Annotated in this window: 56 protein-coding genes; 9 read left to right on the top strand and 47 right to left on the bottom strand. The window is 68.4% G+C overall.

Annotated elements, in window-relative coordinates:
- The 3 genes from VG899_12625 to VG899_12615 form a co-directional block, all read right to left on the bottom strand.
- Nucleotides 1-1175, bottom strand: a 1175-nt coding sequence (locus VG899_12625) for a methyl-accepting chemotaxis protein (GenBank protein ID HWA67199.1), incomplete at its 3' end; no start/stop codon positions are given.
- A gap of 1 nt (nt 1176) precedes the next feature.
- Complete coding sequence (locus tag VG899_12620) at nt 1177-2742, bottom strand: methyl-accepting chemotaxis protein (protein HWA67198.1); 1566 nt, start codon at nt 2740-2742, stop codon at nt 1177-1179.
- Between the two features lie 26 nt (nt 2743-2768).
- A complete protein-coding gene (locus VG899_12615; GenBank protein ID HWA67197.1) occupies nt 2769-3668 on the bottom strand; it encodes an alpha/beta hydrolase fold domain-containing protein in 900 nt (299 codons plus the stop codon).
- Nucleotides 3669-3773: 105 nt separating this feature from the next.
- Between VG899_12615 and VG899_12610 the strand changes: the two genes are divergently transcribed.
- Genes VG899_12610 through VG899_12590 form a run of 5 tightly spaced genes read left to right on the top strand, consistent with a single transcriptional unit; the run spans nt 3774 to nt 8578 of the window.
- On the top strand, nt 3774-4967 hold the full coding sequence (locus VG899_12610; protein ID HWA67196.1) for a lipid-transfer protein: 1194 nt from the start codon (nt 3774-3776) through the stop codon (nt 4965-4967).
- The gene (locus VG899_12605; protein HWA67195.1) at nt 4967-5824 is read left to right on the top strand and encodes a MaoC/PaaZ C-terminal domain-containing protein; all 858 of its coding nucleotides are present in this window, start codon (nt 4967-4969) and stop codon (nt 5822-5824) included. The genes VG899_12610 and VG899_12605 overlap by 1 nt, the downstream gene beginning before the upstream one ends.
- A 49-nt stretch (nt 5825-5873) precedes the next feature.
- Nucleotides 5874-6755, top strand: a complete 882-nt coding sequence (locus VG899_12600; GenBank protein ID HWA67194.1) for an SDR family oxidoreductase — start codon at nt 5874-5876, stop codon at nt 6753-6755.
- Nucleotides 6756-7979 (top strand): acyl-CoA dehydrogenase family protein, encoded by a 1224-nt coding sequence (locus tag VG899_12595; protein ID HWA67193.1) that lies wholly within the window; start codon nt 6756-6758, stop codon nt 7977-7979.
- A complete protein-coding gene (locus VG899_12590) occupies nt 7979-8578 on the top strand; it encodes a helix-turn-helix domain-containing protein (GenBank protein ID HWA67192.1) in 600 nt (199 codons plus the stop codon). The genes VG899_12595 and VG899_12590 overlap by 1 nt, the downstream gene beginning before the upstream one ends.
- Before the next feature lie 90 nt (nt 8579-8668).
- Here VG899_12590 and VG899_12585 read toward each other — a convergent pair whose 3' ends face one another.
- The 10 genes from VG899_12585 to VG899_12540 form a co-directional block, all read right to left on the bottom strand.
- Complete coding sequence (locus VG899_12585) at nt 8669-8941, bottom strand: hypothetical protein (GenBank protein ID HWA67191.1); 273 nt, start codon at nt 8939-8941, stop codon at nt 8669-8671.
- The gene (locus VG899_12580) at nt 8938-9267 is read right to left on the bottom strand and encodes a hypothetical protein (protein HWA67190.1); all 330 of its coding nucleotides are present in this window, start codon (nt 9265-9267) and stop codon (nt 8938-8940) included. The genes VG899_12585 and VG899_12580 overlap by 4 nt, the downstream gene beginning before the upstream one ends.
- An 8-nt stretch (nt 9268-9275) precedes the next feature.
- Entirely contained in the window at nt 9276-10259 is a 984-nt protein-coding gene (locus tag VG899_12575; GenBank protein ID HWA67189.1) for a hypothetical protein, read from the bottom strand.
- A gap of 43 nt (nt 10260-10302) precedes the next feature.
- A complete protein-coding gene (locus tag VG899_12570; protein ID HWA67188.1) occupies nt 10303-13233 on the bottom strand; it encodes an ATP-binding cassette domain-containing protein in 2931 nt (976 codons plus the stop codon).
- Nucleotides 13230-15446 carry an MFS transporter gene (locus VG899_12565; protein HWA67187.1) on the bottom strand — a complete coding sequence of 739 codons (2217 nt, stop codon included), beginning with the start codon at nt 15444-15446 and terminating at the stop codon, nt 13230-13232. Before VG899_12565 ends, VG899_12570 begins: the two co-directional genes overlap by 4 nt.
- A complete protein-coding gene (locus VG899_12560) occupies nt 15446-15979 on the bottom strand; it encodes a hypothetical protein (GenBank protein ID HWA67186.1) in 534 nt (177 codons plus the stop codon). The genes VG899_12565 and VG899_12560 overlap by 1 nt, the downstream gene beginning before the upstream one ends.
- Before the next feature lie 4 nt (nt 15980-15983).
- Entirely contained in the window at nt 15984-16961 is a 978-nt protein-coding gene (locus VG899_12555; GenBank protein ID HWA67185.1) for an alpha/beta hydrolase, read from the bottom strand.
- Nucleotides 16962-16970: 9 nt separating this feature from the next.
- Complete coding sequence (locus VG899_12550; protein HWA67184.1) at nt 16971-18542, bottom strand: hypothetical protein; 1572 nt, start codon at nt 18540-18542, stop codon at nt 16971-16973.
- A 73-nt stretch (nt 18543-18615) separates the two neighbouring features.
- Nucleotides 18616-20163, bottom strand: a complete 1548-nt coding sequence (locus tag VG899_12545) for a long-chain fatty acid--CoA ligase (GenBank protein ID HWA67183.1) — start codon at nt 20161-20163, stop codon at nt 18616-18618.
- Entirely contained in the window at nt 20160-20801 is a 642-nt protein-coding gene (locus VG899_12540) for a TetR/AcrR family transcriptional regulator (protein HWA67182.1), read from the bottom strand. Before VG899_12540 ends, VG899_12545 begins: the two co-directional genes overlap by 4 nt.
- A 92-nt stretch (nt 20802-20893) precedes the next feature.
- Between VG899_12540 and VG899_12535 the strand changes: the two genes are divergently transcribed.
- Entirely contained in the window at nt 20894-22168 is a 1275-nt protein-coding gene (locus tag VG899_12535; protein ID HWA67181.1) for a serine hydrolase domain-containing protein, read from the top strand.
- A gap of 70 nt (nt 22169-22238) precedes the next feature.
- On the opposite strand, the gene VG899_12530 is transcribed toward VG899_12535, so the two are convergent.
- The 4 genes from VG899_12530 to VG899_12515 all read right to left on the bottom strand — a co-directional run bounded on the left by VG899_12530 (nt 22239) and on the right by VG899_12515 (nt 27498).
- Nucleotides 22239-23888, bottom strand: a complete 1650-nt coding sequence (locus tag VG899_12530) for a zinc metalloprotease HtpX (GenBank protein HWA67180.1) — start codon at nt 23886-23888, stop codon at nt 22239-22241.
- A 160-nt stretch (nt 23889-24048) separates the two neighbouring features.
- Nucleotides 24049-25593, bottom strand: a complete 1545-nt coding sequence (locus VG899_12525) for a methyl-accepting chemotaxis protein (protein HWA67179.1) — start codon at nt 25591-25593, stop codon at nt 24049-24051.
- 97 nt (nt 25594-25690) lie between these two features.
- Complete coding sequence (locus VG899_12520; GenBank protein HWA67178.1) at nt 25691-26527, bottom strand: ABC transporter permease; 837 nt, start codon at nt 26525-26527, stop codon at nt 25691-25693.
- Nucleotides 26524-27498, bottom strand: coding sequence for an ATP-binding cassette domain-containing protein (locus VG899_12515; GenBank protein ID HWA67177.1), 975 nt, complete (start codon nt 27496-27498; stop codon nt 26524-26526). The genes VG899_12520 and VG899_12515 overlap by 4 nt, the downstream gene beginning before the upstream one ends.
- Nucleotides 27499-27581: 83 nt before the next feature.
- Here VG899_12515 and VG899_12510 point away from each other — a divergent pair, with 83 nt between their 5' ends.
- Nucleotides 27582-28160, top strand: a complete 579-nt coding sequence (locus tag VG899_12510) for a helix-turn-helix domain-containing protein (protein HWA67176.1) — start codon at nt 27582-27584, stop codon at nt 28158-28160.
- 13 nt (nt 28161-28173) lie between these two features.
- On the opposite strand, the gene VG899_12505 is transcribed toward VG899_12510, so the two are convergent.
- Nucleotides 28174-29730 carry a hypothetical protein gene (locus VG899_12505; GenBank protein HWA67175.1) on the bottom strand — a complete coding sequence of 519 codons (1557 nt, stop codon included), beginning with the start codon at nt 29728-29730 and terminating at the stop codon, nt 28174-28176.
- 3 nt (nt 29731-29733) lie between these two features.
- A complete protein-coding gene (locus VG899_12500) occupies nt 29734-31107 on the bottom strand; it encodes a serine hydrolase domain-containing protein (GenBank protein ID HWA67174.1) in 1374 nt (457 codons plus the stop codon).
- Nucleotides 31108-31458: 351 nt separating this feature from the next.
- Between VG899_12500 and VG899_12495 the strand changes: the two genes are divergently transcribed.
- Together VG899_12495 and VG899_12490 are read left to right on the top strand one after the other, a co-directional pair.
- Nucleotides 31459-32313 (top strand): tyrosine-type recombinase/integrase, encoded by an 855-nt coding sequence (locus tag VG899_12495; GenBank protein HWA67173.1) that lies wholly within the window; start codon nt 31459-31461, stop codon nt 32311-32313.
- 332 nt (nt 32314-32645) lie between these two features.
- Nucleotides 32646-32801, top strand: a complete 156-nt coding sequence (locus VG899_12490) for a hypothetical protein (protein HWA67172.1) — start codon at nt 32646-32648, stop codon at nt 32799-32801.
- A gap of 85 nt (nt 32802-32886) precedes the next feature.
- On the opposite strand, the gene VG899_12485 is transcribed toward VG899_12490, so the two are convergent.
- The 28 genes from VG899_12485 to VG899_12350 all read right to left on the bottom strand — a co-directional run bounded on the left by VG899_12485 (nt 32887) and on the right by VG899_12350 (nt 52930).
- Nucleotides 32887-33168, bottom strand: coding sequence for a DUF3263 domain-containing protein (locus VG899_12485; protein ID HWA67171.1), 282 nt, complete (start codon nt 33166-33168; stop codon nt 32887-32889).
- A complete protein-coding gene (locus VG899_12480; GenBank protein ID HWA67170.1) occupies nt 33165-33347 on the bottom strand; it encodes a hypothetical protein in 183 nt (60 codons plus the stop codon). Before VG899_12480 ends, VG899_12485 begins: the two co-directional genes overlap by 4 nt.
- Nucleotides 33344-33583, bottom strand: a complete 240-nt coding sequence (locus tag VG899_12475) for a hypothetical protein (protein ID HWA67169.1) — start codon at nt 33581-33583, stop codon at nt 33344-33346. Before VG899_12475 ends, VG899_12480 begins: the two co-directional genes overlap by 4 nt.
- Entirely contained in the window at nt 33580-34293 is a 714-nt protein-coding gene (locus VG899_12470; protein HWA67168.1) for a hypothetical protein, read from the bottom strand. Before VG899_12470 ends, VG899_12475 begins: the two co-directional genes overlap by 4 nt.
- 32 nt (nt 34294-34325) lie before the next feature.
- Entirely contained in the window at nt 34326-34718 is a 393-nt protein-coding gene (locus VG899_12465) for a hypothetical protein (GenBank protein ID HWA67167.1), read from the bottom strand.
- Nucleotides 34719-34773: 55 nt separating this feature from the next.
- Nucleotides 34774-35511 carry a hypothetical protein gene (locus VG899_12460; GenBank protein HWA67166.1) on the bottom strand — a complete coding sequence of 246 codons (738 nt, stop codon included), beginning with the start codon at nt 35509-35511 and terminating at the stop codon, nt 34774-34776.
- A gap of 3 nt (nt 35512-35514) precedes the next feature.
- Nucleotides 35515-35943, bottom strand: coding sequence for a hypothetical protein (locus tag VG899_12455; protein HWA67165.1), 429 nt, complete (start codon nt 35941-35943; stop codon nt 35515-35517).
- Complete coding sequence (locus VG899_12450) at nt 35940-38171, bottom strand: hypothetical protein (protein HWA67164.1); 2232 nt, start codon at nt 38169-38171, stop codon at nt 35940-35942. Before VG899_12450 ends, VG899_12455 begins: the two co-directional genes overlap by 4 nt.
- The gene (locus tag VG899_12445; protein HWA67163.1) at nt 38168-38587 is read right to left on the bottom strand and encodes a hypothetical protein; all 420 of its coding nucleotides are present in this window, start codon (nt 38585-38587) and stop codon (nt 38168-38170) included. Before VG899_12445 ends, VG899_12450 begins: the two co-directional genes overlap by 4 nt.
- Nucleotides 38587-40332: a hypothetical protein gene (locus tag VG899_12440; protein ID HWA67162.1), complete on the bottom strand. Its 1746-nt coding sequence runs from the start codon at nt 40330-40332 to the stop codon at nt 38587-38589. Before VG899_12440 ends, VG899_12445 begins: the two co-directional genes overlap by 1 nt.
- Before the next feature lie 114 nt (nt 40333-40446).
- Complete coding sequence (locus VG899_12435) at nt 40447-40773, bottom strand: hypothetical protein (protein HWA67161.1); 327 nt, start codon at nt 40771-40773, stop codon at nt 40447-40449.
- Nucleotides 40774-40785: 12 nt separating this feature from the next.
- Entirely contained in the window at nt 40786-41175 is a 390-nt protein-coding gene (locus VG899_12430; GenBank protein HWA67160.1) for a hypothetical protein, read from the bottom strand.
- Nucleotides 41162-41569, bottom strand: coding sequence for a hypothetical protein (locus VG899_12425; GenBank protein ID HWA67159.1), 408 nt, complete (start codon nt 41567-41569; stop codon nt 41162-41164). The genes VG899_12430 and VG899_12425 overlap by 14 nt, the downstream gene beginning before the upstream one ends.
- Nucleotides 41570-41632: 63 nt before the next feature.
- Complete coding sequence (locus tag VG899_12420; protein ID HWA67158.1) at nt 41633-42352, bottom strand: hypothetical protein; 720 nt, start codon at nt 42350-42352, stop codon at nt 41633-41635.
- Between the two features lie 3 nt (nt 42353-42355).
- Complete coding sequence (locus VG899_12415) at nt 42356-42793, bottom strand: hypothetical protein (protein HWA67157.1); 438 nt, start codon at nt 42791-42793, stop codon at nt 42356-42358.
- Nucleotides 42794-42961 (bottom strand): hypothetical protein, encoded by a 168-nt coding sequence (locus VG899_12410; protein HWA67156.1) that lies wholly within the window; start codon nt 42959-42961, stop codon nt 42794-42796.
- A gap of 1 nt (nt 42962) precedes the next feature.
- Nucleotides 42963-43589, bottom strand: a complete 627-nt coding sequence (locus VG899_12405; GenBank protein HWA67155.1) for a phage head-tail connector protein — start codon at nt 43587-43589, stop codon at nt 42963-42965.
- Nucleotides 43590-43595: 6 nt separating this feature from the next.
- Nucleotides 43596-43904 carry a hypothetical protein gene (locus VG899_12400; protein ID HWA67154.1) on the bottom strand — a complete coding sequence of 103 codons (309 nt, stop codon included), beginning with the start codon at nt 43902-43904 and terminating at the stop codon, nt 43596-43598.
- A gap of 125 nt (nt 43905-44029) precedes the next feature.
- Nucleotides 44030-45649, bottom strand: a complete 1620-nt coding sequence (locus VG899_12395) for a phage major capsid protein (protein ID HWA67153.1) — start codon at nt 45647-45649, stop codon at nt 44030-44032.
- Nucleotides 45646-46380 (bottom strand): HK97 family phage prohead protease, encoded by a 735-nt coding sequence (locus VG899_12390; GenBank protein HWA67152.1) that lies wholly within the window; start codon nt 46378-46380, stop codon nt 45646-45648. The genes VG899_12395 and VG899_12390 overlap by 4 nt, the downstream gene beginning before the upstream one ends.
- The gene (locus VG899_12385; GenBank protein ID HWA67151.1) at nt 46373-47653 is read right to left on the bottom strand and encodes a phage portal protein; all 1281 of its coding nucleotides are present in this window, start codon (nt 47651-47653) and stop codon (nt 46373-46375) included. Before VG899_12385 ends, VG899_12390 begins: the two co-directional genes overlap by 8 nt.
- 59 nt (nt 47654-47712) lie before the next feature.
- Nucleotides 47713-47868: a hypothetical protein gene (locus tag VG899_12380; GenBank protein ID HWA67150.1), complete on the bottom strand. Its 156-nt coding sequence runs from the start codon at nt 47866-47868 to the stop codon at nt 47713-47715.
- Nucleotides 47869-47887: 19 nt separating this feature from the next.
- Complete coding sequence (locus tag VG899_12375; GenBank protein ID HWA67149.1) at nt 47888-49321, bottom strand: terminase; 1434 nt, start codon at nt 49319-49321, stop codon at nt 47888-47890.
- Complete coding sequence (locus tag VG899_12370) at nt 49263-49691, bottom strand: hypothetical protein (GenBank protein HWA67148.1); 429 nt, start codon at nt 49689-49691, stop codon at nt 49263-49265. Before VG899_12370 ends, VG899_12375 begins: the two co-directional genes overlap by 59 nt.
- Before the next feature lie 888 nt (nt 49692-50579).
- Nucleotides 50580-51713 carry a hypothetical protein gene (locus tag VG899_12365; GenBank protein HWA67147.1) on the bottom strand — a complete coding sequence of 378 codons (1134 nt, stop codon included), beginning with the start codon at nt 51711-51713 and terminating at the stop codon, nt 50580-50582.
- Between the two features lie 41 nt (nt 51714-51754).
- Nucleotides 51755-51970 carry a hypothetical protein gene (locus VG899_12360; protein HWA67146.1) on the bottom strand — a complete coding sequence of 72 codons (216 nt, stop codon included), beginning with the start codon at nt 51968-51970 and terminating at the stop codon, nt 51755-51757.
- Entirely contained in the window at nt 51963-52409 is a 447-nt protein-coding gene (locus VG899_12355) for a hypothetical protein (protein ID HWA67145.1), read from the bottom strand. The genes VG899_12360 and VG899_12355 overlap by 8 nt, the downstream gene beginning before the upstream one ends.
- A 131-nt stretch (nt 52410-52540) precedes the next feature.
- The gene (locus VG899_12350; protein ID HWA67144.1) at nt 52541-52930 is read right to left on the bottom strand and encodes a hypothetical protein; all 390 of its coding nucleotides are present in this window, start codon (nt 52928-52930) and stop codon (nt 52541-52543) included.
- Nucleotides 52931-53093 lie beyond the last annotated feature (163 nt).

Genomic DNA, 53093 nt, shown 5'->3' with positions numbered 1-53093 from the left:
AACCCGCGACCGTTCTCCCCCGCCCGCGCCGCCTCGATCGCCGCGTTCAACGCCAACAGATTCGTCTGATCCGCCAAATCATTGATCACATCCAGAATCCGGCCGATCTCCTGACCCTTCTCACCCAACGACAACGCCCGATCACCGATCTGCTCCACCCGCTGCGCGATCGTGTCCATCGCATCCACACTCGCCGACACAGCCTCACGCCCATCCTCGGCATGACGCAACGTCTCCGCCGCATACCGCGCCACCGACTCCGACGTCTCCGCGATCTGCGCCGCCGTCGCCGCCAACTCCTCAATCGTCGCCGTCGTCTCCGACACCGCCGAGGACTGCTGCGTCGCCGACGCCGCATGCTCCTCCGCCGACGCCAACAGCTCGTGCGCCGAGGTCACGATGTGCTCGCCGCCGCTGCGGATCTGCGTGACCAGACCGCGCAGGTTGCCGAGAGTGTTGTCGAAGGCGTGGGCGAGCCGGCTGAGCAGCTCCTCGGACAGGGAGTCGGCGCTGACCCCGACTGACAGGTCGCCGCGAGCGGCCTGGGCGAGTGCCGCGGACAGCTCCTCGACGGTGGCCCGGAGCTGGTCGCGCTCGGCGTCGGCATGAGTGCGTTGCGTCTCGAGCCGTGACGCGACCGCGTTGCCCAGCAGTGCCACCAACGGGAAGCTGAGGCCGATCACGACGAGTGGTCCGGCCGTCGCGCGGCTCAGGTCGTGCGCGATGGCAGTGGCGCCGACGAGTGACCCGCCGTACGCCAGCGCTACCCCGACAGCCAGTGCCTGGTTGGGAACGATGACGGCCGCGGCGATCGTGTTGATGATCGTCACGACCCAGAACGGGCCGCTGACTGCGTTGGTCAGGCACAGCGCCGCGAACAACGCGGCGAAGTCCGCGCCGGCGATGATCCCCAGCACGACCGCTTCGCCAAGTCGGTTGGCCTTCATCCGGCTGTGGATCAACACGCCGACCGGCGAGGCGACGCCGATCGCGATCCAGACGAACAGCAGGTTGCGGTGGTCCCGCGTCGGGCCGGGGGTGTCGTGCGCGATGAGTGCGACCGCTGCCGCCATGGCCGCGAACTTGATGAAGGAGGACACCGCGGAGTCGTTGGTCAGCCGGTTGAACATGTGCTCGCCGTTGGCGCCGGGCGACGCGGCGTAGGTCGCGGCCACGTCAGGCCACCTTGAACTGGGCGATGGCCAGCCGCAGCTCCGCAGCGAGGTTGTTGAGCTGGGCGGCGGCGGCGGCGGACTGTTTGGAGCCGATGGCGTACTGCCGCGAGACGTCCGAGACCTGGGTCATCGCCGCCACGACCTGGTCCGAGGCCGACCGTTGCTGCTGGGTCGCCACTGAAATCTCCTTGGCGGCGGTCGTCGTCTCGTCCACCATCGCCGAGATCCGCTCGAGCGCGTCGACGACGCCGCGCGCCAGCTCGGAGCCGGTACGGACGTCCTTGCTGCCCTCCTCGCTGGCGAGGATCGTGGCCGAGGTCTCCGACTGGATCTCCGCCACGATGGCCGAGATCTGCCCGGTGGACTGCTGTGCCCGCTCGGCGAGCTTGCGGACCTCCGCGGCGACGACGGCGAAGCCGCGGCCGTTCTCGCCGGCCCGGGCTGCCTCGATGGCGGCGTTGAGGGCGAGCAGGTTGGTCTGGTCCGCCAGGTCGTTGATGACGTCGAGGATGCGACCGATCTCGTGGCCCTTCTCCCCGAGCGATGCCGCGCGAGTGCCGATCTGCTCGACGCGCATCGCGATCGTATCCATCGCCTCCACTGACGCGGACACCGCTTCGCGGCCCTCCTCGGCGTGACGCAGCGTCTCGGCCGCGTAGCGGGCGACCGACTCGGAGGTCTCGGCGATCTGCGCCGCGGTGGCCGCGAGCTCCTCGATCGTCGAGGTCGTCTCCGACACCGCCGACGACTGCTGGGTCGCCGACGCCGCGTGCTCCTCCGCCGTCGCCAGCAGCTGGTGCGCCGAAGCGACGATCTGCTCACCACCACCTCTGATCTGGCCGACCAGCAGCCGTAGCGAGCCGAGGGTGTGGTCCAGCGAGCTGCCCAGCTTCCGCAGTGACTCGTCGTTGAACGACTCGTCGCCGACCGAGGCTCCGAGGTCGCCTTGCGCCGCCCTCGCCATCACTGTCGACAGCTCGTCGACCCCACTGCCCAGCCGCTCCTTGTCGGCGACGGCGCTCTCCTGCGCACGGCGGATCCCGTCGGTGATCGTTGCGATGTACCAAGCCGCAACCGGAAGCAAGGCGCAGACGAGCAGCAGCGAGCCGCGGTTGTGGTCGGTCGCGGTGCCGGCGATGAACGACGACAACACCACGCCACCCGACGCGGCGAAGCCGAAGAAGACGGTGACGACGACCGGCAGGCTGATCGACGCCGGGATCTGGGCGACGATGAAGAACAACCAGAACGGCCGCTCGATGCCGTCAGTGACTGAGCACAGCCAGGTGAGCCCGGCGGTGCTGAAGATCAGCTGGAACACCGACCCGCTCGGCGACAGCCGCAGACGCCCCGCTTGGCCGGTACGCCCGGCGATGACCAGCTGGGAACCGTAGGCGACGGCGATCAGTGCGCACACGCCCATCAGCAGTACGTAGAGCCAGTGGTGCAGCGGGTGGTTCGACCCGTACTGGTCGAAGCTCAACGCGCCCGCCAGTGCGGCCGCGGTGATCCATGAGACGAAGGTGCCGACGCGATCGAACGCTCGTTGGAAGTCGTGCTCGTCCACGGCCGAAAGTCCAGCAGGTTTGGGTGCTATCCGCTATGTACGTTCGCGACGATCTGGTCGCGAGCGCGGCGGCCCTCCGGGATGAACGGAAGCAGCGGGTGCACGTGCGGCATCTCGGCCTCCTCATGCAGCGTCACCTGCACGTTTCGGCCTTTCGCGCGCTCGACGAGGTTGTGTGCGTCGACGTTCAAGAGGTCGTGCGTACCGGTGTAGATCTCGATCGGCGCCAGGCCGTCCAGCTCGCCGTACAGCGGGCTCGCCAGCGGGTCGGAGGTGTCGAGCTCGCCTGCGTAGAGACGGCCGCAGTGCGCCAGGCCGACGACGTTGAGCATCGCGTCGAGGGGCGCGATCGCGGGCAGGCCGGGATCGGTCATCGAGACGTCGAGCCATGGCGAGATGAGGACGGTCTGACGTGGCTGCTTGCCTCGTGCCAGCAGCTGCTGGGCGACCGCGAGCGCCAGCCCGCCGCCGGCACTGTCGCCCATGACCGTCACCGTGCCCGCGTTGCTTTCGTCGATGATCTGTTCGGCGAGGTCGGTCGCCACCGGGACCGTCTTCGCCGCCGCTGACTCCGGTGCCAGCGGATAGATCGCGATCGAGATCCGCGCTCCCGTCGTACGCGCCAGGTGGGTGAGGAACCACCAGTGCGGCGGCGCGATGTCGAAGGTGTACGACCCGCCGTGGTAGTAGACGACGTGCTGATCGGACCCGCCGGTTCGCAGCCGTAGGTCGAACACGCGCATCCCGAACAGCTGCGCCTCCGCAAGCACCAGATCGTCGCGGAGCAGCTTCACCTTCGGCGAGGGATCCTTCGCCCGGGACCGCGCCCGCTGGATCGCCCGCTCCATGGCCTGCGCGTCGGATCCGCGCTGCACCCCGCGGGCGATTCGAAGGAGTCGTTCGACGGCCTTGCTCTGCCAGCTCACGACCGCAAGTCGTACCAGCCGCGAGTACCTTTTCGCCAGGCCCGTTGACGCCTCTCACACTTAACAGTCATCATTGACTGTTAGATCCGGCCCAAAGGAGACCAAGTGCCCGCGAAGACATACGTCATCGGCGTTGGGATGACGAAGTTCGAAAAGCCCGGCAGCCGCGAGTGGGACTACCCCGACATGGCACGCGAGTCCGGCACAAAGGCCCTCGAGGACGCGGGCATCTCCTACGACAAGGTCGAGCAGGCGTACGTCGGCTACGTGTACGGCGAGTCGACCTGCGGCCAGCGCGCGGTCTACGAGCTCGGCCTGACCGGCATCCCGGTGATCAACGTCAACAACAACTGCTCGACCGGCTCGACCGCCCTCTACCTCGCCAACCAGGCGGTCCGCAGCGGCGTTGCCGACTGCGCCCTGGCCCTCGGCTTCGAGAAGATGCAGCGCGGTTCGCTCCAGTCGACGTTCGAAGACCGCGAGAACCCGATGCAGAAGCACGTGGTCGCGCTGACCGACAAGTACGAGCTCGCGTTCCCGCTGGCGCCGTGGATGTTCGGTGCGGCCGGCGTCGAGCACATGGAGAAGTACGGCACCACGCCCGACCACTTCGCGAAGATCGGCGAGAAGAACCACCGCCACTCCGCGAACAACCCGTACGCGCAGTTCCAGGACGTCTACTCCCTCGACGAGATCAAGGCGTCGAAAGTGATCTACGACAAGCTGCCGCTCACCAAGCTGCAGTGTTCGCCGACCTCCGACGGGTCGGGCGCCGCCGTCATCGCGAGTGAGAAGTTCGTCGACGAGCACGGTCTCGGCGACCGCGCGATCGAGATCGTCGGGCAGGCGATGGTCACCGACATGCGCAGCACGTTCGAGAACAACTCGGCCGCCACGCTCGTGGGTTACGACATGAGCAAGGAAGCCGCGCGCAAGGTCTACGAGCAGGCGGGCATCAGCGCCGACGACGTCCAGGTCATCGAGCTGCACGACTGCTTCTCCGCCAACGAGCTGCTGACCTACGAGGCGCTCGGGCTGTGCGCGGAAGGCGAGGGCGGCAAGCTGGTCGACAACAACGACACGACGTACGGCGGGCGCTGGGTCGTCAACCCCTCCGGCGGGTTGATCTCCAAGGGCCACCCGCTGGGCGCCACCGGCCTCGCGCAGTGCGCCGAGCTCACCTGGCAGCTGCGCGGCGACGCGGACGCGCGCCAGGTGGACAACGTCAAGGTCGCGCTCCAGCACAACATCGGGCTCGGCGGCGCCGCGGTCGTCACGGCGTACAAGCGGGCGTCCTGATGAGCGAGACGAAGTTCAACCCGGACGGCGTCGGGGTCTGGAGCGCGGAGAAGCACTTCGACGTCACCGCCGAGCGGATCGCACAGTACGCCGCGGCGACCAACGACCCAATCGCGGCGCACCTGTCCGGCGAGATCGCACCGCCGGTCTTCGCCGTCGTACCGATCTTCGACATCCTGTTGAGCCAGCTGTTCGCGGTCGCACCCGACAGCATCGCGCCCTTCGTGCTGCACGGCGAGCAGGACTTCACCTTCCACCGTCCGATCAAGGCCGGCGACCAGCTCACCTCCAAGGGCAAGGTCGTCGGCTACGCGGGCAAGGCGAGCGGCACCGTCGGCACCGTGTACATCGAGTCGCGTGACGCGAACGGCGAGCTCGTCAACGAGCAGTACGTGTCGACGTTCATCCGCGGGATCGACGCCGGCGAGACCGTGGGCGAGCAGGCGCCGGACCACCGCTTCGACTCCGCGGCGTCGGGCCTGTCGCCGGTGGCGAAGACGGTGCAACACGTCGACGAGGACCAGACGTTCCGCTACTCGCCGGCATCGGGTGACCCGATGCCGATTCACCTCGATGCGGAGTTCGCGAAGTCCGTCGGGCTGCCGGGCATCATCGCCCACGGCCTGTGCTCGATGGCGTTCACGTCGTGGGCCGCGCTGACCGAGCTCGGCAACGGCCACACCGAGCGGCTGCGCCGTCTCGCGGTGCGCTTCTCCAAGCCGGTCATCCCCGGTCAGGACATCGAGACGACGTTCTTCGCCACCGGCTCGTCGGCCGGTGCGACCAACTACGCCTACGAGACCCGAGTGGGCGAGGACCTCGTGATCCGCGACGGCCTCGCCGTCATCGCAGACTGACCGCGCCGCTCAACGGACCGGCACGCATCTATATATAGGAGACCTTTCAGTGGGAGCACTCGACGGACGCGTGGCTGTCATCACCGGAGCCGGCCGTGGGATCGGGCGCGAGCATGCGCTGCTGTTCGCCCGTGAAGGCGCCGCCGTCGTGATCAACGACCTCGGCGGCGCGAACGACGGCTCCGGCTCCGACGCCGGACCGGCGCACGAGGTCGTCGAGGAGATCAAAGCGTTCGGCGGGCACGCGGTCGCGAACACCGACAACGTCGCGACCTGGGACGGCGCGAAGGGTCTGGTGACCCAGGCCATCGAGGAGTTCGGTCAGCTCGACGTAGTGATCAACAACGCCGGCATCCTGCGCGACGGGTTCCTCGCGGGCTTGTCAGAGGAGCAGTGGGACGCGGTCATCGCCGTACACCTCAAGGGTCACTTCTGCGTGCTGCGGCACGCGGCGGAGTACTGGAAGGACCAGAGCAAGGCGGGCGCGGCCGTCAACGCCGCCGTCGTCAACACCTCCTCCGGTTCGGGTACGACGCTGCCGAACCCGGGTCAGGTCAACTACGGCGCAGCGAAGGCGGGCATCGCGGCGATGACGCTGGTCGCCGCCCAGGAGCTCGGCCGCTACGGCGTGCGGGTCAACGCGATCACGCCGCTGGCTCGCACGCGGCTCACCCTGGCGACGCCGGGCATCGACCAGCTGATGGCAAAGCCGGAAGGCGCCGACGCGCTCGACGCGTTCGACCCCGCCGCGATCTCCCCGCTCGTCGCATACCTGTCGACTGCGAACTGCGACGTGACGGGCAAGGTGTACGAAGTGTCGGGCAGCTCGATCTCGGAGCTCACCGGCTGGACCTACGGTCGCAAGACCGAGACCGACAAGCCTTGGACGATCACCGAGGTCGAGCAGCGCCTCACCGCCTGGAGTGAATAAGTGATCGGCTGGTCAGACACCGAGCTCGCCATCCGCGACGCGATCCGGGACTTCGTCAACGCGGAGATTCGGCCGCACGCCGACGAGCTGGACTCAGGTGAGCTCCCGCCGTACGCCTTGATTCGCAAGCTGTTCTCGACCTTCGGCATCGACGCGATGATGGCCGACTCGTTCGACAAGCGAATCGCCAAGGAGAAGGACGGCGCGACGCGCTCGACCGGCGGTTCGGACGACGGTGCCGGCGGCGACGACGCGATGCAGCTGATCCTGTCGATCGAGCTGACCAAGGTCGCGATGGGCCTGACCGCCGCGATGGGCGTCAGCATGGGTCTGGCCGGCGGCACGATCATGTCCCGCGGCTCGATCGAGCAGAAGGAGCGCTGGGCGAAGGACCTGATGACGTTCAACAAGGTCGGCGCGTGGGCGATCACCGAGCCGAACTCCGGCTCCGACGCGTTCGGCGGGATGACGACGACCGTCCGCAAGGACGGCGACGGCTACGTCCTCAACGGCGAGAAGACGTTCATCACCAACGGCCCGTACGCCGACACCGCCGTCGTCTACGCGAAGCTCGACGACGGCACCAGCGAGGACAAGCGCCGCCGGCCGGTGCTGACGTTCGTCCTCGATTCCGGGATGGACGGCTTCACCCAGTCGAAGCCGTTCAAGAAGATGGGCATCCATTCCTCGCCCACCGGACAGCTGTTCTTCTCCGACGTGTACCTGGAGCCTGACCGGCTGCTCGACGGCGGCGGATCCGGCGCGGCGGACGGCCGCGAGAGCGCGCGCTCCAACTTCACGACCGAGCGGGTCGGGATCGCCGCGATGTCGCTCGGCGTGATCGAGGAGTGCCTGTCGCTGTGCATCGACTACGCGAAGAACCGTGAGCTGTGGGGGCAGAAGATCGGTGAGTTCCAGCTGATCCAGCTCAAGCTCGCCAACATGGAGGTCGCGCGCCAGAACGTGCAGAACATGGTGTTCCGCACCATCGAGCTGCGCCGCGCGGGCAAGACACCGACGTTGGCCGAAGCCTCCGCGATGAAGTACTACTCCTCGCAGGCGGCGACCGAGGTCGCGATGGAGGCGGTGCAGCTGTTCGGCGGCAACGGCTACATGTCCGAGTACCGCGTCGAACAGCTGGCCCGGGACGCGAAGTCGCTGATGATCTACGCCGGCAGCAACGAGGTCCAGATCACTCACGTCGCTCGCGGCTTGCTGTCCTGATGCCGGTCGCCGTACGGCGCACGCAAGCCGAGCGCAGTGCGGCGACGCGGGCGGTGATCATCGCCGCGACCGTCGACTCGCTGGTCGAGCTCGGCCATGCCGCGACGACCACGCTCGAGGTGCAGCGTCGCGCAGGGGTCTCACGCGGCGCGCTCCTGCACCACTTCCCGTCGCGGGCGGAACTTCTGGTCGCGGCGATCGACGAGCTCTTCGCCGCGCAGCGCGAAGCGTTCTACGCCTCGCCCACGCATCGCGGGATCGATGACGGGATCGACGCGCTCTGGCGTACCTTCAACAGCCCACTCGCCGTCGCTGCCGACGAGCTGTGGTCGGCCGCACGCAACGACGCCGAGCTCCGCGAGGCGTTGACCCGTCAGAACCGGATGCTGCGCGACCAGATCCGCGACATGGCGGCGACGCAGTGGGCGGAGTACGTCCACCACCCGAACTTCGAGGTGGCGCTGCTCGTCATCGTCGACGCGATGCGCGGCGCAGCGCGAGCCCGCGTGATCCGCAGCGAGCGGTCCACCGCGGCCAGAATCGCCGCCTGGAAGCACATGACGCACCTGCTGCTCGCCCCCGCCACGGGCCCGAAGTAGCACACAAGGCCGCCGCGGCTGCCCTAGTTTGTGGCCGGGTGTCCGGTTCGAGGGCCACTTTGTGTGCTACTTCGGGAAAAGGGAGGCCGGTCAGCGGCGCTCGGCGAGGACCTCGCTGAGATCTTCGGTGAAGCGGTCCCACTCGGCGCGATGATCGACGTCGTCGCGTCGGGCGAGGTCGATGTGCCATGCGGCCGCCGCAAGGCCTACGAGCGCGAGCGCGCCGAGCCCGCCGGACATCACCCACGGCACCTGCAACGGGACGTACGTCGCGTGCTTCGCGCCGTGCCACGCCCAGCCGAATCCGGCAAAGCCGGCGACGAGGATCCCGGCGAGCACCAATACGGCGCGCAAGCGGTTCATCGCTGATCAGAGCTGCGCAGCTTGTCGAGCGACTCGGTCAGGGCGCTCATCTGGCGAGCCCGCTCTGCGCTGTCCTGCCGCCGGACGCTGATGTTGACCAGCACCAGCCCGACCATGACCAACGCGATCCCGGGAAGCCCGGTCGACATCAGGTACGGCATCTGCCGGCCCACGTCGATCGTGCCTGCCACGTCGGACCAGCCGATCACCAGCAGGACGAAGCCGACCGCCGCGACGACGATGCCGAGGTACACCAAGGCGGTCGAGGAAGGGTCGGTGATGGCCCGCAGCCGGGACCGCGGCGCTCTCGTGTCCAAGTCAGCCATCGCTGCCGTCAGCTCCCATTCTCGATCCGGTGCACGGTCATCTTGTTGCGGGGACGGGTCGTCGTACCCGTGAACAGTCGGGCGAAGAACACCACGCCGGCGAGGATCGCGAGCGGCGCGATGAAGATGGCGGGATAGCGAAAGCGGGTCGAGCGCACGAAGTACACCGCCGGTTGAACCGGCGCGGCGATCGCCGGTGGCGAGCTCTCCGGGCTGACCTCACCGATCCCGGGCAGCGCCACGCCGGGCCCGGGCGGCACCACCGCCGTCGGCGGGACGGTGGCCGTGGTGCTCGGACTCGTCGACGGCGTCGGCGCAGCCTGGTGCGGCGAGGTGGTGGCGAACAGCGAGTAGATCGAGGTGGCAGCGGCGCCCTTGCCGTCGAGGGCGACCTGCCAGTCGGCGAGCGCGGCGCCTCCGGCAGCCGGCAGCAGCGCGATCCCGCGTTCGGGCCGCCCGTGCCGCCACTTCGCAAGGAACGGCGTCAGGTCGACGCGGAAGGCGTGGATCTCCGCGTCGTAACGAGCCGGGGCCGACACCGCGCAGTCGACGGTCGGCGCCGCGCCCGTCGACTCGCTCTTTGCGGACGACTGCGAGGGCGGCTGTCCGGTGGTGAGACAGGCCTTGATCCGGGCCGAGCCGAGATCGAATGTTCCGGCCTGGGGGCTGCTGTCCACCGGCACCATCAAGGTGCCGGAAGCCGGCAGCGCCGTCGCGGAGGAGGGCAGGTCGGGTACGACGTAGCTGCGGGTCGACGTCAGTCCAAGGGTCACCCCGACGTGCAGCGTCCCTGCGGGGTAGGCGGGCAGCGAGACCGGCACCGGCACGCAGCCGACCAGGGGCAGGCACAGCGCACCTGATGGCGAGGCGTACCACGCCTCGGCCTTGTCACCGACCCGGGCGTCGCCCACCAACCTCGCCGCGGCGGCGATGCGGTCCGTGCCGACCGTGAGCGCGGAGGCGACGCCACCCCCGGCAAGCAGGAGACTCACCGCGGCGGTCGCAACCGCGAGCCATCGACGACGCGAGCCGGACCTAGCCAACGCCGGCCCCCGATCGTTCGATCGCGGTGATGCTGCCGCCGAGGTAGGCGTCGACCACCATCGGGTTGCTGCGGACGACTTCCGGCAGGCCCTCGCAGATCACTGAACCGTCGGCCATCGCCACGATCCGGTCCGAGATTCCCATGATCAGTGGGATGTCGTGCTCGATCACGATCAACGTCAGATCGAGCCGGCGCTTGAGGTCCTCGAGCAGTGTGCCCAACCCTTCCGTCTCGCGCTGCGCGATGCCCGACGACGGCTCGTCGAGCAGCAGGCAGGTCGGCTCGAGGGCGACCAGGCAGGCGATCTCACTGATGCGGCGCGTGCCGGTCGACAGCTCACGGATCTGGCGGTCGCGGTAGGCGTCGAGGCCGAGCAACCCGATCAGCTCACGGGAGCGCTCCCGCTTGGCTCGTTCGGAGCGACCGGAGATGCCGAGCACCGAGCCGAGGAACGACGACCCGCTGATCCGCTCCTGCGCCAGCGTCACGACCTCCTCGATCGTCATCGTCGGGAACAGCGCGGCGTCCTGGAACGACCGGATCAAACCGAGTCGCGCGCGAGACTCCGGGCCGAGGTGCGAGACGTCGCGGCGGTCGAAGTGAACGGTGCCCTGGTCCGGCTTGGTGAAGCCGCCGAGCAGCTCGAAGGTCGTGGTCTTGCCCGCACCGTTCGGCCCGATCAGCCCGAGCGTCTCGCCGCGAAGCACTGAGAACGACACGTCGTTGACGGCCGTGACGCCGCCGAAGCGCTTCACCAGGCCGCGCACCTCGAGGATCGTCGGCCGGACGGCGGCGCGCTGCACCGGCACCGCCACCGGCACCGACACCAACACGGCTGGACGCGCCGGGATCGCCGCAGCACCGACCGTCGCGACCTCGGCCGCCGCCACCGATCGGTCGCGGCGGAACGCCTCATTCGCGTCCACCCCGTGCAGCCGGGCGAGCGCGGTGACGACGAGGCGGCGCGGAGTCTCGACGAAGCTGATCAAGCCGTTGGGACGCCACAGGATCATCGCCGTCGCTCCGAAATACGTCGCGGCCAGCCCGAGGTTGCCGAGCTTCGGCAGCTTCGGGATGCCGATAATCCACGCGCACCCGATGATCGGTCCCGCCAACGAGGAGATCCCACCGAGCACCGTCATCACGACGACCTTGATCGACAAGTCATCGGAGAACACCGACGCATCGACCGAGGACAGCGAGTGCGCGTACGTCGCACCGCCGATGCCGGCGACGAACCCGGCGATGAGGTAGCCCTGCATCTTCACGAGGCTGGCTCGGATGGTGAACGCCCGCGCGTTGTCCTCGTTGTCGCGGATCGCGACGAGCAGTCGGCCGAAACCACCGCGGCGCACGTTGGCGCAGATCACGAAGCTGATGAAGAACAGCACGAGGGCGAAGTAGTAGTACTCGTGGCCGGTGTCGAGCGCCCGACCGTCAACGATCGGTACGCCGGGCGCCACACCGTCGCCGAACATGAAACCGCGACCGAGCAGCCAGGCGGGTCCGGCGATCGCGAACGCCAACGTGGTGATGGTCAGCATCAGACCGCGCAGCCGAAGTGCCGGCAGCCCGACGAGCACCGACACGACGCCGGCGGCCAATCCGGCGTAGAGCAGCGCCAGCGGGAAGTCACCGACGCGACTGGACACCTGGAACGACACGACCGCGCCGATGCCCGCCACCATGAACTGGCCGAGGGTCAGCTGGCCGCCGAGACCGGTCAGCACCGTGATCGACAAACCGACGATGGCTGCCGCGATGAAGAAGGTGACGGTCTGCGTCGCGTTGTTGGTGAACACCACCGGCACCACCGCCAGCAGGCCGAAGAACGCAATCGCGATCGAAGGGCCGAGCAGCCGCACGCTGGGCAGTCGCCGCAGCTGCTCCGGTAGCGGGCGCAGCGCTTGGACCGACGCCCAGTTGCTCTTCTCCTCGGCGCGGCCGCCGCGGCGGCGTTGCAACAGGAGGACCGCGAGCACGAGCACGAACAGCGCCATCTGGACGACGCCGGTGTTGTTGGTGTCCCACTCCAGGACGTTCTCGACGATGCCGAGACCGATGCCCGCGAAGAACGTCGCCGGCAGGTTGTCCATCCGCCCGATCGCAGCGGCGGTCATCGCCCGAAGGATCAGGTCCGGCCCGAACTCGTCGCCGCTCACGAAGCCCTGCGCGGGTGCGATGAGGATCGCGGTGAACGCCGAGATGCTCCCCGCGATCGCCCAGGCCAGCGACGACATCCGCCCGGCGAAGATGCCGGCCATCCGCGCAGCTTCGGGATTGGCTGCGGCGGCGCGCAGGCCCAGCCCGAACTTGCTCACCCGAAGGAAGATCGCCAGACCGACCACGAGGATCGGCGAGAGGATCAGCATCCCTGAGTACGCCTGCGTCACGAGCAACGACTGCACGTGGAACGTCGGCATGAACGGCGGGCTCGGGTACGTCGCGCCGGCGCTCGCCGTCGAGTTGACGACCAGCGAGAAGACGACGAGGGACTGCCCGATGCCGAGGGTCACGACGACGCTCATCAGCAGCGGCGCGTTGCGCAGCCGGCGTACCGCGGCCGCCTCGGTGCCCACGCCGACGAGGCCGGACAGCGCCATCGCCAGAATGAAGGCGATCCAGTACGGCACGTGCCACTTGACCGCCGCGACCCCGAAGAACGCTGCGCCGAAGGCACCGATGTTGCCGTGCGCGAAGTTGATGATGCGATTGCTGCGGTAGACAAGCACCAGGCCGACGCCGAGCAGGCCGTAGGTCATCCCGGTCATTCCGCCCAGGACGACGACCTGCATCGGCGTGGCCGACGTGTCGATCACGCCGTGGTGGCCGAGCACGATCAGCACGAGCTTCGCGACCACCACCGCCGCGACGAAGACCGCCGCCGCGACGAGCCACTTCCACTTGAGCTGGACTCTCATCCGGCCACCGCCGCGCCCTGCAGGAAGACGGCCCGCAGCAGGTCGTCGCGAGCGAGCAGATCGGCGCTTCGCCCGTCGAAGCGCATCTCGCCCTTCTCCATGAAGTAGGCGTGATCGACGAGGTTCAGCGCGATGTTGACGGACTGCTCGACGAGTACGACGGCGGTGCCGGCGGCGTTGATCTGCTTCACCATCTCGAGCAGCTGACCGACGATGACCGGCGCGAGGCCGAGGCTGAGCTCGTCGATGACGAGCAGCTTCGGCTGGAGCATCAGCGCCTTGGACAGGCCGAGTATCTGCTGCTCGCCGCCGGACAGGGTGGCGGCAAGCGACGTACGCCGCTCGTAGAGGCGAGGGAACGCCGCGAAGCAGGCCTCGATCGACCGGTTGAGCTCACGCCGCGAGACGTCGAGGCTGAAGCCGTAGCTGCGCAGGTTCTCGAGCACGGTCATCGGACCGAAGACGGCCCGTCCGCCCGGGATCTGGGTGATGCCCAGGCGCAGCCGTCGCTCGGCGTCGAGATAGGTGATCTCCTGGCCGCGGAACCGCACGCTTCCCTTGCTGGGCAGCCCGATGCCCGAGATCACCTTGAGCAGGGTCGACTTGCCGGCACCGTTGGTGCCGAGCAGCGCAACCATCTCGCCGTCGTCGACGGTGAAGTTGACGTCGAAGAGCACCTGCAGCTGGCCGTAGGAGAAGTCGATGCCGCGGGCGGCGAGCATCGGGAGGTGAGTGCCGGACGCGGTGATCCGCTTGATCTCCTCCTCTTCCAGGACCTCGTCGATCATCCGATCGAGATCGGCGTCGATGAACCGACCTGCGCTCGACACCACGATCGCGCCGAACACCCCGACCGCCGCGATCACCACGAGAGCGACGTGCGGGCCGTACTGCTCGTCGATGTTGCCGAGCAGCAACGCGCCGAGCAGGCTGCCCAAGCCGATGAAGATGGTGACGAGCGACTGCGCGTGCGGACGCATGTTGGCCGGGACGATCGTCATCAGCGCGAGGTACACGCCCGGCAGGAGCACGTAGACCAGGCCGGTGCCGACCCCGAAGCCGGCGAGCATCCCGCCGAACCACGGCGAGAGCCCGCCGAACCCGATGCACACGATGCCGCCCGACAGCAGCCAGCCCGTCGAGCGGAGCATCGCAGAAGGACTGCGGCGGAACTGACGCTCGGCGCGGACGCCGAAGACGAGCAGTGCCACCACCGACATCGCGCTGCTGTAGGCGAAGAACAGTCCGCGAGAGCTCGCGTCCAGGTTCCACCGCTGCAACAGGAAGAAGGAGATGAAGGTCGAGAACGGGATGAGCATCATCCCGATCACGGTCGCCGCGGCCATCAGCCGTCTGGCCGTCGGGATCATCGTCACCCGCCGGCAGATCTCCCAGAAGCCGAGGGCGACGTCCGACGCCTGCAGCCCGTCCTCACCGTGCACTGCGTGCACGCTGCTCTTGAGCTGCTCGGTGTCCCACTTGCCGAAGCCCGGGTCGCGCAGGAACACCGACACCGACGTCAGCAGCAGCGAGAGCAGCCCGAGCGCGATGAAGATCCCGCGCCACGTCAGGTTGAACGGACCCGCGAGCAGGGACACCAGCAGCGGGCTGGCGACGAGGCCGGCCTGCCCCAGCGCTTGGTACGCCGACACCGCGCGCGCCCGCATCGCCGGGTGGTAGCTGTCGACGATCAGCGGGACGTGAACGGCGCGGACGCTGCCCGAAGACAGCCCGTCCAGCGCGAGGATCACCAGCAACCCCGCGGTCGAGATCACCAGACCGGTGAACAGCGTCGTGACCGTCCAGCCGAGGCCGGTGACGATCGCCAGCATCGCGCGGCGCGGCTTGCGTTGGGCGAGCGCCGCCATCGGCAGCGGCGAGGCGAAGGCGGCGACCGCCGCGAGGGAGTACGCCGCGGTGATGCCGGTGATGCCGAGACCCAGGGCAGCGCTGACGTTGGGGGTGAGGACGGTGAGCGCGCTGCCCTGGAAGCCGTCTGCGACGAAGAGCAGCCCGAGGGCGATGATCGGGTACGCCGACAGCCCGTGCCGGCGCGACAACGTCCGGAAGCTCTCGGTGGTGGCGTCCTCGCCGGTCACCCCGAGGGTTCGCCGGGCCTCGTCGCGCAGACTCGCCTTCGTTCGTTCGATCTCGGCCGTGGCCTGGTCGGCGACCGCCGCCGCCGACACCGGAGCAGGCTTGCGGCGCGCCATCAGGTCACTCCCGAGGAGTGCATCCGGAACTCCACCGACCAGGCGCTCTCGCTGATCCGCTCGCCGGCGGTGTTCATCAAGACGACGGTCACCGTGTGGTACTGCGTCGACAGCTGGTTGTTCAGCAAGTCGGCGATGGCCGGCAGCGTGACGGCGTCCTTCGTCGTCGTGTAGACCTGCTCGGAGGCGAGGTAGGACTTCGTCGTACACAACGTCGTGTGCTGGCAGGACGGCGTGTGCTTGCTGACGGCGGCCAGGGTCTGCCCGGGCTTGACCGGCGCGCGGTCCACGAACACCGCGAAGTAGCCGGTGTCGTCGTTGACCGGCCCGGCGCCGGGGCCGGCAACCGTGAAGTCGCGCATCGTCCAACGGAGGGTGACCGGGTTCGCGACCAGCTCGTTCTGGTGCGGCTCGACGATCTTCATCCGGTTGTCGTTGTGGAACTCCAGCCCGTGCAGGCTGGTCGCGCAGCCGCCGGTGCCCAGCAGGGACAACGCTCCCGCTGCTGCGACGACGACTGCCCGGCTGAGCATCAGATCAGGCCGCAGTCAGGTGCCGGCTGATCTCACCGGTGATCTCGGCGATCATCTGCCGGGCGACGGGCAGCAGCCGTGGCATGGACAGCAGGCCGTGCGGCGCGCGGATGTAGTTCGAGTGGCGCACCTCGACGCCGGCTTCACGCAACGCGGCGGCGTAGGCGAACCCGTCGTCGCGCAGCACGTCGTAGTCGGAGTTGACGATGAACGCCGGGGGCAGGTTCGACAGGTCGGGTGAGAGCAGCGGGCTGACCAGCGGGTTGTCGCGCTCCGCTCCGCCGTACGCCTGAACCATCATCTCGCCGGCGTCGAGGTTCACGCCGCTGTCCGCGAACTCCCGCCACGACTGGCCACGCAGCTTCGAGTCGAGGAACGGGTAGATCAGCGTCTGGTGGGCGATCGCCGGGCCGCGGGTGTCTCGCACCTCGAGGCAGAGCGCAGCGCTGAGGTTGCCGCCCGCGCTGTCCCCCGCCACGGCGATCCGGTTCGGGTCGGTGCCGTCGAGGTTGCCGTTGGCCAGCCAGTCGAGGGCGTCTCGGCAGTCGTCGAGGCCGGCCGGGAACGGGTGCTCGGGCGCGAGCCGATACTCCACCGCGGCTAGTACGGCGCCGGTCTGCGCCGCGATCTCACCGCAGATCCAGGCGCACGCTTCGAGGCCGCCGAGCATGAACCCGCCGCCGTGGATGTAAAGCACGATCGGGGCGTCCGGCGCGGCGCCGGCCGGGCGATAGACCCGCAGCTTCAGCGGACCGCCGCGGCTGTCGATCTTGATCTCGTCGGTCGTGACCGACGGGTTGATGCGGTAGGTCATCCACCATCCCGGATGACCCACCTGACGCACGTCGTGCGGCGTCTTGGTGATGTAGTCCCCCATCGACGGCGCCAGCTTGAGTCGCTGGGCGAGATCGTTCGCCTTCACCAGCGCCCGCATGTGCATAGGCAGACGATGCTTGCTCGGGTCGCCGTAGCTGCGTGGCATCACGCGCCCCTAGCTCGGCATCTTGTAGGTCTGGCTGCCGTAGCGGAAGCAATGACAGCCGCCGTCCCAGTTGATCGGCTTGTAGTACTCCGGCGCGTCATTGCGACGGGCGGAGGAGAAGACCGACTTGCCGTACAGGTTGAGCGTGCTCTGGAAGTTGCCCAAGTTGCTGATCGCGTTGCTGATGGCCTGTCCGTCGGAGTTGCCGCCGTCGGCCTTCAGCGCCGCCTCGTAGACGAACACCGCCTCACACGCGTTGTACGCGTAGCCGTAGTCGGCTGCCGACCTCGGGTCAACCTTCTGCGAGTGCAGCAACGACAGGCAGCGGTGCTGCGCGGCGTTCTCCTTCGGGGCGTACGCCGGCGGCACGTCCTGGCTCGGCAGCCACCCGTAGCCGTGGGTGTTCTGCATCTCCGGCATCGGCGACTCGCCGCCGATGATCGCGAGCTGGCCGAGCGAGGAGACGATCCACCCGGGGCGATAGCCCTGCGCGTTGGCGGCGGTGGAGGCCAGGTAGAGCACCGGCGCCTCGGAGACCGCCACGAAGCTGATCCGGTCGACGCCCTCGCTGCGGAACTTCAGCAGACCGTTGGTGAGGCTGCCGATCGCCGAGGTGACGGCCGCGTTGTTTCCCGTGCTGCAGGCCGTGGAGAACGTCGACGCCACGTCGATGTGGTGTGACAGGAGGAACGGCAGCACCTGCGCCTTCCACGCCGTCTGGGTGCCGGGACAGTCGTCGAGCAGGATGCCGAGCTTGTCCTTCGACGTCAGGAACCCGGTGTTGATCGCACCCTGGAACTTCGCGATCGAACGCTGCCCGATCGTCGGCACGTCGAGCGACCAGAACAGCGGGTACTGCGCGAGCTCCGCGGTGCCGGGCACGTTGAAACCGTCGGTCAGATGGGGGATGCCCTGCTTGGCCAGACAGGACTCGAAGTCGGGCTCGTAGTTGAACTCGTAACCGAGCACGACGTCGACGTGATGATCCTGAGTGAACGTCTCGCACGCCGCCTGGAAGTCGTTGTCCCAGTTCGACGAACCGGTGTCGGTGTGCGCGAACACCACCTTCAGCTGCCGACCGTCGAGCCCGCCCTGCTTGTCGATCGCGTTGACGAGCGCCTGGTCGACGCTGGTCTCCGTCACCGTGTTGCCGAGCGACGCGCCGCTCGAGGACGCGTTGGACGTCGCCGTCGTGAGGAAACCGACGGTGATCGGGCCGGTCTCGACCGGGGCGTGCGTCGGCTGCGTCCCGGTCGGCGTCGTCGTCGCGCCCGGGGACGTGCTGCCCGGTCCGGTGCCGGTTGCCGCCGTCGACGTCCGCGCGGTCACCGTGCCGCCGCTCTTGCCGTTGCCGGTCAGTCCCGGCACGGTCGCCCCGCCCGGAGCAGTCGTTGTCGTCGTACCGGGAACGGTCGTGGTGGCCGGCGCGGTGCCGATCGTCACGCTTGGTACGCCGAGGCCGTTGATCGGTCCGATCGTCTGCTCGGTCGACGGCTCGACCGTGCTGCCGCAGCCTGCGGCAAGCGCGATCGACAACGCCCCGATCGCGAGGCCGGCCCGGCTGGACAGTTGCGGTCTCATCGGCACGGGCTGACCCCTTTCGCCTCAGGCAGGGTGGTCGGTCGGCATGCGCTCGAAACCGAACGATGGGTAGTCATCCGTGAGTCTGCGTAGCGAGCTCGTCGCGCAGGACGCGCTTGAGAACCTTGCCCGCGCCGGAGATCGGGAGCGCGTCGGTGAAGGTGACGCGACGTGGCACCTTGTAGCCGGCGATCTGCTCTCGGGCGAAGGAGACGAGGTCATCCGCCGTCGCCTCCGCACCCGGCTGGAGCACGACGACGGCGTGGACGATCTCGCCCCACTTGTCATCCGGCACCCCGACGACCGCGCAGGTCGCGACCGCGGGGTGCGCGCACAGCGCGTTCTCGACCTCGGCGGAGTAGATGTTCTCCCCGCCCGAGATGATCATGTCCTTGATCCGGTCGACGACGAACAGGTAGCCGTCTGCGTCGAGGTAGCCGGCGTCGCCGGTGTGCATGCCGTCCGGCTGCAGCGCCGCTGCGGTCTCGTCGGGACGGCGCCAGTAGCCCAACATCACGTGCGGTCCGGCGACGACGATCTCGCCGACCTCGCCGGTGTCGGCAACGCTGCCGTCGTCTCGGACGATGGTGACCATCGCGTGCGGCGCGGCACGGCCGGCGGAGCGGCGGCGGTGCGGGTTCAGCTCGTCGAGATGGTCCTGCGCCGACAGCATCGTCGCGACCGGCGACAGCTCGGTCATCCCGTATGCCTGGCTGAAGCTGACGTTGGGGAACGCCTTCATCGCGCGAGCGAGCAGGTCGTCGTCGATCGGCGACGCGCCGTAGATGATCCGCTCGAGACTGGTCACGTGGTAGTCAGGCAGCGACGGCGCGTCGGTGACCATCTGGATCATCGTGGGCACCAGCAGCACATCGGAGACGTGGTGCTCCTGGATCGCCTCCAACACCAGCGGTACGTCGAAGTGCGACACGATCACGTGCTGCCCGCCCATCTGCAGCACCGAGAACCACGCCGCCAGGTCCGCCAGATGGAACATCGGCGCGGCGTGCAGGAAGCGAGCGTCCGGCCCGACGAACGAGCCCGACGACAGCGAGCCGAGCGCGGACGTCAGCAGGTTCGCCGCGCTGAGCATCACGCCCTTCGGCTGACCGGTAGTGCCGCCGGTGTAGAACAGCCCGACCATCTCGTGGTCGCGCGGCGAGCGGTCCGGCGCGGGATCGCTGCCCGCGATCAGCTCCTCCATCGACAGCATGCCCGGCGGGGTCTCGGCGTCGCCGACGTACACCAGCGTGTGGAGGGAGTCGACCTCGACGAGCAGCTGCTCACCGACGCCGGCGAACAGGTCGTCGACGAACAGGATGCCGGTCTCGGAGTCGTTCAAGGCGAACGCCAGCTCGGGCGGCGCCCAGCGGATGTTCTGCGGGTTCACGACGCCACCGGCCCACGCCGTACCCAGCAGGAAGTCGGAGTAGCGGTCGGAGTTCAGCGCGAGGATCGCCACCCGGTCGCCGTCACCCACGCCCAGGCCGCGCAACGCGCCGCCGAGTCGCGAGACCCGCTCGAAGACCTCGCCGTGCGTGCGCGTGCGGTCACGGAAGACCGTCATCGGCTTGGCCGGGTCCTGCTGCACGGTTCGGTGCAAAGCACGGGTGAGGGTCATGACGTTCCTTTCCCTGGGGCTCGAATGCCGTCGGTGAACAACGTGAGGTACTCCTCGACGGCGTCGGCGAAGCTCACGCCCGCGTCGCGCAGGACCCCCGGATCGAGCAGACGCATCAACGCCGCGTCGAAGGTCTCCGCGGTGATGCGCGGATGAATCTGGCGGAACTCGCCGGTCTCCATGCCTTGGATCAGCATCCGCTCGACGACGCTGCGGGCGTAACGGAAGTGGGAGGCGACCAGCAACGCGGCCTCGGCAGACGCGGACACGTCTTCGGTGAAGCTGAGGGTGGCGCGGTGCAGCTCGGTCAGGCCCTTGGTGAGGAACGCGCGCACCTGGTCGAGCAACGTCTGCTCGCGAGCCGCGGCGTCGCGCGCGACCCGCGCCAGCCGCCGCATCAGCCGGTCAATCACGATCAGGACGAGGCCGTCCTTGCTGTCGGCGATCTCGTACAACGTCCGGCGGGAGCACCGCAGTCGCTCGGCGAGCCCCCCGACGGTGAGGTCGCGGAAGCCCTCGGTCAGCACGATCGTCTCGAGCCCGTCGAGGATCTCCAGATGACGAGCGCCGTAGCTGTTGCCGGCCATCAGGTCAGGAGGTGCGGGGACGGCGGAGGCCCTCGCCATCACCTCGACCACGCCGCCCACCACCCTCGCAACGAGCCGGCTGCGCCAGCACGGATCACGCGGTACTGTAAGGGCCCAATCGGTACCGCACAAGGGAGGCTCGCATGACCGCGGCGGGGGACGGCGACCACGGCTACGTCGCCGCCGGTTTCGAGCCGGTTCGTGAGGCGCTGGTCAACTCGCCGCTGGTCGGAGCGGGTGGGGCCGCTTTCGCGGCGTACGTCGACGGCGAGCTGGCGGTCGACGTACGAACCGGATTCGCCCGGCCCGGTACGCCGTGGCAGCCGGACACCCTCGCCGTACTGATGTCGGTCACCAAGTCGTTCGTGGCCTTCGACCTCCAGCTGCTCGACGACCGCGGCGAGCTCGACCTCGACGCGAAGGTCGCGAAGTACTGGCCGGAGTTCGCGGCGGCGGGCAAGCAGGACGTCACCGTGCGCCAAGTGCTGACGCACACCGCCGGTGCGATCCGGGTGCCACCACAGCTGCGGCTGATGAAGGGCGACGGCGAGGGGTGGGACGACTACGAGGCCATCGCGGCGGCGATCGCTGCAGAGCCGCCGGCCTGGCAACCGGGCAGCCGTCACGGCTATCACGCGCTGACGTTCGGCTGGCTGGCCGGAGAGATCGTGCGCCGGATCACCGGGACCAGTCCGGGTTCGTTCTTCCGCAGCGAGGTCATCGAGCCGCTCGGGCTCGACATCCACATCGCGGCGACCGACGACGACCTGGCGCGCGTCGCCAAGGTCGTGAACTTCGATCCAGCCGAGCTGGACTTCCCGCAACGTCAGCTGATGCCACGAGTCATGGCCAAGATGACCGACCCGACGACGCTCGCCGGCATGGCGATGGCCGGCAACGGCGACTCGTCACTCGTCGTACAAGCGGTGGACCTGATGGAGCACGGCGGGATCCTGCGCGCGGAGGTCATGTCGAGCAGCGGTCTGGCGACCGCCTCGGCGTTGGCGCGGTTCTTCTCAATCCTGGCCCTCGGCGGAGAGGTCGACGGCAAACGCCTGGTCTCCGAGGAGTCGGTGCGCAAGTGGAGCCGGCCGGTCATCACCGCCGGTGACGTGACGATCACCGACTCGCCTCCCAGGTGGCTGGTCAAGCTCGGCAAGCTGGAGAAGACGACGGCGGTGACTCGCACCCTCGGCTACCTCTACAACGACCCGCCGGCCAAGGGTCCGCGCTGGTTCGGCCCGACTCCGACAGCGGTCGGCGGTCTGGGCGCCGGTGGCCAGGTCGGGTTCGCCGACCCGGTCCGGCGGGTGAGCGGCGGGTTCATCCGCAGCGCCATGGCGCACAAGCCTGAGTACGGCAACCTGGTGATCCACACGTTCTACGACTGCCTACGTCGTACGTCGAGCCCAACGTAGTTGGTCCCTCAACCCCCCGTGAAAGACCAAAAAGGTTGGGCTCGACGTACGACGACGGGGGGCCTGGGGGTTAGTTGAGGAAGCTCGCCACCACCACGATCGCGCTGACCGCCAGGCACAGCACCGACAGGCTGTAGCTGACCAGCCACTGCGAGTTGTTGTACGACGTGCCGTCGGCGGTCGTGATCCGGCGCAGCTCGACGTACGGGCTGGTGCTGCGGTGATACCAGCCGGTCACCATGACGTCCTGGTCGGCGAAGCGCCCCGCTCGGCACAACGCGAAGAACGTCCGGGTGAACGGCAGCTGGTTCGTGTACAGCACGGGCACGTAGCCGCTCTGGTCGGCGACCACGACGTCCGCGGAGAACACGTAGCCCGGCATCGCCCGCCCGAGCACCCGACCGCGGATCCGCACCGGAATGCCGGTCACCGGGCTGGCGTCCATCCGGTTGAGCAGTGACGTGACCTGGTCGACCTGGGTGAATCCGGTCGTCGGGATCCGCACCAGAGCCCGCGCCACCAGCAGCGCGCCGGCGAGCAAGCCGATCTCGCCGCCGAGCTGACCGTGGCCGTGCTCCAGACCCACGACGATCGCCACCAAGAGCGCGACGAACCCCGCGAAACGCAGCGGCAGCTCCCACCAGAAGCGGGCGCGCGCCGCGTCCACCTCGGGGCCGCGCGAGTGCAGCAGGTCGCCGGCGTGCCAGCTGGTGGGTGCACCGGGCAGCCCGCTCCGCTCGAGCGCGGCGATGCGGTTCACGACCAGCGGGTGTGTGGCGAGCTTCTCGGAGAACCGGCCCCACGGGTTGACCGCGTCCCACTTCAGCGCCGACAGCGCGGCCTGCGGCGCGGTGCCGCCCTCCATCGCGTCGACGAGTGCGCCGTCCACGTGGTCGTTCGCGATGCCCAGCGCGCGCACGGCCTTGAACTTGTGTCCCTGTCGTTCGAGTGCCCGCGCCTCCTTGCGGCGCTTCTGCGACAGCAGCGCACGAACCTGCTGCTGGCGCTGCCGGTCCGCCTGACCAATGCCGTACGCGATCTTCACCAACGCCGACGCGAGTGCCTCGCCGTCACCGGTCGCCACACAGGACGCGTGGTCGGCGCCGAGCTCCCGGGCGCGGCTGAGGGCGAGCACCGCAAGCTGGGACAGGAGATAGCCGAGGTACGCCGCAAACGAGACGGCCTGTGCCTGACCCCGCTGCCCGCGGCCGAGGATGTAGACGTAGTACAAGACGATCGGGATGATCGAGGCCACCGTCATCACGATGAAGTCGCGGTTCTTCACGTGACCGACCTCGTGGGCGATGACGGCGTACAGCTCCCGCTCGTCGAGGCGCTCGAGCAGCCCACGTGACACCCAGATCCGAGCATCGCGCTGCGTGCGGCCGAAGGCGAACGCGTTCGGTGTGCCGTCGTCGATGATGCCGAGCTTCACCAGCGGCACTCCGGCGATCTGGCACTGCTTCGCCACCACCTGACAAACCAGCTCGTTCGTCGCGTACGCCGCCCGGTTGGGGAGGCGGTCGACGACGTACGCCGGTGTCAGCCACTCGATGATCGTCGGGCCGAACGCGTACTGCGCGAGCACCAGCACGATCGACAGGACGAACGGCACCACCGCCGACACATCGGTGAAAGCGACGACCAGGCCGCCGACGAGGGTCAACACCGCGCCGAGCGTGACCAAAGACAGCGCCGAACGGCGCCAGACGTAGGACATGCCCCCTCCGTATGACAACCGCTACAACGCGGCCGTCATACGAATGATCGTCGCCAAACGACCGAAATCAATGGCCGTTTCGGACTATTCGATCCCAAACATGACCAGCACAACCGCTGCCAACGCGCGTTGCTCCGCGTCGGCTGTCAGGCGACAGGGGTCAGGCGATGCGGAACTGCGCGATCGAACCGCGCAACTGGGAGGCCAGGTTGTTGAGCTCAGCGGCAGCCGCAGCTGCCTGCTTCGAGCCGACGGCGTACTGACGCGACACGTCGGAGACCTGGGTCATCGCCGCGACGACCTGTTCCGACGCGCTGCGCTGCTGCTGCGTGGCGACGCTGATCTCCTTCGCCGCCGTCGTGGTCTCGTCGACCATTCCGCTGATCCGCTCGAGCGCGTCGACCACGCCGCGGGCGAGCTCGGAGCCGACCCGCACCTCTTTCGCGCCCTCCTCGCTGGCGAGGATCGTGGCCGAGGTCTCGGCGCGAATCTCGGCGACGATCGCGGAGATCTGCCCGGTCGACTGCTGCGCGCGCTCGGCGAGCTTGCGGACCTCCGCGGCGACGACCGCGAAACCGCGGCCGTTCTCGCCGGCGCGCGCCGCCTCGATGGCCGCGTTGAGCGCCAGCAGGTTGGTCTGGTCGGCCAGGTCGTTGATGACGTCGAGGATGCGCCCGATCTCCATGCCCTTCTCGCCGAGCGAGCCCGCCCGGCCGCTGATCTGCTCCACCCGCGCGGCGATGGTGTCCATCGCGGCGACGCTCGCCGAGACCGCCTCCCGGCCGTCCTCCGCGTGACGCAATGTCTCTGCGGCGTACCTCGCCACTGACTCCGACGTCTCGGCGATCTGCGCTGCCGTCGCGGCCAGCTCTTCGATCGTCGAGGTCGTCTCGGTGACGGCCGAGGACTGCTCGGTTGCCGACGCCGCGTGCTGCTCGGCGCTGGCGAGCAGCTGGTGCGCCGAGGCGACGATCTGCTCGCCGCCGGTGTGGATCTGGCCCACGAGTCCGCGCAGGTTGCCCAGGGTGTCTTCGAACGCGGTCGCCAGCTGGCCGAGCATCTCCGCGGACGCCTCATCGGACCCGACGCGCACCGACAGGTCACCCCGCGCCGCCTGCGCCAGCGCGGCGGTCAGCTCGACCACCGTCCGCTGGAGGCTTTCGCGCTCGGCGTCGGACTGCGCACGTTGCGTCTCCAGCCGCGACGCGACGGCCTGGCCGAGCAACGCGACGAGTGGCAGGCAGGCGGACACGACCACGAGAGGCCCGGCGTCGGCGTGAGTCAGGGTGTGTGCCCACGCGGTCGCGCCGACCAGCGCGCCGACGTAGAACAGCGCGGCGGCCAAGGCGAGGAGCAGGTTCGGCGCGATCACCGCGGCTGCGGTTGTGTTGACCATGATCAGGACCCAGAACGGTCCGCTCACCCCGCCGGTCAGTTCGACGACGGCGAACACGGCCGCGAGGTCGAGACCGGCGATGAGCACCAACGTCGGGATGTCGAGCGCCGGCGCGGCCGCGACGATCTTCGGGTACATCGGCACCAAAAGCGCCGACACGACGCCGAGCGCGAGCCACAGGTACAGCACGTGCTGGTGCTGTTGTGCCGGGCCATCGGTGTAATGAGCGAGCAGCGCGACCGCGATCGCGGCCGCGACGTACTTGCCCCCTGACGACAGCGCGGCGTCACCGCGCATCCGCTCGATCATGGTCAGGACTTCGGCGACCTGACCCGGACACCTTTACTCCGTGGTGCGGCTACTCCGTGGTGCGGCTACTCCGTGGTGCGGCTACTCCGTGGTGCGGCTACTCCGTGGTGCGGCGGCGGAAGAAGTACGCCGCCAACGGCGCGGCCACCGCGAGGATCGCTCCGGACCACAACAGCGCCGCGGCCACCGGATGCTGCATCGGCCAGGCGTGAATCGATGCCGACGGGTTGGCGTTGCCCCACAGGTCACGGATCGCCGCCGTGACAGCGCTGACCGGGTTCCAGTTCGCGACGTCCTGTAGCCAACCCGGCATGTGCTGGGTCGGCACCATTGCGTTGGACACGAACGACAGCGGGAACAGCACGATGAACCCGAACGACGCGGCACCCTCCGGGCTGCTGCTGTTGATGCCGACGCACGCCGCCACCCACGACAGCGAGTACGCGAACAACAGCGCTACGAGGAAGCCGCCGATGACCGACAGCACACTCGCGTGGGCGCGCCAGCCGACCGCGAGGCCGGTGAGCGCGACGATCACCGCGCACAGCGCCGCGGTCATGACGTCGGCGATCGAGCGTCCGACCAGCACCGCCGAGCGCCACATCGGCAACGTGCGGAAGCGGTCGACGATCCCCTCGTGCAGGTCGGTGCTGAGCCCGACCGCCGTACCCATGCTGGAGGTCGTGAGGTTCAGCGACAGCAGACCGGCCAGCGCGAAGTCCTTGTAGCTCGCGCCGCCCGGGATCGGGATGCCGCCGCCGAACACGTAGACGAACAGGACGGTGAACAGCACCGGCTGGATCGTCGCGTCGGACAGCTGCATCGGCTCGCGCGAGATGTGGATCAGGTTGCGGCGGGTCATGGCCCACACGTCGCTGACGCGGCGCGTCGCCGTGCCCGCTCGCACTGCCGTCGGCGCGATGGTCGCGCTCATGAGGCCACCTCTTCCAGTTCCACGTCGTCGGCCGTCGCGACGTGTTCGCCGGTGAGGGCGAAGAACACGTCGTCGAGTGACGGCTGGCGTACGGCGATGTCGTCGACCCGGATGCCGGCCTGATCGAGGGCTCGCACCACTTCGGTGGCCAGGCCCGGCCCGGCGTCGACCCCTGCGCTGAGGGTCCGGCCGTCGTCGCCGACCGTCACCCGTCCCGCGACCAGTGACTCGATCACCGCAGCCGCGTCGTGATGCGACTCGGTCAGCGTGACCTCGAGCCGCGCGTTGCGGCTCTGCCGCTTGAGCTCTTCCGGTGTGCCGTCGGCGATGACCCTGCCGTGGTCGACCACCACGATCTGGTCGGCGAGCGCGTCGGCTTCGTCGAGGTACTGCGTCGTCAGCAGCAAGGTCACCCCTTGTGCGATCAGCGACCGGATCGACTCCCACACCCGGACGCGGCTGGTCGGATCGAGTCCGGTCGTCGGCTCGTCGAGGAACAGGATGGGTGGTCGGGTCAGCATGCTGGCGGCGAGGTCGAGGCGGCGGCGCATGCCCCCCGAGTAGCCCTTCACCACGCGGTCTGCGGCGTGGGTCAGGTCGAACTCCTCGAGCAGCTCACTCGCTCGCGCTTTGGACGCGGCACGGCCCAGACCGCACAGCTCCCCGACGAGCGCGAGGTTCTGCCGCCCGGTCAGCAGGCCGTCGAGCGTCGCGTCCTGAGCGGCGACCCCGATCCGCCGGCGTACCTCGCCCGGGTTGGAAGCGACATCGATGCCGTCGACCCGCGCCGCGCCTGAGTCCGGCAGCGCCAGCGTGGTGAGGATTCGGACGGCGGTGGTCTTGCCCGCGCCGTTGGGGCCGAGCAGGCCGAGCACGGTGCCCGCCGGCACGGCGAAGCTCACCCCGGCGAGGGCCTGGGTCTCGCCGTAACGCTTGGCGAGGTGTTCCGCCTCGATGACTGCGTCACTCATGTCGCGCTCCGCTCAGGACTTGGCTACTTACTGACCGCACGGTAAGCAACTTACTAACCGGTCGTCAAGTAGGATTGGCGGCGATGGTCACCGAGAGGTCCTCCGCCGAGCCGTCGATGCGCGAGCGCATCCTCGACGTCGCGCTCGACCTGTTCATCGCGAACGGGTACGACGGGACCTCGCTTCGCGAGATCGCAGAGCAGCTCGGAGTGACGAAGGCGGCGCTGTACTACCACTTCGAGTCCAAGGACGACATCCTGATGGCGCTGCACATGCGCCTTCACGCGCTCGGACGTACCGCCCTCGCCCAGCTCTCCGGTGGCGGCAAGGTGACGGCGGCGAGGTGGCGGTCGCTGCTCGACGCGCTCCTCGCCGAGATGCTCAACCAGCGCAAGATCTTCCTGCTGCACGAGCGCAACCAAGCGGCCTTCGAGAAGCTGCACCGTGAAGACCACGAGGCCGAGCACGACGACATCCAGGACATGTTCCGCAAGGTGCTCGCGGATCAGGCGATCTCACTTCGCGACCGGGTGAAGATGGCCGCTTCCGTCGGTGCGGTCTTCGGCACGATGTTCCTGTTCGGGGACGCGTTCCGCGACGAGGACGACGACAAGGTGGCCAAGCTGGTCCGCACCAACCTCGACAACATCCTCGGCGACTGAGCCGGCGAGGCGTCTACTTCAGCGGCTCGGTGGGCCCGGCGTACCGAAAGCAGCCGCACCCTGAGCTGTAGGCGATCGGGCGGGCGGCTGCGGTCGCCGCGCGGCTGCGGAAGTCGGTCGCGAAGTTCATCACGCTCGAGTACGACGTACCGAGTCCTTCGATCCCGCTGAGCAGGTCCGGGCCGGTGATCCCGCCCGAAGCGGCTCCCGCGGCGAGCAGCAGAGTCGCGTCGCAGACCGGGAGCGCCACGACGCGGGTGGCAGCGACGCTCATGTCGATCCCGTCGTCGTGTAGCGCCTTCGCGCACGCGGCGCCGTGGGTGCCGAGAGTCGGCTGGTACTGCGGCGTGGTGTCGAGGGTCGGGTCCCAGCCGATTCCCGCGGCGCCCTGAAGCTGTTGCGCGCTCATCACCTGCGGCTCCAGCGACGGCTCCTCCATGCTGCCCCAGCCCAGTCGCGGGTAGTAGGCGTCCAGCCTCGCGGCGACGCCGAACCACGACGCCCCGAAGCTGCCCGACACGAAGATGACCCGGTTGATCCCGTCCGCCTTGAATCGCAAGGCGGCCGACTCGCCGGCGGCCACTGCGGCGGTGACGTCACCGGCCTGAGGCATCGCGAACGTGTCCTTGAGACTAAGGCCGGCTGCCGTCAGATGCTTGGTGACGATGGCCTTCGCGTCGGCGTACGCCGGCTCGTCGCTCGTCACCAGCCCGATCACCGGCTTGCCAATGAGCCCCGACCCGCTGAAGAAGCCGTGGTGCAGCAACGAGTCGGTGAGCGCAGCCGCGTCGACCTCGATGGTCGGCATGTCCGTGATGACCGTTGTGCCGGCCGTATGCAGCATGGGCTGGGACAGCGAGTCGCTGAGTGATGCGTAGATGAGCGGAGCCTGGTGCTGCTGGGCGCAGCTGCCGAGGATGGTCGAGTACTCCACCGTGACGGCGGCGGTCGCGTGGTTGTCGTCGAACCAGGTCGAGCACGTCTGCTGGAAGGTGGTGTCGCTCACCCCGCTGGTGCTCACGCTGGTCTCGACGATCACCGGCTTGATCGGGTGCCCGGCCAGGCCGCCCATCGAGTTGACGAGCTTGACCGCGGCGCGGACCTCTTGGGCGCCGTCACCCGTGGACAGGCCCGAGTAACCCAGGCTCTTGAAGGCTTGCCCGAGGTCCTTGGCGACGAAGAAGCCGATCGTGACGGGTGAGCCGGCGGCCGGGCCCGACGAGACGGTCGGCCCGGTCGAGCCCGAGGTCCTCGACGGCGCGCCGGGCGTCGACGCCTGTGCCGACGTGGTCGCCGAGGTTGGCGCCGTCAGTTCGCCGCCGCCCGGCGCCACCGACCCACGTGAACCGGTGGCCGCGCTCTGTGACGAGGTCGTCGCGGCGGGCGCGGCGACGGTCGGCGGCAGTGACAACCCTTGCTCCGACGCGGCGCCGGTCGACGGCCCGACGCGGCCGGGCGCCACCTGCAGCGTCGTACCGCAGGCGGTCGCGGCGCACAGCAGCAGCGCCGGCAGCGCCGGCAGCGCCCGGCGCAACCCGCTCGCTCGACGTACCGTCCCGGCGTGTCGCATCGACTAGCCGTCCGTTCCCAGGCGGGGGTTCGCTCGCGCGCCGATGTGGAGGTAGTCCGAGCCGTCGCCGCCGCGGTAGAAGACCGCGGCGAGCCAGGAGGTCGACTCCGGCTGCTTCATCGCGAACACGCCCGGCATTACCGGGAAGGCCTCGAAGGGTGGCTGCTGCTGGCCGGCGAGGGCCGCTTCGAGCGATCCGGTCACCTTCGTGTGGATGATCAGCCGATCGTCCTTCGGCTCGACCGAGACCTGATAACCCTCGCGGGCGAAGGAACCGGCGTACGTCTGAAGGTCGAGGTCCGGCGGCGGTGAGGCCGGCTCGAGCCGAGGCGGCATCTGCACCCCCGTCTCGGCGAAGATCTCCGGGAACAGGTCGTGGTAGAGGTCGCGCACCCGGCCGCCGTTGGCAGTCAGACACACGGCGACGCCGGCGTCCGGGCACACCCGCAGCAACGCGCCCTGGCCGAGCGTCGAGCCGTCGTGGCCGTAGACGCTGCGCCCGTCCCAGGTCGTGAGGATCCAGCCCAGGCCCCAGTGCGAGCCCAGGTCGTAGGGGTTGGGCACCTCGACCTGCGGCTGCCGCATCGCAGCCGCACTAGCGGCGGACAGGATGCGGGTGCCGTCTGCGGCGAGGCCGTCGCGCAGGTGCAGCCTCACGAACTCGATCACGTCCGCGGCGGTTGCGTTGAGCCCGCCCGCCGGTGAGGTGGCGCGCGGTAGGTCCCAGACCGGTACGACGTCGAGCCGGCCAGCCGGGCCGATGTGGCCGACGGCGGCGCGATGCAGGATCGCCTCTTCCGCGAGGACGGTCGGGGTCGTCAGGCCCAGCGGAGCGGTCAGCCGCTCGCGCAGCACGTGATGCCACGGCTGGCCGCGCAGCACCTCGACCAGTCGGCCGAGCACGACGTAGCCGGAGTTGCAGTACGACATCGTGGCGCCGATCGGATGCGTCTGGCGCAGCGCGACGCACGCCTCGACGTACTTCTCGATGCAGTCGTCGCCGCGGCCAGTGCTGACGAACAGGTCGCCGTCGATCCCCGATGTGTGGGCGAGCAGGTGGCGAGTGGAGACCTGCTTGGTGACCACGTCGTCGGCGACGCGGAACGCCGGAAGGTAGGTGACGATCGGCTCGTCGAGGTCGAGCAGGCCGTCGTCGACGAGCTGCATGACGAGGGTCGCGGTGAACACCTTCGTGATGGAGCCGATCTGGAACAGCGAGTCGGGCGTCGCCGTCACCGCGGTCCGGCGGTTCAGCACGCCGTACGCCGCCGTCGTGACCTCGTCGCCGGACAGGATCACGAGGCTCGCGCCCGGGACGTCGTGGCGCTCGGCGAGGGCGGCGAGCCGGTCGACCCAGTGTTGCTGGTCCAGCGTCATGGGCTCTCCCGGCCGTCAGCTCCGGGATGGTCGCCCGGATCAGGCCATCGTGCAGCCCGGTCCTCCGCGGCCGGTTTGTGCCAAGGTCCGAAAACGGCCGTGCCGATCAGGACCGCCGCACGACCCCGCCCCGTCGAGCCCAACCTTTTTGGTCACTCAGGGGGCCTTGAAAGACCAAGAACGATGGGCTCGACGTAGGATTTTGCGCGCTCGGAGGGACTCGAACCCCCAACCTTCTGATCCGTATGTTGGCGCTTTCGGTGGGCTGCGTCTCGCCGCGGCGTGACCGGCCTCGGCCACGGCCGCATCGTGTCGCTCAACCGCGGTCCGGTCGCTCCGATAGTGATGATCATGGATCGATCGCACGGGGGGATCGAGGAATGGGCGCGGTGGCAGCACGGCGCCGAGGGACTGTCACCGCGCACCGTCCAGGAACGCTGCAACCGGGTGCGTGAGTTCGCCGAGCTGCTCGGGGTGGATCCGCGTCACGCGACAACTGAAGATGTCCTCGACTATCTGACCGCGGTCCGCGCACGGGCCCGTTGGGGGCAGCCGATCAAGGCTTCGAGCATCGCGACTTACTACGGCCAGCTGCGCGCTTGGTTCGCGTGGCTGGTGATGAACGGCTACCGCGACGATGACCCGACCGGCAAGATCAAAGGCCCGAAGGCGCGGCGCACGAAACCGAAGCCGTTGTCGCCGGCCGAGAAGATCGCCGTCTACTCGGTGCGGATGCACGCCCGGACCAGAGCGATGATGCTGCTCGCGAACTACGAGGGGCTGCGCGCTCATGAGATCGCGAAGTTCCACGGCCGGCAGGTGAACCGGGTCGCCGGGACCATTCAGGTCCGCGGCAAGGGTGATGTCGAGTGTGACCTGCCGCTGCACCCGGTGATCGCGGAGCTCGCCGAACGGATGCCAGTCGACGCGTACTGGTTCCCGTCGACGCGGGCGAGTGGCCATGATCACGTCACCGGTAACTCGGTGTCGATCATCATCGGCGACGTGTTCCGCCGCGCCGGCGTGCCGGGAAGCGTTCACCGGCTCCGCCACACCTTCGCGACCGAGCTGCTCGCGCGCGGCGCGAACCTTCGTGTTGTCCAGGAGCTACTCCGCCACGCGCGACTGTCGACGACGGAGGTCTACACACTGGTGTCGCTCGAGCAGATGACCGACGCGATCGCGATGCTCAGCCGCGCGGCGTAGCGGAGTTGCTTTCGGCCGCGAGCGGCGTATCGTTCCGCGGCGGAAGGATCGGGTGATCGAAGGTGGCGCAGCCTCCACTACCCCCGGCTGGCTGGTACGACGACCCTGACGGTTTCCCCCAGCTGCGCTATTGGGACGGTTCGGCGTGGACCTCTCACACCAGTCCGAAACAAGTCACGCCGCCTGCGCTGCCGAACCCCGTCGCGCCCGTGGACATCGTCCCCGCCGCGAATGGGACCGTGGATCGGTCGCTCAAGGGTCGGGCCGAGGCTCGCAAGGCGCAGCGTGCCGCGCTGGTTTGCCCGCATTGCCAGACCGCCGGTCGCGTGTCAGTGAGACGGATCAGGCAGAAGAAGGGCATCAGCGGAGGCAAGGCAGCCGGCGCTGTCCTGACCCTTGGCGTGTCGATGCTCGCGACCGGACTCTCCCGCAAGGAATGGGTGAACGTGATGCGCTGCGCCAACTGCGGGATGAAGTGGCAGACCTGAGCCACTGTCCCGGAACATGGAAGAACGCCCCCGTTCCGGCCTCGGAGAAGTAGGCCGGAACGGGGGCGCATGGTCGTGGCGGCGGCTACCGCCGGGCGATTGGTTTTGCCCGTTGAGGTCGGCGGCCGCCGATGACGGCGCTATGCCTGCCGGGGCTGCTGGTGATGGCCCTCAGTCGTCGTACGACGGCCGGGGCGAGCTTGACGGCTTGCGGGTGCCGCGCGGCCGCCAGGAGGAGCTGCGCGTAGCTGGTCGCGGACAGGTCGAACAGGTCGCGGACAACGTCGGCCTTCCACTGGCTGTTCATACCGGCGGTGTGGGCCTCGAAGAGCAGCAGGTCGACGTCGCGCCGGCTGAGGTCGCTCATTCCGCGGGAATATCCGGGTCGTCGCGCTTCGCCGGGATCTGTTCGCGCAGGAACTGAAGGCAGCGGATCCATCGACGCAGCGTGAGGCCGTCGAGGCCGCTGTCCTCGGCGGTGACGAGCTGCTCGCGCACGCACGTGATCTCCGCGTCGATCGCGGCGCGCAGCTCGGAGCCGTTCATGCGTGCCGGCGTCGCGGGTTCCTCGAAGCGGGTGTCACGAGGTGGCGCAGCAGCCATGCGGCTGCGGCCGAGGTGACCGCGAGCGCGCTCGAGGAGACCCAGGTCTGGGTCTGGGCGTCGAGGTGCAGACCGTAGTGCGTCGCGGCGTTGAATGCGACGTTGGTGAGCACGGTCGCGGCCTTGACGGCGATGACGGGTTCTTCGCGGACGAGGAGTTTGGTGAGGGCGGCGATCATTTCGCTGCTCCGGTCAGCGTCTGGGTGATCTGGGACCGCAGGAGCCTGAGCCGGGTTCGCGCCTTCGCGGTGAGCGGGCGGCGGCGTTTGGGCAGCGTCTGGGCGAGCTGCGCGACGGCGGCTGAGTCCTTCGGGGAAAGCGCGTGAGGGTGGGACTTCGCGGCCGGCATCGTCTTGGCGTCCGCCCCCTTGTCGTGCACCGGCGGCGTCGTCGGTGCGGCCGCGGCGAACAGGGTGTGGAAGGCGAGGCCGCCGAGGATCGTCGGGTCGTCAGCCTTGACCCATTCGACGGAGGGGCCGACGTAGCCGGCTCCCTGGTTGCCGCCCCACAGGCCGAGGTACTTGACGCCGTTCTCGGTCTTCGTCTCGAGGACCTCTTGGAAGTGGGTCTGCTCCGGGTCGAAGCCGGCGGCCGTGCGGGCGATGCCCTGCCAGCCGCGGATCACCGAGTCGCCGATCACGCACCGCCGGCCCGGGTAATGGAGGTCGTGGGCGGCGCAGTAGTCGTAGATCGCGACGCATGAAGCTGACTTGATGGGCAGGGTGACGCCGGCGGCCTTGTACTTGCACCAGCCGTAGATCGCGCACCAGGCGACCTTGTTCCATCCGAACTCGACGCCGAACTTCGTGTTGTTGCTGCCGAGGGGCTGCTCGGCGTAGCCGGCGTCGGCAAGGCAGGACGTCACGAACGAGGTGATGCTTTTGGCCATCGGAGTGGGCTCCTTGATCGATGGGGGAGCGGTCAGCGCCGGCGCGGCGCAGGTGAGTCGAGCGCGACGTCGGCGATGACGGCGACCTGTTCGGCGAATCGGTCCTCGATGCGCTGGTCCATCCGTTTGACTGCGCGTTCGACCCGCAAGAGTCGTTTGCCGTGGAGGCGTTGTGACTGGTCGAGCCGTTCGACGGTGTCGAGGAGGTTGTCACCGCGGCCGTTGAGGATCGGGGCGGACAGTTTCATTTCGACGGCGGCGAGGCGTTCCATGACGCCGGGCTGCGCGGGGGCGATGAGCTCGCCGGCGGCGCCTCGACGTTCCGGGTTGCCGTTCCAGTCGGCCAGGAACTGTCTGTGTTGCTCTTGGTCGCGCCGGCGGCGTGCGGCGCGTGGCGACAGCCATGCTTCCCATGCGGCGGTCATGCCGGTTAGGGCGGTGACGCAGCAGGCGACGACGTCGAAGGGGTGCATTCGCCGGCTACCAGAGCATCACGGCGGGGAACAGGCCGGAGGTCTGCTCGTTCATCGTCAGCGATCCGATGGGGTTCGGCGGCGGGTAGGTGTTGCTCACCAGGACACCGCCGAGGCCGGCGTCTGCGGAGCGCGCCATTGAGCAGCCGGCCTTCGCGGTCGTGTCGAGCCCGAAGGCGAGGATGTAGCAGCCGGCGGCAAGTGAGAGCGAGCCGGTAAGGGTGAGGTCCACGTTGGCAGGGGTGCCGGTGACGGCGACGCTGCCTGATGTGGCGATCTGCGCGCCCGTGTTGTCGTAGAGGGAGGCGGTGACGTGCCCGGCCGCGGCCGCGAAGTAGACGCGCGCCTTGCTGATGGTGACGGCGAACGGGACGAGGATCCACTTGGCGTAGAGCTGGGAGCTCAGCGTGATGGTCGTGGCCGCGGCGACGCACCTGTCGCCGATGAGCGGGGCGGCGAGGGTGGCGCTGGATCCGCCGCCGCCTCCGGGGATGGTGACGATGGTCTTGTTGTTGGCGGCGTCGTCGGTCGCGGTGACGCCGGCGCCGACGAAGTTGATCGTTGGTCGTTGGGTGAGCGCGGTTCCTTCGTCGTCGACGGTGGTGTAGGCCTTCTGGTCGCCGGTGAGCCCGTTGAGGCTGTTGACGACCGATTTCGGAAGCCACAGTCCGGAAGCGTTGTCCCAGACGGCGGCCTGCTTGTCGGTGGCGCCGGTCTGGGCGAGCTGGGAGAGGCGGGGGCGCATCGCTCACCCCGTCTCGGTGTCGTTGGGGATCTTGTCGGTGTAGCTGTAGCGGACGTCGACGACGTCGCCGGTGAGTGGCTTCATCGCTGTCTCAAGCGAGATGGTCGCGGCGTCAACGTCGACGGTGTAGTCGTTCGCCTCGTCCTGCTCGACGCCGTTGAGGTAGACGTTCCACGACTCATCGACCGGCGCGTGGGTGAGATCGAGGGTCTGCGCGCCGTCCGCGGCGAGGCTGAACCGGTCGAGGTACCACTGCGCCTCTGTGGTGGCAGCGACTGTGGTGGCGGTCGAGCCGATGCTGAGCGCTTCGACGGTCGATTCGCCGTACGCCAGCGGTGAGGCGTTGCTGACCTTCCCGCCGACTGTGCCCGGGATCATCGAGGCGAGCGCTGTGATGACCCGTTGGGTGAAGGTCGGGCGCGGCCGGGTCATGTGTTCAGCCCGACGAGCAGACCGCTCACGTAATGCGTGGCGCCGTACGACGCGGTTTCGCTGTCGTCGCATCCGACGAGGAACATGGCGGGCGGTCCGAGGCTGACGTCGCTGTCGTCGGTGCCGAGGTCCCACGCGGCGGCGAGGTAGAAGTCGGCCGCGCCGACGCTGATCGTGCCGCCGCCGAGCACCTCCGCCCAGGCGGCGCTCACTGCGTGGCCAGCGTTGAGAGCGGTGTCCGTCTGTGCGCGTTGGATCACCGCTGAGGCGCCGGCGGTGCCGATCAGCCGTACGGCGGTGGACCCGCCGCTCGGGATGACGTAGGTCCACAGCTTGACGACCTGGTCGTTGCCCGCGCTCGAGGTGCCTGCGGTTGCGCTGCTCCAGCTGGCGACGGTCTCCCAGGTGCCATCCGCTTTCTGGAACTCGAGGCCGAGTGAGGAGGTCGGGTCATCGCCGCCGGTCCAGCCGGCCGCGACCATCAGGTCTCCTTCGCTGACCATGCCGCCGATCGGTACAGGAGGGCCCGTGTCGCCGTCGCCACCTCCGCCGCCGGTGATGGTCAGCGGGAGGCCGTTGGGGCGTAGCTCGACTGTCCAGCGGATGGGCCCGTCGTCGGGTGTCTCGCCGGAGATCGACAGGACCCGCATTGACACGGGGGTGTCGGTCTTGTCCGGGCAGGTGATCCAGTCGCCTTTCCCGAAGTCTTGGTAGGGCACGCAGCCGGTGACCGCGACGAACTGGCAGGAATAGTCGTGCTGTTCGGTTGCGGTGCCTTCGAGGGCGACGAGCGCTCGGTGGCGCGCTTCCTGGCGTGAGGTTGATCCGCCGGTCTGCAGGAACCCTTCGCGTCGATCGTTGACCGACTCTGAGGCCTTGTCCCCTACTTCGACCCATCTCTCGGCGGAAAGCGCGAGCATCGTGGTGGCGCTGGGTGGGGTGACTGTGTCGGTGAGCTCGAGGATGTTCACGCCGGTCTGAAGCGCGACCGTGCCGCTTTTCTCGCTTCCTTGGGACTTGTAGGCGTTGAGGGTGAGATCCGGGAGGAGGTCCCAGTCGACGTCGTCGCCGAGGTCGGTCAGCACCTGCGTGTATTTGGTGCCGACCGGCCAGGACTTCTCCGTCAGGTCAGGCCAGGCGTTGCCGGCGGTGTCATCGGTGTCGTCGAAACCGAAGCTGATCCGCGACATGGACTGGACGCCGCGGGCGATCGCCTCATCGACCAGGATCCCGACGATGCCAGCGGCGCGCCACGTCGGCGGCCTGCTGTCCCATCCGATCCCGACACCGAGCCAGTTGGGGGTGTCGTTGGAGTGGCGCAGCAGGGAGTGGTAGTTGCCTTTCTCGTCGATGGCGAAGCAGGTGAAGATGCCGCGGTCGGTGAAGTCGGTGTCCCAGCCTTCGTTGAACGTCCAGAACGAGTCGTCAACGCGAAGGAAGTGGATCCCGATGGTGTGGGTGCCGGCGGAAAGGGTGCCGCGCCAGTGGTTGAGCTCGGTGTAGCCCATCTCGCGCGCGTTGTGCTTGATGATCTGCTCCGAGTCGAGGAAGACCCGCAGGTTCTCATCGGCTGAGGCGTACATGCGCACGGGAGTTGCTTCGTCGACGGTGATCTTCGCCCGGAAGTACTGCTTGGGTTTGCGACCTTCGACGCAGATCCATTTGGCGTAGGGGTCCGGCCAGCCCTTCGGGAGCCGGTACCGGTCGGCGTCGGAGGTGACGTCTTTCCAGACGGTGCCGAGGATCGTGCCGTCCCACTGGTCTTCGTCGAACCAATGCGCGTTCTCGGCGGACATCCAGCCGAAGTAGCGCGAGTCGGCGGCGACGTCCCGGAAGCCGCCTTCCGGGTAGATGATGGCGTCATCGAAGAGACCGAGCAGGCCGCGGCATTGCAGGCCGCGTTGCTTGCCCGCGTCTTCCTCGTCGCCGACGAGGCTGAACTGTCCGCCTTCGCAGAGGAACCCGAAGATCTCCGTGAGGTCGTCGGGGTCGGTGCCGAGGTTGGTGGCGATCTTCGCGATCGCATTGTCGAGCAGGGTCGGGCTGCTCGCCATGATGGTCTGCACGAGCGGCACGGCGAGGCTCGACGATCCGACTGTGCCGAGCAGGTCAGACCATTGCAGTCCGGTGACACCGGTGTCGTCGGCGCCGCGGAAGGTGCCGCGCAGCGTCGTGCCGTCGCGGTCGTAGATGCGGAGCTCGACGATCTGGCAGGGCAGCAGGGTCACGTGAAGATCCCGCCGAGGATCCGGAACCGCAACGTCAGTTTCGCCATCCGGTAGTTCTGCATGCTCGGTGACAGACCGCCGGTGTACTCGGCGAGCGCGGTGACATCAGCCCGGCCGGCGCACTGTTCGGTCAGTGTGCAGGTCGTGTCGTCGCCAGTGAGGTCGGGGAGCAGTGCATTGAGCGCATCGAGCTCGGCGTACAACCCTTCGAGGTCGGCCCCGACGATGAGCATTCCCACGGAATAGTCCCGGGCGGCGAGGGGCTTCTTCGGCACATACAGCTCGCCGTCGGCGTACGGGATCGTGATGTTCGACCCACGCTTCTGCGGCGTGTCCAGCGGGTCGTCCCAGACCTGGATGATGCGCGCGCCGGCCGACTGGATGTCACTGCCGTCGACGAGCAGCCCGTCTGCCATCAGGCGAACGCCATGCCGTGCACGTAGGCCAGCTCACGCAACCGCTGGGCGACGGTGTCGCTGGCCTTCTCCGGCACTGGGTTGTAGACGTTGATGGTCGTGTGGGCGGTGTTGGGTTTCCAGCCGTATGACGTGGTGCCGGTCGAGGTGCTGGTGCCGCTTCCGCTTGAGCTTCCCTTGGCTTTTCCGCCTGGTGTGCGGGCGGTGGTGACTCCGGTCCTCAGGTCGAGATCTCCGCCGATCTCAGGCAGCGAGATCGCGACCGCGAGCAGCTTGGCGTGGATAGCGGCCGCCGCGGCGTTACCGAAGTTGTTGCCCGTTTTGGTGCCCAGCGCGGACGCGCTGGTGGCGATCTGGCTGAGCTGGTTCGTTACCTCTTCTTTGAAGAAGGCGAAGTCCGCGGCGGCTTTCTTCAGCTTGGGCCCAATGATGGGCACCCAGCCAAGCATCGTCGAGCCACCTTTAACGATCCAGCCGAAGACGTCGAGGGCGACGTTTGCGAGATCTTTCAGCCCCTGGATGAAGGTCGAGATGAACAGGCCGATTCCGTGAAGGAAGGGTCCGGTGAAGAAGTTCGCTACGGCCGACGCGATGGACTTCACGTCACCGAGGTGCGTCACCATCCACGCGATGCCCAGCCCGATGGGTCCGGCGACGATCCCGGCGAAGAGGGTAACGATCAGCTTCCAGTGCTTGGTGATGAATCCCACCACGTCACCGACCACGGTCTTGATGGCGTTGAAGACGCCGTTGACCACGTCACGGAAGGTCTGCGACTTCTTGTAGGCCACGACGAGGGCGACGCCAAGCGCGACCACGGCCGCGATGACCAGTACGACCGGGTTGGCGTCCATCGCGGCGTCGAGAAGCTCCTGCGCGGCGGTCCACAGCTCGATCGCTTTCGTGACGATCAACACGGTGGCGGCGAAGCTGCCGAGGACCGCGACCAGCGGCAGGAGCCAGCCTTTGTTCTTCTGCACCCAGCTGCCGATCTTCTCGAGCCAGTCGGTGGCCTTGATCAGTGCCGGCAGCAGCGCGGCGGCGAGCTGGCGGGTCATGTCGTTCCACGAGTTCTTCAGCTTCGCGATCTTGCCGGGCAGGGTGTCGCCGACCGCTTTGGCGCTGCCGGCGAACTTCTGGTCGAGCGCGCCGAGGATGACTTTCTGCGCCTGCATCGTCTTGCCGCCGGCGACCAATGCCTTGATCTGCTTCTGCTGGGCGGCGGTGAACGTCACACCGACCCGGGTCAGCGACGACAGGCCCTTGACCGGGTCGTTGAGGGCCTTGCCGAGCTTGACCGCCTGCGAGGAGGCGTCACCACCGAACCGGGCCGCCATGTCGGCGGCGAGCTTGGTGGTGCGGGTGAAGATGTCGTTGCCCTTGCCCATCCCGTTGCGCAAGTTCTGGAAGGTGAGCAGCAGCTGCTCGGTGTTGACGATCGAGTCGCGGGTCTGTCCTGAGTAGTCCTGGATGTTGTCCGCGAGGTCTTCCATCCCCTTGACGGTCTCGCCAGAGGCGTCGCGGGTGGACTTGAGGCCTTGGGTGAGAAGCGCCTGGCCCTTGCCGAAGCTTTCCAACTGGTCGAGGCCGCCCTTGAGCGCGTAGCCGAACCCACCCACGACGGCCGCAGCAGCGACCTTGAGGCCGGCGCCGAGCTTCCCGGTGCCCTTCTCGACGCCCGTCATCGTCCGGTTCAGCTGGGAGGCGTCGCCGAGGAACTTGACGACGACAGTGCCCTTAGCCATGTGAGGTCACCGCCTTCAGGTACGTGCCGGCGAACTCGCCGGCCGCGGCGAGCTGCTGGAAGTCCATGCGCATTGCCGTCTCGAAGTCCCAGCCGAAGACGCAGCAGATGGGCGCTAGCTGGTCGAGCCAGCGCCGCCGGTAGGGCGCGGCTCATCGCCGCCGAAGTCGAGGACGAACTCCTCGATGGTCAGGTCGCCGGCCTCGAGCAGCGTGAGGCCCGGCTGCTCACGCCGGCGGGCGATCCACAGCAGGGCGCGCATCACTTTCGCGGACGGCCGCCAGTCCTCGACGGCCTTCGCGTCGGTGGGCAGCACCTCGAAGAGGTCTTTGCCGGTGGCTTCCTCGAAGTCGACCAGGTCGTTGACCGAGAGGTCGTTGGGGTTGAACGTGATGCTCGACGAGGGCGCGGTGCTCGCCGCCTTGGGTTGCTTGGGTGCCATGAACGAAGCTCCTTATTCGGCGCTGATCTCGTCGATGACGGCCTGCAGCGCCTGCTCGTAGTCGGCCGTCACCGAGGCCTCGACGGACGCCGCGGCGTCGGTGAGGAAGGGTCGGGAGGTGATGCCGTGCGCCCGCCATCCCCAATGGATGACGCCGGCATACGGGACGCGTGAGGGTGTGCCGGCCTTCACGCTTGCGGAGGTGACGGTGGCGAGGGCCTTCACGGATCCGGCGAGCGCGCCGGAAAGCCGCGGCACGTTGGGCATCGCCTTCTCAACGACGCGGGCGGCGATGGACTTGTTCGCCGCCTTGACCTTCTTCGGAAGGTCGGTGTCGCGGCCGCGGCGAATGTCGGCCGCGAGCTGCTTGAGGCCTTCGACCTCGACGCTAAGCCGTTGCACGCGCGAGCGCGCCCGACCCCGGCCAGGTGACGGAGTTCTTCGCCAGGTCGCCGACCTGCCCGTCGAGCGGGTTGTGCTGGGAGATGAGCGCGTTGCCGGAGTACTGCGGGTTCGTCGCGGACACCGACCCTGCGAAGGGCTTGGCGGTGATCGCGGCGAGGGTGCCGAACAGCGGCCAGAGGGTGGCGTCGACCTCGTCGGCGGAGAAGTCCTGGTTGAAGTCGATCTGGACGCTCCAGTCCTTGAGGCCCCCGAGGCGCGAGTGCCAGTCCTCGGTGAAGGCGGTGGAGTCGACCTCGTCGACGGTGGCGGCGATCGTCACCTTCGAGATGTGGTCGGACAGGTCGACGTCGCCGACGGTGACGGTGAAGTCGAGGCAGACGAAAGCGCCCATGACGGGTTCTCCTTGTTCGGGATCCGGTGAGGTTGGGCGTGACGCCCGGGTGCGTGCGAGCTGCTACTGGATGGCGAGGGCGACGGCGACCTCGAAGTCGGCGCCAGCGTCGACGCGGGCTTCCCAGTAGGTGTCGGTGATCGCGCCGAGATCGACTGCGGCGAACACGCCGCCGGGCGCGGTGATCGCGTCGCTGGTCCAGCGGACGGTGGCGCCCGTGAAGCCGATGGTCGCGGCGGATTTGACCGTGACGGCCGCGGAGCTGCCGGCGGCGCTGAAGCAGTGCACCGCGACGTACAGCTTCTGGCCGGTTTCGATCGCGCCGAGCTGCATGATCGGGCTGATCGCGGAGGCGATGCCCGTCACCCGGGTTGGCGGCAGGATCAGCCGGCCTCGGGCGACGCCGACGCCGTCCGATGACGACGCGGAGCCCTGGAAGTTCGCGATCTCTCCGACTGTCGCGTCGACGGGCGTATAGGCGAGGCGCCGCGCGTTCATGAAGTAGGCGACGTCACCTTCGACGCCGGTCGGGCAGACCGTGACGAGCCGCTCAGCGGAGATGTCCGACCACAGGGTGCCGTCTTCGTCTGGGTAGGAGACGAACCCTTCGTGGTCGATCTGGCCGGACTTCAGCCCGGCGAGACGCTTGTGATAGCCGCCGGCCTTGAAGGGGGTGGCGTCGAGCTCGTCGGCGGTGAGCGCGACCGTGAGCTTGTTCGAGTCCGAGGACAGGTCGTAGCCGCCGACGAAGACGGTGCAGTCGGTGAGAACGAAGGCGCCCATCGGCTAGCTCCTCGGGTTGCGGACGACGACGGTGAGCCGGGCGGTCGCGCACGCCGGGCAGTTGTCGGGTTGGGTGGTGCCGTAGCCGGTCGCGGCGGAGACGTAGCAGTGCGACACCGCTCCGTCGAGGGTCTTGTCGGCCTCGAGTGCGTCGATCACGCTGCTGGTCTGGCCGGTACCGGCGGACAGGTACCCGTCGATCTGTTTCTGCGCACGGTCGAACCCTTTGGCGAGCGGGACAAGCAGCACAACCTCGAAGTTCGCTTCCGCGAGGCCCCTTTGCATCGCGACGTTGTAGTTGACGGTCTCGTCGGGGCTGAGCGCCACTACGGCGGCCGGGAACTCCGGTTTTTCGGGGATCGTCGGGTAGACGCGCATCCCGTCGATGGTCCCGATCGCGGCCTGCAGCGCGGCGCGGATCGCGACTAGGTCGAGCGCCACCTACTTGCCTCGGGGCTTCTTGACCGGTCGGGGCGCGAAGCAGCGAGGATGCGCGAGGACCAGCGGGTCGTTCTCGTCGTACTCGCGGTCGGGGCGCGGCACGATCTTGCCGCCATGGCGCGGGTCGACGAGAGGGCGCTTGAGGCCTCGCCTGACGTAGACGCCCATCTCATCTCCCGATCGGCATGGCGACAGTGCCCTTGCGGTAGGGCGCGAGCAACGAGCAGACGTCCGGGTCCTCGTACTGGGAGATCCGGACGGCGCCGGTGTCGGCGTAGCCGCCGAGGACACCTTCCGGGGAGTCCTTGCGCTTGAACAGCCGTGCGGCCTTGATCAGCGCGGCGTCGGTGACCATGTCTGGGACCGACGCCCATCCCCACGCGGCGGTGAGTTGCAGTGCCGGACGGTGGCTGCCGCCGAGGACAGGGAAGGTCCTACCGAGCACGGCCCGCAGCCGGTAGAAGGGGACGCTGATGCCGGTGACGAGGCCGTTGAGCGGCTCGAGCTGGTAGTCGGCGCTGCCCCAGGTGACGTCGTAGACACCTTCCCCGCCACTGTCGGTCTTGACGGCAAGGTTGGTGGTGTCCCAGATGTCATCGACGTCGACGACGTAGGGGTCGCACACCTCGAACAGGCGGGTGGTCTCTTCGCCGCGGTTGGTCTTGTCGAACGAGCGGCCGCAGTAGGCGACGATGGCGGCGTTCGCTGCGTTGACCGCGACGGTCAGCGTCGCGTCGTCGACGCTGTCAGTGAGACCGAGATGCGCCTTGAGCTGGGTGATGGTGATGACGGGCAACGCGCGTCAATCCTGGCCGTCGCCGGCGGGTGCCGCGGTCGCCTGCTCGGTCGGGCCGGCATGGATGGCCGGCTTGGTGCCGCGGCGAGGGCCTCGGCGCTTCTCACCGGGTGCCGCGGTCGCCTGCTCGGTCGGGCCGAAGGTTGGCGTCGCGGGCGAGACGGCGAGGTCCTCGGGGGTCCTGAACTTGTCGCGGTGGGCCTTCACGACGGCGCTGTCAGCGGCGTGCAGGCTGCCGGAGGTGATCTGCTCGCCGCGGCCGTCCTTGGTGGCGATCCAGAAGCTTTCAGTGGCGATCAGCAGCTCTCGCGCCATGTGCTTGCTCCGTTTCGAGGGGTTGTGGCCGCCGGATATTCCGGCGGAATGGAGGTGGGCTGACCTCAGCCCCGACCGGAGGTCGTCCAGTCGGGGCTGAGGTCGCTACGCGTCGCGTCGACCTATCAGGTGACGTCGAGCAGCGCGAAGGCGGCGTCGTTGACCGAACCGCCGCCGACTCGCCACCACGCGTAGAGCCCACGCTGGCCGGACGGCCGGTTGTTCGCCGTGGCGAACAGGTGCGGCACCAGCTCGACGTTCATGCCGACCCGGTCGACGATCACGTACTGGCTGAAGTCGCCGAACACCAGCGCGTAGTTCTCGGCGTCTGCCGTGATCGACCCGTCCATGTCGGGCGACTCGTACACGGGCCGCTCGAGCAGCAACGACGGCAGGCCGCCGCCGAGCGCCGTCCAGAACGCGTGGTAGTTGTTCGCGGTGCCGAACTGGCGGACCTTGTCGTAGATCGACATGTTCGCCAGCCAGGAGCCCTTGGAGCGGTAGCGGGCCGCGGGCTTCTCGTAGGTCGCGTACACGTCGGCGATGGCGAACGTGTCCGTGGTGGCCGAGCTCACCTGGCTGGACCCGCCGGCGAGCTTCGTGACGATGCCCTCCGGCTGGTGCGACCCGTCGCCGGCGCCGAGCGCGAACGCGGCGGCTTCGGCGACGTCCCGCGCGGCCTGGAACTCCGACTGCATCTCGGCCTCGAAGCCGGCCCAGTCCTGCCCGATCTCGATCGAGAACGGAACGAAGCCCTGCGCCTTCCAGGTCTGGATGCTCGGCTGGCCGATCGTCGGGCTGTCGTCGCTGACCTCGCCGGCCTCCCCGTCCCAGGAGACGGTGATCCCGGCCGACGTGACGCCCTTCCAGACGTCGGTGGAGATCATCTTCACCGTGCCGATCTGGCGGATGGGGTTCAGCGACCCCGCCTGGGTGAGGATCACGGTCGGGTCGAGCGTGAACGGCACCGCGTAGCCGCCGGCGTTGTTCGTCAGCGATGCGGCGCGCTGCAGGAACCGGGCCTGGTCTGCGGTTAGCAGCGCCTGCTGCCCGCGCAGCGCCGCGTCCCACAGGGCGGCGAACGCCTCCCGGTAGCCGGGCGATCCGGTGACGAGCACCCGCTCGGCGACCTCCGGCAGCCGGCGGACCAGCTTCTCGACGCGCGAACGCTGCTCGTCGGTGAGGCTGACCTCCTTCGCCTCGATGGCCCGCAGCGCGTGGTCGCGCATCACGCCGCTGCGGTGCTGCGGCGTGTCGAACGGCGAGAACCGGATCGCGTCCAGGTCGTACGGGTCGTTGCGCACGATCAGTCCCGGCGCGGCGCCTCCTCGAGCGCCAGCGTCGCCAGGCAGCGCGGCCGGCGTGTTCGCCAGACCGGCAATCTGGTTGTGCCGCTTGATGAGCTCTTCGGCAGCGTTGCGCAGCTCGAGGCCGGCGTTGAAGGAAGCGCTCTCGTCGTCGTTGAGCGAGCGCAGCGAGCCGTCCTCGGCCTGATGCAGCGAACGCAGGCACTCGCCGAGGTAGTCCCGGATCTCGACGAGCTGCGCGACGGTCTTGCCGCGCAGCTCGTCGGGGATGTTCAGCAGGACGTCGCCGAGCTGGTTGCCGGTCAGGCCGACCCGCAGCAAGGTGAGCCGGCCGGGAAGTGCGGGGAACGCGCGCGAGGTGCGCGCCATCGTCGACAGGTAGCTGCCGACGACCGTGAGCGCGAGCAGCAGGCTCGCGCAGAGCAGCAAGGCTCTCACTTGATCACTCCGTTCAGGCGAAGCGCGCGGTCGCGCGCTTGGGATGAGGGGTCCGGCCGCTGGCCGGTCTCGCTGCCCTGCTGTCCACCATCCGCGCGTCGCGCGTCGGATCGCCCGGACGGGCTGCGAAGTTCGAGGGAACGCGCGGCGAGCGCGTCGACCTGGTCTGGTCGGTGGCGCAGCAGCTGCTCGTAGAAACGGTCGGTGGCGCTGCGCGCGCCGCTGTCGGAGGCGGGGTTGGCTGGGAAGGTGACGGGTCCGAACTCGGGGACCGCGGCGGACACGATGGTGCGTTCGGGCAGCGCGGTCGGGTTGTAGTCGGACGGGTCGGGCTGGTAGTCCCAGTTGTCTTCGATGACCTGGAATCGGAAGGACGACCCGTAGACGCCGGCGCGCAGCCCGTCGATGAGCAGCTGTGGCACGCTGAACAGGTCGCCTTCGTAGGCGGTGGTCGATGGGTCGATCGAGCGGATCGCCGCGATGACCTGAATGCCGAGGACGTCGAAGCCGTGGTTGAACAGGATCTGGGTGTTGCCGTCCACGATCGGGAAGCCCGGCGCGGTCCGTTCAAGGAAGTGGCCTTCGAACATCGAATCGATCTCGTACCACTCGTTCACGGCGGAGAAGTGACCGAACAGCGTCGGCGCCTGGTCGTCGCCGGCCGCGGCGCGAATCCGCGGGGTCGAGCGCAGCTCGCGCACACACCACAGCGGTGAGATCTCCTCAGGCATCGGGCTCTCCTGTCGTCGGGGCGGTCGCGCCTGGCTTCTGCAGTTGGACGGAGACGAGGCCGGTGTGCTGCAGCTGGCTGAAGTCGTTGGCCTGCACGGCGTTCACGGCGGACTCTGGGCTGTAGCCGGCGTCGACGAGGGTCTTCACCGTGGCGGCCTGCTTCTGCTGGATGTCAGCGAGGTCGGAGGCGTCCTCCCGGACGAAGGGCATATCGCCCGTGTCGAACCAGAGGTCCGCGCCGCCCGGCACGGTGACGATCCCTCCGAGCGTGGCGGCGACGGACTGCAATGTCGGGTAGAGCCACGAGTCGGAGAACAGCCGCCGCGCTTGCCCGAAGTTCCCCGCGTTGAGCGCCGACCCTTGCAGCCCCTCAGAGGCCTGCAGTACGACGGTGGGGACGCGGGCGAGCATCGCGATCCTCGTCTCACCTGCGCCCTGCGTGTCCTTGAAGGCCATCTGCGCCATGTCGGACCCGACGACTGTGGCGTCGGCGCCGGCGACGAGGTAGAGCGTCTTGTAGGCGTTCGCCACGCCGGAGTACTGCTCATCCATCAGCTTGACGAGACGCTTGAACTCGTCGTCGTTCATCGCCGGGATGCCCTTAACGACCATGTTGGGCGTCGCACCGTTCTCGAAGAACTTCAGCTTGTGCGCGGTTGCGGCCTGGTCCCCTTGCATCTCCTGGACCGCCGGGGTCAGCCATGACATGCCTACCGAGGGCGTCTCGGGGTCCGGAAGCGGCGCCCAATGGGCAACCTCCGCCGGCAGAAGCGTGCGAGGCTGCTTGCCGGAGCTGAGGCCTCCAGGGTGGAACAGGTAGCCGACGATCTCCGCGTCGATCGCGTCCGCGGGATCGGACGGCTCCGACGCGCTGCCCAGCACGACAGACACCCAGCCCGGGTTCAGCACCTTCAGGCCGTTGTCGGTCCGCCACACGTACGCGTTGCCGGCGACTCCGGCGTGCCACTCCATGAGGGTGAGCAGCTGGCTCGTCGTGCCTTTCGGCCACGGCTGCTCGAGCAATGCGAGGTCGGTGGTGCCGAACAGCCGGCCTGGGCTGCTCGAGCCTCGCGCGCCCCGGAAGACGAACCGCGCCTGCGATAGCACCATCGACCGGACCAGCTGGGCCGCGAACGCAGGCGGGCAGCCCTTCAACGCACGCATGTAACCCGATAGCCCTGAACCGGTCGGGGCGAGTGCTGTACCGGCCATCGTCTGCTGCAGCTGGTAGGTGTGACCGCCGAACGAGAACTGGCTCAGCGCCTCGATCATCGTCTGAACGTCGAACCGCCTCTCGGGCGCGGCCGGTCGCGCGATCCGCTGCAGCAGGTTCACGCGACGTCCAGCACGACAACCGCGGTCCACCCAATGAGAAGGACGCCGGCGACGATCAGCCCGGCCGGCGGCGCGAGCAGCCACGCCCCCGACGTGATCGCGGCAGCTGCGACCAGGAGTAGAACGGCGGCGACCATCTCGCGCTTCGTCATCGACCGCTCCTCCATCAGGTCACCGCCATGCGGCGGCGAAGAACGCTTCACGCGGCTGCGCCGCGCATTGAGCCGCCAACGTCACGGCGACCAGCGGCGAGATCACCGCGTTGGGGCTTCGCCGGTCCCAGGTCCACGCCTCGCGCTTGGTGACGCGGGCACCTTCAACAGCCGCGTCGAGATCGGGATGCGGGCGGTGGCGCAGCGTCCCCGCCTCGAACGCGTCGAACCACGCGCCGCATCCGTGGGCGTACTCCTGGCTCGACACCTCGAACACTGCAACGCCCGCGGCGCGAAGAGGTTCGATCAGCGACCCGGCCGGCGACCCCGGCATGATCGCGACCCGGTAGCCCCGGCGATGTGGCTTGCCAGGGTCGGTGAACCAGTCAACGACCCAGGATGAGCCGCGCCGGTGCTCGACGAGTTCGACGAGCCTGCGCTTGCCATCGATCGCGCCCGCACCGATTGAGCACCACGCTCTGTCGGGTGTCATGTCGAGCCCGAGCGGCGGTGTGCCCTCGAACTGCTGGGCCGGGTCGGCGAGCTCCCTTCGCCACTTGTCGATGTCAAGCACGCCTGTCGAGGAGCTGTCCCAGATCCCGAGCGCCTCGCGCAGGAAGTCCTCGAGCGAGAGCAGCCGCCGCAACCGTTGGATCGCGCGTGCCGGTGTCCGCTTCGGGTATGACGGGTTCGCTTCACGCCAGGCGTTGCGGTCGTCGGGATCGCAGCCCTTCTGCGCTCCGATCTCGACGTAGAGCGTGGCGTCCGTCTCACCTGATAGGGCCTCCGCGCGGATGCGCGTGAAGACGTCCCCAGGATCGGTGGGCTTTGGTGGCGTGCCCATCAGGATGAGCAGCGGGTTGGTCGCCTGGTTCTGGGTGGGTGCGAGGTCGGACAGCGCGGCCTCGGTGAGGATCTGCGCCTCGTCGAGGACGAGGATCCGTACCTTGCGGAACCCTCGGATCGATCCGCGCTCGCGAGCTGCATAAACGATCCGGGACCCGTTACGGAACGGGATGCACTCGTTGCCGGCGCCCGTCGTGATCTCATCTATGTCAATGTGCGCCGCCAGCTTGGGCGACTGTGCCATGCCTCGGTGCTCATCGAAGCTTTCGCGTGCCACCTTGAAGCGATGGGCCGTCCATACGACGGTCGTCTCCGGCACGGCGATGCACTCGGCGAAGCACACCGCGCCGACATCCCAGGTCTTACCGACCTGCCTGCCGATTGAGAGTGCGACGATATCCGCGGCGTACTGCCCATCGCTGCCCTTGGCAAGGATGCACCGGTTGAGGTCGCGCTGCCAGGGATCGAACTCGATCAGAATCGACTTGCAGATCGCCTCGACTCTCGGGAAGCCGGACGCGACGATGCCGGCCGGCAGCACCAGATGCTTAGCCTCGGGAAGCAGGCCACGCTTCGTCTGGGGTGTCCGCCGCTTCGCCAACCTCATCCTTCCGGTCTTTCTCGATCGCGCGGATCTCCTTCGAGATCTCGAGCTGGCGGCGTGTGAGAGCGGCAAGATCGCGCGCCGGAGTGTTCGGATCGCTCACCGCGACAGCAATCCGTCGACGGGTGGCGACCAGCTCGGAGAGGTAGTCCCCGGTCTCGACCGCTTCAAGGACGGAGCGCGCCTTCTGCTTGTCGTCCTTCGCCGCGGTGTCGTCATCAACGTCGGCGACGACCCTGAGCTTGCGTGTCGACGACGCTCCAGTCTTGGCGGCTGACCGCGACGCTCGCACCCGGCATTTCGGCGAGCAATACCGGCTGTTGCTGCGCTGGGCTATGTACAGCTGGTGGCACTCGCCGCACTTGCGCTCCATGCGGGCCACCTTCGGACTAGCTGTTCCTTCGCCTCAAGCACGAGGTCGGCATCGCGATCTGCGCGGAGCTCGTGACGACACCTGCGGCAGGTCGGCATCGCGGCTCGGCTGGGATTCATGTGCATCCCGTCGCCGCAAAGCGTGCACCTGACCTTTCCGAGGCTCAACGTCCGGCAGGTTGTTGAGCAGTAGGCCCGTTGACCGGACCCTTTGCCGCAACGCGCGCATTGGCGCGGCGGTCGCGGTCCCGGTGCGCCCAATGCGCGCTTGCGTGGCCGGCACTGCAGGCAGAATCGGCGCGGGCGGCCACGGCCAGCCTGTTGCGAACCGAGCTCGGACCGGCAGGTCTCGCAACGCAACAACCCGATTCCGCCTGTAACGCTTGGGAACTTGTTCGTGTAAAAAAGTTTGACTGGCGGCGGTCAACGGTGACGCTCGGATTCCGTGTGGGGGTGTGCCCCCGGGTCACCAGTCGCGGCTCGGGTTCGCTCGCACGGTCCGCTTACTCGCGTTGGTCTTCTCGGCGCCGAGTCTGCCGCCGTGGGATCGGTTGCATGCCTTGCAGCAGACGCGGTCGGCCCTGGTGCCGCCCTTGCTGAGCGGGCGTCCGTGGTCGGCGTCCATGTCGCGGACCGATCGCATGATGCCGACGCAGTTGGGTGAGCGTGGCCCGTCAGCTGGTCCGGGGCATTCGGTGCCGATCGCTGCGCGCTTGAGTGCTTGGGCGATGCGCTGGTGTTCAGTGCCGTAGCCGCGCTGTGTGGTGGTTCGTTGGGGCTGTGGCATTGGCCTATTCCGCGGGAATACGAAAGCCCGGCTTGTGGGCCGGGCTTGGCTGGGCACAACACTCTCAACGTAGAGAAGTGGAGCGTGACAGATCCTTCGCGGTTAGGCGATTCGACACGCCGGTGTGACGCGTAGTGGGCGGGCGGTGATGCCGGCTCCGTCGCAGGTGCCGTGGGTCATGACGATGGCGAGTCCGTTGATGTTGACTGGGTCGTCGCAGACCGGGCAGAGCGCGACGCCGTGGGGTTTGCTGGGCTTGGAGCAGTGGTGGTCGGGGCCGAGGTTCCATGCGTCGAGGTCTTCGCGCTGGTCGGGTATGGCGGCTCGGCGTGCTGCGTGGAGGAGGTCGAGGACGTCGCCGAGGCGGTAGAGGTTCGTTTGGTCGTCGAGGCGGCAGGCTCGAGCGTGGAGCTTGTCGCGGTGGCGCCATTGGCGGAGGCGTTCTTGGGTGAGTGCGGTGCCGGTGTAGGTCTCGACTGCGCGGCAGATTTCCAGTGTGGTGGCGAGGACCTCTTCGCTTTCTTTCATGAGCCAGCGTTGCCGGGCTTCGAGGTTGTGGATCGCGCCGCAGGTCGGGCAGGTGATCTCGGTGGCGTCGTCGCGGGCGTAGAGCTCGGCTGTGCATTGGAGGCGGATCTCGTTGTTCTCGTCGAGGTAGACGTACGGCTCGAGGCACGGGCCGGCGTACCAGTGTTCGTGTCGGTCGATGAGGTCGCTGAGGCGCTCGGTGGCGCGCTGCAGATCGGCGAGGAGGTTGGGTGCGGCTGGTTGGCGGCGGATCTTGTGTCGGCGGTCGTGCAGCTGCTTGGCGAGGTCGAGTGGGTCGGTGGAGAGCTGGCCGCGGATCGCGGTGCAGGAGGTGTGCTGGCAGCGAGGGTGGGTTGGGCCGGCCGGTCGGCCTGCGGGCAGGAGCAGGCCGCTGAAGGTGACGGCGTAGCGGTAGAGCACCTTGGCGAGGCGATCTGACGCGCGGCGCGGCCGCGGGTCGTACGGCAGCGACGTCTCGGCGCTGCGGGCGGCGCCGACCTTCGCTGCCATGCGTGACCGTTTGCTGTAGGCGATCGCGGCGTCGGCGGCGAGCTGTGGCACCTGCTCGAGCAGCGCGGCGAGCGTGCCGGTGCATTCGCGGCAGAGGTAGGCGTCGCGGATTGGCCGGCCGCAGCGGCAGGCTCGCCGCGTGTAGCGGCCAATGTCTGTGGTGAGGCGTGCGCGGCGGCGTGCGGCGGTTGTGTTCATGAGCTGCGAGGCTCCGGCTTGGAATAGGGCCAGCACGTCATCTATGCGGTCCGTCGGGTGGCGATGAGGTCGGTGATCTCTTGCTCGTTGTCGGCGCGGGCTCGCATCGTGCGGCCGCACCAGCAGCGGATCAGCAGGTCGAGGGGGTCGGTGGTGCTCTGCTCGACCGCGACATGGTTGCCCGGGTCGTTGCACGGGCATCGGGGGATGCCGGCGACCGGCCCGTAGCCGAGGATGATCTTGAAGTGGTCAGCCACGGTGCGGCCCTGCGTCGCTGTGCGCCTCGTCGGCTGGAGTGGGCGCGTAGCCGAGGGGAAGCCAGTGGCCGTCGTAGCGCGGGTCGTGGTGTCGGCCAGTGTGGCCGTGGAGGAGGTCGCAGCCGAGCTCGTCGCCTTCGAAGAGGCCGTCCCTGGTCACTGTGCATCGGCCGACCATCTTGTCGGTGGCGGCGAGTTCCGCGGCGAGGCGTCGCACCGTGACGAGCAGCTCGGCGTTCTGCTCCTCGAGCTCCATCGCCATGTGACGGGCTTGGGCGAGATCCTCGGTCTGTTCCGATTCGAGCCATCGGACGTAACGGGTGACGATCTCTTCGAGCGCGACGTCATCATCGAAGGAATCGGGGGCGTTGACGACGAGGTCGTTGACCCAATCGTAGTAGTCACGGGAATGCTCGGCGATGACCCAATAGGCGCTCACGGCTCGGTCCTCTCATGAAGCCACTCGCCGACCGGGCGGCACAGCACGAGCAGCGGGGTGGGCAATGACGTTGTGCACGAAGCGGCCCATCCGGCCGACGATCAGCAGCTCGCCGCGTGAGGTGCGCGTGATCATGCCGCCGCTACCGGCACGGCCGCTGCGACGAGCTCGGCCGAAGGGACCTCGTCGAGGCCGTCGTGCCATCCGGACGCCATACCGTCGATGAGCAGCTTGAGCGTCGGTGACCGGTAGTCCGGAGAGTCGTCCCAGTGCTCGCGCAGGTCGGCGAGCGCCAGGCCGAAGATGTAGCCCTCACAGGCCTTGATCAGCCAGCCGACAGCAGCTTCGCAGTGCGAGCAGGTCGTGTAGCTGCTCAGGTAGCCGTCGCATTTGCCGGCGAAACGCTGGTAGACCTCGCCGGACTTGATGATGCGGCGGCATTCGTCGCAGCGGTGTTCCTTGCGTGCGCGTGGATGCGAGACGCTCGTGAACTCCCACTCGGTGTCGGAGGGGTCGACCATGCACATGAGTTAGGCCACCTCCTGGTAGGTGCCGTCGTCGGTGAGGTACACCGACCGGTCCTCGGTGAGCTGGACGGGGACGGCCGCCGGGTCGGTATTGCTGTGCACGAGCCAGCCGAGGTTGTGTGAGGGTCGGCGGCCGCTGTGGATCAGGTCGTGATGC

The organism is Mycobacteriales bacterium (assembly GCA_035550055.1).
Lineage (GTDB): Bacteria > Actinomycetota > Actinomycetes > JAFAQI01 > JAFAQI01 > DASZTV01.
Note: the sequence above shows the minus strand (reverse complement) of the source record. Positions and strands in the feature narration are given on the sequence as shown.

Bases quoted from the DNA above. Each gene is read 5' to 3' on its own strand.
- VG899_12545 (HWA67183.1), bottom strand. From the start codon at position 20,163: ATGACCCTCACCCGTGCTTTGCACCGAACCGTGCAGCAGGACCCGGCC.
- VG899_12605 (HWA67195.1), top strand. From the start codon at position 4,967: ATGAGCGAGACGAAGTTCAACCCGGACGGCGTCGGGGTCTGGAGCGCG.
- VG899_12535 (HWA67181.1), top strand. From the start codon at position 20,894: ATGACCGCGGCGGGGGACGGCGACCACGGCTACGTCGCCGCCGGTTTC.
- VG899_12410 (HWA67156.1), bottom strand. From the start codon at position 42,961: ATGGGCGTCTACGTCAGGCGAGGCCTCAAGCGCCCTCTCGTCGACCCG.
- VG899_12455 (HWA67165.1), bottom strand. From the start codon at position 35,943: ATGACCCGGCCGCGCCCGACCTTCACCCAACGGGTCATCACAGCGCTC.
- VG899_12570 (HWA67188.1), bottom strand. From the start codon at position 13,233: ATGAGAGTCCAGCTCAAGTGGAAGTGGCTCGTCGCGGCGGCGGTCTTC.
- VG899_12440 (HWA67162.1), bottom strand. From the start codon at position 40,332: ATGGCTAAGGGCACTGTCGTCGTCAAGTTCCTCGGCGACGCCTCCCAG.
- VG899_12365 (HWA67147.1), bottom strand. From the start codon at position 51,713: ATGAACACAACCGCCGCACGCCGCCGCGCACGCCTCACCACAGACATT.
- VG899_12480 (HWA67170.1), bottom strand. From the start codon at position 33,347: ATGAACGGCTCCGAGCTGCGCGCCGCGATCGACGCGGAGATCACGTGC.
- VG899_12420 (HWA67158.1), bottom strand. From the start codon at position 42,352: ATGGGCGCCTTCGTTCTCACCGACTGCACCGTCTTCGTCGGCGGCTAC.
- VG899_12585 (HWA67191.1), bottom strand. From the start codon at position 8,941: ATGAACCGCTTGCGCGCCGTATTGGTGCTCGCCGGGATCCTCGTCGCC.
- VG899_12400 (HWA67154.1), bottom strand. From the start codon at position 43,904: ATGGCGCGAGAGCTGCTGATCGCCACTGAAAGCTTCTGGATCGCCACC.
- VG899_12485 (HWA67171.1), bottom strand. From the start codon at position 33,168: ATGAGCGACCTCAGCCGGCGCGACGTCGACCTGCTGCTCTTCGAGGCC.
- VG899_12390 (HWA67152.1), bottom strand. From the start codon at position 46,380: ATGCCTGAGGAGATCTCACCGCTGTGGTGTGTGCGCGAGCTGCGCTCG.
- VG899_12560 (HWA67186.1), bottom strand. From the start codon at position 15,979: ATGCTCAGCCGGGCAGTCGTCGTCGCAGCAGCGGGAGCGTTGTCCCTG.
- VG899_12495 (HWA67173.1), top strand. From the start codon at position 31,459: ATGGATCGATCGCACGGGGGGATCGAGGAATGGGCGCGGTGGCAGCAC.
- VG899_12525 (HWA67179.1), bottom strand. From the start codon at position 25,593: ATGATCGAGCGGATGCGCGGTGACGCCGCGCTGTCGTCAGGGGGCAAG.
- VG899_12565 (HWA67187.1), bottom strand. From the start codon at position 15,446: ATGGCGCGCCGCAAGCCTGCTCCGGTGTCGGCGGCGGCGGTCGCCGAC.
- VG899_12520 (HWA67178.1), bottom strand. From the start codon at position 26,527: ATGAGCGCGACCATCGCGCCGACGGCAGTGCGAGCGGGCACGGCGACG.
- VG899_12350 (HWA67144.1), bottom strand. From the start codon at position 52,930: ATGGTCGACCCCTCCGACACCGAGTGGGAGTTCACGAGCGTCTCGCAT.
- VG899_12465 (HWA67167.1), bottom strand. From the start codon at position 34,718: ATGACCGCCGCATGGGAAGCATGGCTGTCGCCACGCGCCGCACGCCGC.
- VG899_12470 (HWA67168.1), bottom strand. From the start codon at position 34,293: ATGGCCAAAAGCATCACCTCGTTCGTGACGTCCTGCCTTGCCGACGCC.
- VG899_12555 (HWA67185.1), bottom strand. From the start codon at position 16,961: ATGCCACGCAGCTACGGCGACCCGAGCAAGCATCGTCTGCCTATGCAC.
- VG899_12500 (HWA67174.1), bottom strand. From the start codon at position 31,107: ATGACGCTGGACCAGCAACACTGGGTCGACCGGCTCGCCGCCCTCGCC.
- VG899_12550 (HWA67184.1), bottom strand. From the start codon at position 18,542: ATGAGACCGCAACTGTCCAGCCGGGCCGGCCTCGCGATCGGGGCGTTG.
- VG899_12375 (HWA67149.1), bottom strand. From the start codon at position 49,321: ATGAGGTTGGCGAAGCGGCGGACACCCCAGACGAAGCGTGGCCTGCTT.
- VG899_12505 (HWA67175.1), bottom strand. From the start codon at position 29,730: ATGCGACACGCCGGGACGGTACGTCGAGCGAGCGGGTTGCGCCGGGCG.
- VG899_12475 (HWA67169.1), bottom strand. From the start codon at position 33,583: ATGATCGCCGCCCTCACCAAACTCCTCGTCCGCGAAGAACCCGTCATC.
- VG899_12530 (HWA67180.1), bottom strand. From the start codon at position 23,888: ATGTCCTACGTCTGGCGCCGTTCGGCGCTGTCTTTGGTCACGCTCGGC.
- VG899_12445 (HWA67163.1), bottom strand. From the start codon at position 38,587: ATGGCAGACGGGCTGCTCGTCGACGGCAGTGACATCCAGTCGGCCGGC.
- VG899_12515 (HWA67177.1), bottom strand. From the start codon at position 27,498: ATGAGTGACGCAGTCATCGAGGCGGAACACCTCGCCAAGCGTTACGGC.
- VG899_12425 (HWA67159.1), bottom strand. From the start codon at position 41,569: ATGGGCGCTTTCGTCTGCCTCGACTTCACCGTCACCGTCGGCGACGTC.
- VG899_12460 (HWA67166.1), bottom strand. From the start codon at position 35,511: ATGCGCCCCCGCCTCTCCCAGCTCGCCCAGACCGGCGCCACCGACAAG.
- VG899_12580 (HWA67190.1), bottom strand. From the start codon at position 9,267: ATGGCTGACTTGGACACGAGAGCGCCGCGGTCCCGGCTGCGGGCCATC.
- VG899_12380 (HWA67150.1), bottom strand. From the start codon at position 47,868: ATGACGAAGCGCGAGATGGTCGCCGCCGTTCTACTCCTGGTCGCAGCT.
- VG899_12510 (HWA67176.1), top strand. From the start codon at position 27,582: ATGGTCACCGAGAGGTCCTCCGCCGAGCCGTCGATGCGCGAGCGCATC.
- VG899_12385 (HWA67151.1), bottom strand. From the start codon at position 47,653: ATGATCGAGGCGCTGAGCCAGTTCTCGTTCGGCGGTCACACCTACCAG.
- VG899_12370 (HWA67148.1), bottom strand. From the start codon at position 49,691: ATGGAGCGCAAGTGCGGCGAGTGCCACCAGCTGTACATAGCCCAGCGC.
- VG899_12435 (HWA67161.1), bottom strand. From the start codon at position 40,773: ATGGCACCCAAGCAACCCAAGGCGGCGAGCACCGCGCCCTCGTCGAGC.
- VG899_12590 (HWA67192.1), top strand. From the start codon at position 7,979: ATGCCGGTCGCCGTACGGCGCACGCAAGCCGAGCGCAGTGCGGCGACG.